This window comes from Spirilliplanes yamanashiensis (assembly GCF_016863475.1).
GTDB lineage: Bacteria > Actinomycetota > Actinomycetes > Mycobacteriales > Micromonosporaceae > Spirilliplanes > Spirilliplanes yamanashiensis.
This window is the reverse complement of the sequence record NZ_BOOY01000029.1, coordinates 111,095-167,026: the sequence shown is the minus strand read 5'-3', so window position 1 is coordinate 167,026 and position 55,932 is coordinate 111,095. Positions and strand designations below refer to the sequence as shown.

Below are 55,932 nucleotides of genomic sequence, written 5' to 3'. Positions count from 1 at the left end.
CAGGTGCAGGTGTCCCGGCTGGGCAACCCGCTGGTCAACGAGGTCATCATCCCGATGGCCCAGAAGGACCTGTTCAACAGCCTGCCGCCGGCGGAGGACAAGCGGTTCGCCGAGTTCGTCGAGCGGCCCGAGCTGGCCACGCTGCTGCCCGCGCTCTACCCGGGCGCCTTCGACAACCTGGCGGCGCTCAACGCCGACGAGACCCCGCGCGCGGACCTGGTCGCCATCCTGCTGACCGGCATCCCGGAGGGGCTGATCGACGGCTTCCAGAACAGCACCGGCGAGGTGCAGGCCGACATGCTGCGGCTGAACACCGCGATCGAGCCCACCGACGACGAGAACCGGTTCGGCATCCTCGGCGGCGACCTGGCCGGCTTCCCCAACGGGCGCCGGGTGCGCGACGACGTCGTGTCGGTCGCGCTGCGCGCCGTCGCCGGGGCCACCGCGCCGCTGGTGGTGGAGGACTTCGAGCCGGACCGGGCGGCCGCCGAGGTGGCGCAGGGGCTCAGCGCCAAGGACGTGTCGGCCCGGTTCCTCGACCACTTCCCGTACCTCGGGCTGCCCTACGACGGCTTCCGGAACCCGCGGTGAGCGCCCCGGCGCACGACCACGTGCACCACCACACCCTGGCCCCGTCCGGGCAGGGGACCGTGATGCTCGACATCGGCTCCGGCCGCGGCGCGCTGGTCATCCACACCGCGCCGCGCAGCCACGGCCTGGAGATCGAGGTCAGCCCGGTCGGGCCGGGGCGCGAGCGGCGCACCCACGCCGCCGTGCGGGCCCGGCACGTGAGCACCGGCATCACCTACTGCGCGGTCATCGACGGGCTCGCCGCCGGGCAGTACACGGTGTGGCGCGACGACGGCACGGCCGCGGGCTGGGTCACGGTGCCCGACGGCGGCGTCGCCGAGTTCATCTGGCCCGACTGAAAGCGGCGCTCCGGCCGCGGGCGGACTACTGTGGGTGCGTATGGAACAACCCGGCGCAGTCACCGACGAGAAGCAGGACGAGCCACGGCACGTCCGGCTGCGCACGGGTGACGTCGACGAGGCCCGCGCCTTCTGTGACAAGCTGTACGACTACCCGCTGCGCAGCCGGCCCGTCGGGCGCGTGGAGGACTTCTCGTTCGCCGGGGCCGCCGTCAAGATGGGCCCGCTGACCGTGGCCGACGTCCGCTACGGCGCCGACATGCGGCTCGACACGGCCGACCTGGAGACGGCGTACCACGTGCTGGTGCCCGTCGAGGGCGGCATGCGCAGCCGCCAGGGCGACAGCGTCGTCACGGCGACCAGCCGGCGCGCCGCCGTGTTCGGCCCGGTCGGCCCGATCGAGCTGGCGTGGCCGGCCGCGTGCCGGTTGCTCAGCGTCAAGGTCGAACGCAGCACGCTGGAGACCGAACTGGCCGCCGTGCACGGTGGCAACCCCACGGTGCCGCCCGGCAGCATCGACCTGGCGTCCGGGCCGGGCCGGGGCTGGGCCGCGCTGCTCGGGCTGCTGCGCGAGGAGCTGGCGGAACCCGGCGGGCTGGTCCGCCAGCCGCTCATGGCGCACCGCTGGCGGCACCTCGTGGTGGGCGGCCTGGCCGTGGCCCTGGACCGCCGCGACCTCGGCGAGCCCCACCCGCCCATGCCGACGCTGCGGCCCCGCACCGTGAAGCGGGCGCTGGACGCCATGCACGCCGAGCCGGCGTACCCGTTCACCGCGGCGGACCTCGCCGTGGCCGCCGGGGTGGGCGTGCGGGTGCTGCAGGAGTCGTTCCGCCGCTACGTCGGCATGCCGCCCCTGGTCTACCTGCGGCAGCTGCGGCTGGAGAAGGCCCACGAGGAGCTGCGGCTGGCCGACCCGCGCGAGACCGGCGTGGGTGAGGTGGCGCACCGCTGGGGCTTCGCCCACCTGGGCCGCTTCGCGGGCGCCTACCGGCAGCGGTACGGGGTCAGCCCGTCGCGCACCCTGCACTCCCCGCCGTAGGTTGTTGCCCGGTCAACGATCGCGCTATCCATGACCCCATGGTCCTCCAGATCGGGGCGCTGCTGACCGCCGGCGCCGCCGCCGGGCTCGCCGCGCACGCCGAGACACTCGGGTACGACCTCGTCGCGGTCACCGGCGCCGCCGACGGCCCCGACGCCTGGACTGCGCTGAGCTGGGTCGCCGCGCGCACTCGCCGCGCCGGCCTGGTCGCGGTGCTGCCCCGCCCGCCGCGCCTGCCCGCCGTGCTGGGCCACGCCGCCGCCACCCTGGACGCCCTGTCCGGCGGCCGGCTCACCGTGGCGGTGGGCGGCCCGGCCGGCGAGCTGGCCGCGACCCTCGACGCGGTGCGCGGCGTGCCGCTGTGGGTGACCGGCGACGACCCCGGTTCGGCCGACCTGGCAGGCCGCCGCGCCGACGGCCTGCTCACGCCCCTCCCGGCCGCCGTGCCGGCCGCCCTCCCGGCCGCTGCCTCGGCCGGTGCTTCGGCCGCCGGCTCGGCCCCCGCCGCTTCCGCCGCGCACGCGGCCGCCGCTTCCGCCGCGCACGTGGCTGCCGCCGAGGCCGCCGTCGCGGCCGGGCGGGGGGCCGTCGCCGTCCGGCGGGTCGTCGTCGTGCCGGCCGGTGCCGCGGCCGCCGACGTGCTGCCGCTCGCCGCGGACGTCGTGCTGGTGGCCGCCGGCGACGCCGCCGGCCTGGACCGCTTCGCCGCCGAGGTCGCCCCGGCGCTGCGGGCGGCCCCCGCCGCCGCCGGCGCCCCCGCGCGCCGCCGACCCGGCATCGACCGTGACGCCGTGCCCGCCTCGCTGACCGCGGTGGCGCCCGGCGACCCGGACTACCCCCGGGTTCGGAACACCTACTTGCGCGGCGGCCGCCCCGGCATCGTGCTGCGGGCGTCGTCCGCCGCCGCGGTCGCCGACGCCCTGGCGTTCGCCGCCGCGCACCCGGACCTGCCGTTCGGGGTGCGCAGCGGCGGCCACGGCATCAGCGGCCGGTCCACCAACCACGGCGGGATCGTGCTCGACGTGGGCGCCCTGAACGCCGTCGAGGTGCTCGACGAGCGGCGGCGGCTGATCCGGGTCGGGCCGGGCGCCCGCTGGGGCGAGGTGGCCCGGGCGCTGCACCCGTACGGCTGGGCGCTCAGCTCCGGCGACTACGGCGGCGTCGGGGTGGGCGGGCTGGCCACCGCGGGCGGCATCGGGTGGCTGGCCCGCAGGCACGGGCTCACGATCGACCACCTGCGCGCCGCCGAGGTGGTGCTCGCCGACGGGCGCACCGTGCGCGCCGACGCCGACACCCACCCCGACCTGTTCTGGGCCGTGCGGGGCGCCGGCGGCAACGTCGGCGTCGTCACCGCCTTCGAGTTCACCGCCGACCCGGTCGGCGACGTCGGCTGGGCCCGGTTCGTGGTCGGCGCCGACGACCCGGCGGCCCTGCTGGTGGCGTGGGGCGCCGCCGTCGAGGCCGCGCCGCGCGACGTCAGCGGCCAGCTCATCATGGGCCCCACGCGCCCCGGCCGCCCCGCGTACGCGCAGCTCATGGCCATGGTCGACAACGCCGACCCGGACGCCGTCGTGGCGGCGCTGACGCCGCTGGCCGCCGCCGGGCCGCTGTACGACCAGCAGGTCGTCATGACCTCGTACGCCGCCGTCATGGACAACGCCGCGCCCGGCCACCACCGGGGCTCCGGCGAGCCCGTCACCCGGTCCGCCCTGGTCACCCACCTGACGCCGGAGTTCGCGGCGGCGGCCGCCGCGCTGCTGGCCGGCGGCGCCGCGCACTGGTTCCAGATCCGCACCGTCGGCGGGGCCGTCGCCGACGTGCCGCCCGACCACACCGCCTACGCGCACCGGTCGGCGAACTTCTCCGTCATCGCGATGGGCGCCGACGCCGGCCGCCTCGACGCCGCCTGGGCCGGCCTGGCGCCGCACGTCGACGGGCTGTACCTCAGCTTCGACACCCGCCTCGACCGGGTCGCCGACGCCTTCCCGCCGGCCACCCTGGCCCGCCTGCGCGACGTCAAACGCCGCTACGACCCGGGCGCCCTGTTCCGCGACAACTTCAGCGTGGGGGACCGATGACCGACTACGGGCACGACCTGCTGTTCGGCGCGTTCGTGACGCCGGCGGCCGAACCGGCGCAGCGCGCCGTCGAGCTGACCGTCGCCGCCGAGGACGCCGGGCTGGACCTGGTCACCTTCCAGGACCACCCGTACCAGCCGCGGCTGCACGACGCCTGGACGCTGCTGTCGTACGCGGCGGCCCGCACCCGCCGGATCCGGCTCGCCGGCAACGTGCTCAACCTGCCGCTGCGCCCGCCCGCCGTGCTGGCCCGCAGCGTCGCCACCCTCGACCGGCTCAGCGGCGGGCGCATCGAGCTGGGCATCGGCGCGGGCGGGTTCCGCGACGCCATCGCCGCGATGGGCGGGGCCCGGCTGACGCCGGGGGAGTCCGTCGCCGCGCTGGCCGAGGGCATCGAGATCATCCGGCAGGTGTGGGACGCCGACCGGCCCGGCCCGGTCAGCGTGGCCGGCACGCACCACCGGGTCGTCGGCGCCAAGCGCGGGCCCGCCCCGGCCCACGACGTGCGGATCTGGGTCGGCGCCTACAAGCCGCGCATGCTGCGCCTGATCGGGCGCGCCGCCGACGGGGCCCTGCCGTCGCTGGCGTACCTGCCGGGCGGCATCACCGACCTGGCGGAGCTGAACCGGCACATCGACACCGGCGCGGAGGCCGCCGGGCGCGACCCGGGGGCCGTGCGGCGGCTGCTCAACGTCTCCGGGCGGTTCGCGCCGACCGGCCGGGCGTTCCTCGACGGGCCCGCCGAGCAGTGGGCCGAGGACCTGGCCGGGCTCACCCTGGAGTACGGGATGAGCGCGTTCGTGCTGTCGTCCGACAACCCGGACGTCCTGCGCCGGTTCGCCGCCGAGGTGGCGCCGGCCACCCGCGAGCTGGTGGCCGGCGAACGCCCTGAACGGCTGTGACCGGCGGCTACTCGTCCGGGTCGATGCGGTGGTTCTTGCCGATGACCACGATGCCGGCGTCGGAGACCGTGAAGCGCTTGCGGTCGCGCTCCAGGTCGACGCCGATCTCCATGCCCGGCGGGATCACCACGTTCTTGTCGATGATCGCGTTGCGGATGATCGCGTTGCGGCCCACGTCGACGCCGTCCATCAGCACCGAGCCCTCGACGTGCGCCCACGAGTTGATGCGGGTGCGCGGCGACACCACGGAGCGCTCCACCAGGGCGCCGGACACCACGACCCCGGGCGAGATCATCGAGTCGACGGCGCGGCCCTGGCGGCCCTCGTAGCCGTGCACGAACTTGGCCGGCGGCCACGAGCCGTAGTTGGTGTAGATCGGCCACTCGTGGTTGTAGAGGTTGAACACCGGCAGCGTCGAGATGAGATCCATGTGGGCCTCGTAGAACGAGTCGAGCGTCCCCACGTCGCGCCAGTAGCCGCGGTCGCGCTCGGTGCTGCCCGGCACCTCGTTGTCGCGGAAGTCGTAGACGTTCGCCTCGCCCTTCTCCACGAGCATCGGGATGATGTTGCCGCCCATGTCGTGCTTGCTGTCCGGGTCGGCCGCGTCGCGGCTGACCGCCTCGCACAGCGCGCGGGTGCTGAACACGTAGTTGCCCATCGAGGCGAAGATCTCGTCCGGGGCGTCGGGCAGCCCCTCGGTCTCCTTCGGCTTCTCGCGGAACGCCGAGATGCGCCGGCCGTCGGCGCCGACCTCGATGACGCCGAACTGGTCGGCCATGCTCTTGGGCTGGCGGATGCCCGCCACCGTCACCGACGCGCCGGAGGCGATGTGGTCCTGCACCATCTGCTGCGGGTTCATGCGGTAGATGTGGTCCGCGCCGAAGACGATGACGTAGTCGGGCGCCTCGTCGTTGATGAGGTTGAGGCTCTGGTAGATCGCGTCGGCCGAGCCGGCGAACCAGCGCGGGCCCAGCCGCTGCTGCGCCGGCACCGGGGTCACGTAGTTGCCCAGCAGCGTCGACATGCGCCACGTCTTGCTGATGTGCCGGTCGAGCGAGTGCGACTTGTACTGCGTCAGCACCACGATCTTCAGGTACCCGCCGTTGGCGAGATTCGACAGTACGAAGTCGATGAGCCGGTAGATGCCGCCGAACGGTACGCCCGGCTTGGCCCGGTCAGCCGTCAGGGGCAACAGGCGCTTGCCTTCCCCACCCGCCAGAACGATCGCTAGCACCTTGACAGCCATGCACAGACGCTAACTTTCCGCGTCGCCGCGCACCAGTCGAACAAGGCACATCAACGATATTCTGCGTGACGTGACCGACTCGAACGCGAAACCCGCGCTGCGCGTGGACCTGCTGACCCGCGAGTACCCGCCGGAGGTCTACGGGGGCGCCGGCGTCCACGTCGAATACCTCGCGCGCGACCTGCGCCGCCTCGCCGACGTGCGGGTGCACTGCTTCGGCGCCCAGCGTAGCGAGCCGGGGGTGACCGCGTACGCCGAACCGGCCGGGCTGGCCGGCGCCAACGCCGCGCTGCGCACGCTCGGCGTCGACCTGGAGATGGCGGCCGGCTGCGAGGGCAGCGCCATCGTGCACAGTCACACCTGGTACGCCAACCTGGCCGGGCACACCGCCAAGCTGCTGCACGGCGTCCCGCACGTCGTCACCACGCACAGCCTGGAGCCGCTGCGGCCGTGGAAGGCCGAGCAGCTCGGCGGCGGGTACGCGCTGTCGTCGTGGGCCGAGCGCACCGCCATCGAGGCCGCCGACGCGGTCGTGGCGGTGTCCGCCGGCATGAAGCGCGACGTGCTCGCCGCGTACCCGTCGGTCGACCCCGGCAAGGTCCGGGTGGTGCACAACGGCATCGACACCGAGCAGTACGCCCCGGACCACGGCACCGACGTGATCGAGCGGCTGGGCATCGACCTGAACCGGCCCAGCGTCGTGTTCGTCGGCCGGATCACCCGGCAGAAGGGCCTGCCGTACCTGCTGCGCGCCTGCCGCGACCTGCCGCCGCAGGCCCAGGTCGTGCTGCTGGCCGGCGCCCCCGACACCCCGGAGATCGCCGCCGAGGTCGAGGGCCTGGCCACCCAGCTGCGCGGGCTGCGCGACGGCGTGATCTGGGTGCAGGAGATGCTGCCCAAGCACGAGGTCGTGCAGGTGCTCACGCACGCCACCGTGTTCGTCTGCCCGTCGGTCTACGAGCCGATGGGCATCGTCAACCTGGAGGCGATGGCCTGCGAGACGGCCGTCGTGGCGACCGCCACCGGCGGCATCCCGGAGGTCGTGGCCGACGGCGAGACGGGCCTGCTGGTGCCCATCGAGCAGGTCACCGACGGCAGCGGCACCCCGGTCGACCCGGACCGCTTCGTCGCCGACCTGGCCGCGCGGCTCACCGAGCTGCTGGAGGACCCGAAGCGCGCCGCGGAGATGGGCCTGGCGGGCCGCCGCCGCGCCATCGAGCACTTCTCGTGGGCGTCCATCGCCGAGCGGACGATGGAGGTCTACCGCTCGCTGCTGCCGCTGTAGAGCGGCCTCACCCGGCGGCGAGCCGGCGCGCCAGCTCGCCGCCGAGGGTGTGCCCGGACAGCCACGCCGTCTGCACGCGGGGCCGGCCGAAGGCGTCGCCGGCCAGCCCGACGAGGGTGTCGTCGAGCAGGTGGCCGCCGTCGCCCGGGTCGGGCTGGGCGTACGTCCAGCGGTGCACGTGCACGAGCTGCGCCGGGGCGCCGAGGCCGAGCAGGTCGCGCACCGCGTCCTCGATGAGCGGGCCCGCGGCGGCCGGGTCGGTCAGGTGGGCGGCGGCGACCGCGCCGGTCGTGTGGGCCACCAGCACCGGGGCGCCGTCGCCGCGGCGGTCGCCGTCGTCGCAGACGGTGGCCAGCACGGGGTGGTCGTTGACGAACGCGCCGGCGAACGGCGCCCAGTCGCGCGCCGGGTAGCGCAGCACGGCCGACAGCACCGGGTGCCAGGTCTGCGCGGCGGCGGCGCCGGCGACCGGGCCGCCCGGCTCCAGCAGGCGGGCGGCCTGGGGGCCGGGCATGGCCAGCACGACGGCGTCGGCCGGTTCGCCGTCCACGACCGGGCCGGGGCCGACGCGGGCCACGGTGTGCCCGAGGCGCACGTCGAGGCCCTGCGCCAGGTCCTCCGCCAGCGAGCGCAGCCCGCCCGGCGCCGCCCAGCGCACCGGGCCGGTGCGGGGCTCGGCGGGCGGGCCGCCCGGGAACGCCAGCATCGTGTCGGTCCACTCGCGGGCCAGCCCGGCGGCGTGCCAGCGCCGCACCACGGCGGCGAACCGCTCGTCGTCGACGGTGAGGTAGGCGGCGCCGATGTCGGCGGGCCGGCCGTCGAACCGCTTGCTGGCCAGCCGCCCGCCGGGCACCCGGCCGCGCTCCAGCACCCGCACCGGCACACCCGCGCCGGCCAGCGCCCGCGCGCACGCCAGCCCGGCCACGCCCGCCCCCACCACGACCACCGTCATGCCCGCCATGATGCCCGGGTGGCCGGTGCTCCACCCGGACGGAGCACACTGGTCCGATGCGTGCGTCGATCGGTCCGGTCCGGCTGGTGCCGCTGATCGTGCTGGCGCTGGTCGCGGCGGCCACCATCGGCGGCGGCGCCTGGCGCTGGTCCGGGCGCGCCCCGGCCCCCAGCCCGGCCGCCGCGCCGGGCGGCGGCTGCGCCGCCCCGGCCACGCCCCGCCAGCTGCGCGGCATGTGGCTCACCACCGTCAACAACATCGACTTCCCCAGCCGGCCGGGGCTGAGCGCCGCCGCGGTGCAGGCCGAGTACCGCCGGTGGCTGGACCTGGCGCAGGCGCAGCGGCACAACGCGATCTTCGTGCACGTGCGGCCCAGCGGCGACGCGCTGTGGCCGTCGACGTTCGCCCCGTGGTCGGAGTGGCTGACCGGGCGGCGCGACAACCGCGACCCCGGCTGGGACCCGCTCCGGTTCATGATCGACGAGGCGCACGCCCGGAACCTGCAGTTCCACGCCTGGTTCAACCCGTACCGGGGCAGCCAGCCCGCCCCCGCCGGGGCCGGGGCGTCGATCGCCGCGCTGGCGCCCGGCCACCCCCTCAAGGCGCACCCGGAGTGGGCCGTCGTGCACCCGAAGGGCAAGACCGGGCGCCTGTACTTCGACCCGGGGCAGCCCGCGGCGCGCCGGTTCGTCGAGGACTCGATCCTCGACGCGGTCACCCGCTACGACCTCGACGGGGTGCACTTCGACGACTTCTTCTACCCGTACCCGAAGGCGGGGGAGGACTTCGGTGACGACGCCTCGTTCGCCGCGCACGGCGGCGGCCTGAGCCGGGCCGACTGGCGGCGCGCCAACGTGAACACGTTCGTCCGGGAGACCGGCGAGCGGATCCGCGCCGTCAAGCCGTGGGTGCAGTACGGCATCAGCCCGTTCGGCATCTGGCGCAACACGTCCACCGACCCGGAGGGCTCCGCCACCCGCGGCCTGCAGAGCCACGACGCCATCTACGCCGACACCCGCGCCTGGGTGCGCGAGCGCTGGCTCGACTACGTGGTGCCACAGCTGTACTGGCACATCGGCTTCGACGTGGCCGACTATGCCACCCTGCTGCGCTGGTGGACGTCGACCGTCGAGGGCACCGGCGTGAAGCTCTACATCGGCCAGGCGGACTACCGGGTCGGCGAGAAGGGCCCGTGGAGCGAGCCGGACCAGCTCACCCGCCAGCTCGCCCTCAACCGCGAGCTGGGCGCCGAGGGCAGCGTGCACTTCAGCGCCAAGCAGATCCGCGCGGACCGGCTCGGCGCGGTCACCCGCTACCGCGACGCCCACTACGCGGCGCCGGCCCTGCCGCCGGTGCCCGCCCGGCTGGTGGCGCCGCCGGCCGCCCCGCCGCGTCTGACCGGCGCCACGCTGGCCGCCCCGGCGCCGTGGGCCGCCTACGACGCCCGCGGGACGCTGGTGGCCACCGGCCGCGGCACGGCCGTCGACGCCCCCGGCGCGGCCTGCGTCCGGGTGCTCGACCGCGGCGGCAACGAGAGCGCGGCGGCCCCGCTCACCCCGTGACGGCCCCGTCGGCCACCATCAGGTGCCGGGTGGTGTGCACCGCGTCGAGCATCCGCCGGTCGTGGGTGACCAGCAGCAGCGTGCCCGGGTAGTCGGCCAGCGCGCCCTCCAGCTGCTCGATGGCCGCCAGGTCGAGGTGGTTGGTGGGCTCGTCGAGCACCAGCAGGTTGACCCCGCGCGCCTGCAGCAGCGCCAGCGCGGCGCGGGTGCGCTCGCCCGGCGACAGCGACGCCGCCGGGCGCAGCACGTGCGCCGCGCGCAGGCCGAACTTCGCCAGCAGGGTGCGCACCTCGGCGTCCGGCCACTGCGGCACGGCGTCGCCGAACGCCCGGGCCAGGGTCTCCGGGCCGCCGAACAGCCCGCGCGCCTGGTCGACCTCGCCGACGACCACGCCCGGCCCCAGCGCCGCCGAGCCCGACTCCAGCGGCACCCGGCCGAGCAGGGCCCCGAGCAGGGTGGACTTGCCCGCGCCGTTGGCGCCGGTGATGGCGACCCGGTCGCCCCAGTCGATCTGCAGGTGCACCGGCCCCAGCGTGAACGCGCCGCGGCGCACCACCGCGTCGCGCAGCGTCGCCACGACCGCCCCGGCGCGCGGGGCGGCGGCGATCTCCATCCGCAGCTCCCACTCCTTGCGGGGCTCCTCGACGACCTCCAGCCGCTCGATCATCCGGTCGGTCTGGCGCGCCTTCGCCGCCTGCTTCTCGCTGGTCTGCCCGCGGAACGCCTTGACGTGCTTGTCGTTGTCGGTGGCCTTGCGGCGGGCGTTGCGCACGCCCTTCTCCATCCAGGCGCGCTGGGTGCGGCCCCGCTCGAGCAGCGACTCCTTGCGGTCGGCGTACTCCTCGAACTCCTCGCGGGCGTGCCGGCGGGCCCGTTCCCGCTCCTCCAGGTAGGCGTCGTAGCCGCCGCCGTACAGGTTGACCTGCTGCTGGGCCAGGTCGAGCTCCAGCACCCGGGTGACCGTGCGGGCCAGGAACTCGCGGTCGTGGCTGACCACCACGGCGCCCGCGCGCAGCCCGCCGACGAAGCCCTCCAGCAGCTCCAGCCCGGCCAGGTCGAGGTCGTTGGTGGGCTCGTCGAGCAGCACCACGTCGTAGCGGCTCAGCAGCAGCGACGCCAGCCCGGCCCGGGCGGCCTGGCCGCCGGACAGCGCGGTCATCGCCCGGTCCAGCGGCAGCCGCAGCTCGGCCGCGACCGGCTCCGCGCGCTCGTCCAGGTCGGCGCCGCCCAGGTGCAGCCAGCGCTCCAGGGCCGCGCCGTAGGCGTCGTCGGCGCCGGGCACCCCGCGGGCCAGCTCGTCGGCGGCGGCGTCCATCGCGGCCTGGGCCTCGCCGACGCCGGTGCGCCGGGCCAGGAAGTCGCGCACCGACTCGCCGGCGCGCCGCTCGCGCTCCTGCGGCAGGTAGCCGACGGCCGCGGTGGGCGGGCTCAGCGCCACCGTGCCCGCCTCGACCGGGACCAGCCCGGCCAGGGTGCGCAGCAGCGTGGTCTTGCCCGCGCCGTTGACGCCGACGAGGCCGACCACGTCGCCGGGCGCGACGACGAGGTCGAGGTTGCTGAACAGGATGCGGTCCCCGTGCCCGGCGGCCAGGTCCTTGGCGATCATCGTGGCGCTCATGGCGCCCCCGATGCTATGCGGCCGGGGTCAGCCGATCGGCACCGCGTCGCCCCCGACGCGCACCCCGGGCTCGCCGGGGACCAGCCGGACGGTCAGCAGCCCCGGCCGGCCCAGGTCCGCGCCCTGGTGCACGGTCACCGTGGCGTCGTCGCCGACCAGGCCCAGCTCGCGCAGGTAGCCGCCCAGCGCCGCCGCCGCGGCCCCCGTCGCCGGGTCCTCGTAGACGCCGCCGACCGGGAACGGGTCGCGGGCGTGGAACACCGTCGCCGACTCGCGGTGCACCAGCTGGATCGTCGTCCAGCCGCGCGCGGTCATCAGCGCGGTCAGCGCCGGCACGTCGTAGTCCAGGTCCGCGAGCCGCTCGCGGGTCCGCACGGCCAGCACCGGGTGGTACGCCCCCGCGTACGCCACCCGCGGCGGCAGCGCCGGGTCCAGGTCGGCGGCGTCCCAGCGCAGCGCCGCCAGCAGCGCGTCCAGGTCGTCCAGCGGCGCCACCGACGGCGGCACGCTGACCAGGGTGGCGCGCAGCGCCGCGTCGACGTCCACGGCCACCGCGCCCGCGTTGGTGGCGAACGTGAACCGGCCCGGGCCGTGCCGCTCGCCCAGCGCGACCGCGGTGGCGATGGTGGCGTGCCCGCAGAACGGCACCTCGGCCACCGGCGCGAAGTACCGGGCCCGGTAGGCGCGGTCCGCCCCGCCCGGGGTCAGGAACGCCGTCTCGGAGTAGCCGACCCGCGCGGCGATCGCCAGCATCGCGGCGTCGTCCAGCCCGGCGGCGTCGAGCACCACCCCGGCCGGGTTGCCGCCCGCCGGGTCGGTCGTGAACGCGGCATAGCGCAGCACCTCAGTCATGCCGGCCAGCCTGCCGCCCCCGGCGGCGCCCGGCCAGAGCCGATCCGGCGTTCGTGGCCGTGCCCGGCGTCACCCCGTCCCTTAGCGTGGTGCCATGACCGACGGTCGTCGATCTCTGCACGCCGCGTGACGGCCCGCCGCCGGCCGCTCCTCGGGCTGCTCGCCGGGCACGGCGTGTCGCTCACCGGCAGCATGGTCACCTTCGTCGCGCTGCCCCTGCACGTCCTCGACACCACCGACTCCGCGGCGCGCACCGGCCTGGTCGCGGCGGTCGCCACCGCCCCGGTGGTGCTCGCCGGGGCGTTCGGCGGCCCGCTGGTCGACCGGGCCGGGCACCGCGCCGCCAGTGTCGCCGCCGACGTCGCCGGCGCCGCCACCATCGCCACCGTGCCGCTGCTGCACGCCGCCGGCCGGCTGCCGCTGGCCGCCCTGCTGGGCCTCGTCTTCCTGGCCGGGCTCCTCGACACCCTCGGGCGCACCGCCCGGTCGGCACTGCTGCCCGAGATGGCGCAGCGCTCCGGCGCCGGCCTGGCCCGCGCCGCCGGGCTGTTCGAGGCCACCGAGCGCGGCGCCCGGCTCGTCGGCGCCCCGCTGGCCGGGCTCGTCGTCGCCGCCGCACACGAGGCCCTGCCGGTGCTGTGGGTGCACGCCGCCGGCTGCCTCGCCGCGGCGATCGTCGTCACGGCGCACGTGCCCCCGCCCGGCCGGGCCCCGCCGGTGGACCCCGCCGGCTACTGGACCGGCCTGCGCGCCGGGATCCGCTACCTGCGCCGCGAGCCGCTGCTGCGGGCGCTGGTCACCCTCGTGCTCGGCGCCAACTTCCTGGACGCCGCGTACGCCCTGGTGCTGCTGCCCGTCGTCGCGGTCGACCGGCTGCCCGGCGGGGCGCTCGCGCTGGGCCTGCTCACCGGCGCGATGGGCGGCGGCGCGCTGGCCGGCTCGCTCGTCTACGGCGCGATCGGCCACCGGCTGCCCCGGCGCGCCACGTTCGTCGCCGCGTACGCCCTGGCCGGCGGCCCGCCCCTGTACGCGCTCGCCGCCGGGCTGCCGATGCCGCTGCTGGTGGGCGTCACCGCCGTCGCCGCCCTCGCCGCCGGGTTCATCATGCCGATCATCGCCACCCTGCGGCTGGAGCGGGTGCCGCCCGACCTGCGGGCCCGCGTCTACGGGGTCAGCAACGCGGCGTTCTGGGCGGCGATCCCGCTCGGCGCGGTCGTGGCCGGGCTCGCCGTCGGCGGCGTCGGCGACACCGCCGCCCTGGTCGCCGTCGGCACCGCGTACTTCCTCGTCGCCCTGGTGCCGCTGGCCGGTGGCCCCTTCCGGGGCATGGACCCGGCCGACGGCCGCGGACCCGAGGTAGCGTCGATCAGGTGACAGAAGCCCCGTTCGCCCCGGCTGTCCCCGACGACCTGCCCCGCACCCTCGGCGCCCTGCGCGCCACCGGGCACTCCTACCGCACCGTCAAGCAGGAGCTGCGCGACAACCTGCTCGACCGGCTGCGCACCGGCGCCCCCCGGTTCCCCGGCATCGTCGGCTACGACGACACCGTGCTGCCCGAGGTCGAGCGGGCCATCCTGGCCGGCCACGACCTCGTCCTGCTCGGCGAGCGCGGCCAGGGCAAGACCCGGCTGCTGCGCGGCCTGGTCGACCTGCTCGACGAGTGGACGCCCGTCATCGCCGGCTCCGAGCTGCACGAGCACCCGTACCACCCGCTCACCCCCGCCCAGCGCCGCCGCGCGGCCGAGCTCGGCGACGACCTGCCGGTCGGCTGGCTGCACCGCTCCGAGCGCTACGGCGAGAAGCTCGCCACCCCCGACACCAGCGTCGGCGACCTCATCGGCGACGTCGACCCGATCAAGGTGGCCGAGGGCCGCGCCCTGGGCGACCCCGAGACCATCCACTTCGGGCTGGTGCCGCGCACCAACCGCGGCGTGTTCGCCGTCAACGAGCTGCCCGACCTCGCCGAGCGCATCCAGGTCGCCCTGCTGAACGTGCTGGAGGAGCGCGACATCCAGGTCCGTGGCTACCAGCTGCGCCTGCCGCTCGACCTGTTCCTCGTCGCGTCGGCCAACCCCGAGGACTACACCAACCGCGGCCGCATCATCACGCCGCTGAAGGACCGCTTCGGCGCCGAGGTGCGCACCCACTACCCGCTCGACATCGCGCTCGAGGCCGACCTGGTCACCCAGGAGGCCGACCTGGTCGCCGAGGTCCCCGGCCACCTCGTCGAGCTGCTCGCCCGCTGGACCCGCGCCGTGCGCGACTCGCCCGCCGTCGACGCCCGCTCCGGCGTCAGCGCCCGGTTCGCCATCGCCGCCGCCGAGACCGTCGCCGCGTCCGCGCTGCGCCGGGCCGGGCTGCGCGGCGAGCGCGACGCCGTCGCCCGCGTCTGCGACACCGTCAGCGTCACCTCCACCCTGCGCGGCAAGGTCGAGTTCGACGCCGGCGAGGAGGGCCGCGAGGTCGAGGTTCTCGCCCACCTGCTGCGCGTCGCCACCGCGGAGACGTTCCGGGCCCGGCTCGGCGGCGTCGACCTGTCCGGCTTCACCGACCTCGTCGCCGAGGGCACCATTATCGAGACCGGCGACCTGGTCTCCGCCGAGGAGCTGCTCGCCCAGCTCGGCACCGTGCCCGGCCTGGCGAAGGTCCTCGACCGGCTCGGCCTCGGCGACGCCCCCAGCCCCGGCCAGGCCGCCGCCGGCGTCGAGTTCGCCCTGGAGGGCCTGCACCTGTCCCGGCGGCTGGCCAAGGAGCTCACCGACGACGGCCGCACCATCTACGGGAGCTGACCGGCGTGCCGGGCAACCGATTCCGCTACGGGGCCTGGAACGACGGCCCCGACCCGCTCGCCCCGCCGTACGACGTGCGCGCCGCCGTCGACGAGGTCGGCGAGCGGGTGCTGGCCGGCGACAGCCTCCGCGACGCCCTGCGCGACCTGCTGCGGCAGGGCCCGCGCGCCGGGCGCGGCCTGGAGGACCTGCTCGCCAAGGCGCGCCGGATGCGCCGGGAGGCGGCCCGCCGCGGCAACCTCGACGGCGCCGTCACCCGCGCGCAGGCGCTGCTCGACCAGGCGCTCGCCGCCGAGCGCGACGAGCTGCGCGGCCGCGACACCGACGCCGCCCGGTTCGCCGAGGCGCAGCTCGACAACCTGCCCCGGTCCACCTCCCGGGCCGTGCAGGAGCTGCAGGACTACGACTGGGCCAGCGACGAGGCGCGGCAGGCGTACCAGCAGATCCTCGACGGGCTGCGCAACGACGTCGTCGAGCAGCGGTTCGCGGGCCTCAAGCAGGCCCTGCAGGGCCGCGACCCGGCCACCGACGCCGCGCTGGCCGCCATGCTCGACGACCTCAACGACCTGCTCGCCCGGCACGCCCGCGGCGAGGACACCGGCGACGCGTTCCGCGAGTTCATGCAGCGGCACGGGCAGTTCTTCCCGGAGAATCCGCAGACCGTCGAGGAACTCGTCGACGAGCTGGCCCGCCGCGCCGCCGCCGCCGAGCGGCTGATGCGCTCGCTCAGCCCCCAGCAGCAGGAGGAGCTGGCGAACCTCATGCGCCAGGCCCTCGGCCCCGAGATGGCGGCCCGGCTCGGCGAGCTGACCGACAACCTGCGCGCGCTGCGCCCCGACCTCAACTGGCAGCGCGGCGAACGGGTCCGCGGCCAGGGCGACCTCGGCTACGGCGAGGCCGCCGGCGCCCTCGGCGAGCTGGCCGACCTCGACGAGCTGATCGAGCAGCTCGGCCAGGAACACCCCGGCGCCACCCTCGACGACGTCGACGTGGAGGCCGTCGAGCGCCAGCTCGGCCGGGGCGCCGCCGACGACCTGCGCCGGCTGCGCGAGCTGGAGCGCGAGCTGCGCCGCCAGGGCTGGCTCCAGCGCGGCTCCGACGGCCTGCGGCTGAGCCCGAAGGCGCTGCGCCGGCTCGGCGGCACCGCCCTGCGGCAGATCTTCGCCTCCCTCGACGGGCGCCGCCAGGGCCAGCACGAGCTGCGCGACGCCGGCGCCGCCGGGGAGCTGACCGGCGCGTCCCGGCGCTGGGCCTTCGGCGACGCCCAGCCGCTGGACGTGGTGCGCACCGTCGGCAACGCGGTGCGCCGCGGCTCGTCCGGGGTGCCCGTGCGGCTGGCGGTCGAGGACTTCGAGGTCGCCGAGACCGAGCGGCGCACCACCGCCGCGGTGGCGCTGTGCGTCGACCTGTCGTACTCGATGTTCGCCGACGGCCGGTGGGGCCCGATGAAGCAGACCACCCTGGCCCTGGCGCACCTCATGCGCACCCGGTTCCCGCAGGACGCGCTGCAGATCATCGGCTTCGGCCGGTACGCGCTGCCGCTCACCGAGGGGGAGCTGGCCGCCGTCGAGGCCGACATGATCCAGGGCACCAACCTGCAGCACGCCCTGAAGCTGGCCGGCCGGCACGTGCGCCGCCACCCGGCCGCCGAGCCGGTGGTGCTGGTCGTCACCGACGGCGAGCCCACCGCCCACCTGGAGGACGACGGCGAGGCCACGTTCCACTGGCCGACCACCCCGCACACCCTGCGGGTCACCCTCGCCGAGGTCGACCAGCTCGCCCGGTACGGCGCCACGCTGAACCTGTTCATGCTCGGCGAGGACGACGGGCTGCGCCGGTTCGTCGACGCCGTCGCCCGGCGCAGCGGCGGCCGCGTCTTCAGCCCGGACGCCGCCGACCTCGGCCGCTACGTCGTCGACGACTACGTCCGCGCCCGCCGGGGCCGCCGCTGACGGCCCCGCCCCCGCCCGACCGGCGTTGTCCTAGGACGGTCCACGGGGTGTGACGCCGGTGGCGGTCCGGCCACCGGAACGAGGGACCTCGTTATAGTGGCTGCGCGAGAGATCCGGCCGGGCCGATCGCCGGGGACCCGAGATTCCCGCGCGGCTTCCGGGCGCCGGGCCGCGTTCGGCCCGCGGGGGAGGGGAGTGGCGATGACGCACCCGTCCGCGCCCGTACCCGCCGACCGCCCCGCCCCGGCCGCCCCTCCGTCGGCGCCCCCGGCTGTGCCCCCGGCCGCGCCCCTGCCGGCCGTGCCGGCCGACGGCGAGGCGCCGCCCGCGGCCGTCATCCCGTCCGGCGCCGAGCGCCGGATCTGGACCGTGCCCAACCTCATCAGCTTCGCCCGGCTGCTCGGCGTGCCGCTGTTCCTGTGGCTGCTGCTGGGCGTCGAGGCCGACGTCGCCGCCCTCGTCGTGCTCGCTGTCGGCGGCACCTCCGACTGGATCGACGGATACGTGGCCCGCCGGCTCGGCCAGGTCAGCCGCCTCGGCGAGCTGCTCGACCCCGCCGCCGACCGGCTGTACATCCTCGCCACGCTCGTCGCGTTCACCGTGCGCGAGGTCGTCCCCTGGCAGTTCACCGCCGCCCTGCTCGCCCGCGAGGCCGTCATGGCGATCTGCCTGCTCGTGCTGCGCCGCCGCGGCCACGGCCCGCCGCCGGTGCACTACGTCGGCAAGACCGCCACCTTCCTGCTGCTCGCCGCGTTCCCGGTGCTGCTGCTCGCGCACGCCGTGCCGGGCGCCCGCGACGTCGCCGGCGCCATCGGGTGGGGCCTCGGCTGGTGGGGGCTGGTGCTGTACTGGGTGGCCGCCGCGCTCTACCTCGCCCAGGCCGCCGCGCTGCTGCGCCACCCGGCCCGCACGCCGGCGGAGGCCACGGCGCGATGACCGAGCAGGGCCCCGGCCGGCGCTTCGCCCCGGACTTCCTCACCGAGCTGTTCCGCAACCCCCTCGACCCCGGGTACGCCGACGCCGCCGCCCGCCGCGCCGAGGGCTACCGGCGGCCGCCGCGCACCCGGGCCGCCCTGCGCGGCACCACCCTCGCCGTGCTCACCCTGCTCGGGTTCCTGTTCGTCGTCGCGTACAAGCAGACCCTCGCCGACCAGCCGCAGCGCTCCGCCACCCGCGCCGCCCTCGTCGAACAGGTCCAGGGCCAGCGCACCAACACCGACGCCCTGCAGGCCCGCGCCGACCAGCTCCGCGGCGAGGTCGCCGACCTGCGCGAACGCGAACTCGACAGCGCCGAGGCCGCCCGCCTGCGCACCCTCGAGGGCGCCGCCGGGCTGTCCCGCGTCCGCGGCGACGGCGTCACCGTCACCGTCGGCGACGGGCGGCCCACCATCAGCCCGCAGACCGGCCAGCAGACCGACGACGGGCGCGTGCGCGACTTCGAACTGCAGCAGATCGTCAACGCCCTGTGGGCCGAGGGCGCCGAGGCCGTCGCCGTGAACGGCCAGCGGCTCACCGCCACGTCCACCATCCGCGAGGCCGGCGAGGCCATCCTCGTCGACCGCCGGCCCGTCGCCAGCCCGTACGAGCTCGTCGCCATCGGCCCCGGCGACCTCGCCGAGTCGTTCGAGGCCGGCCGCACCGCCCAGGCGTTCCGGCAGCTCGCCCGCCAGATCGGCATGACCTTCGAGGTCAAGCAGGCCGACGGCGTCACCCTGGCGCCCGCCGCCGAGCCCGAACTGCGCTTCGCCACCCCGTCGCCGGCGCCGTCGCCGGCGGGCGGCAGATCCGCACCGTCCAGCACCCCCTCGGAAGGCGGCCGATGATCGCCGTTATCGCCCTGCTCCTCGGCGTCGCGCTCGGCGTGCTCCTCGACCCGACCGTGCCCGCCGCGATGCAGCCGTACCTGCCGATCGCCGTCATCGCGGCCCTCGACGCCGTGTTCGGCGGTGTGCGCGCCAAGCTCGACGGCATCTTCGACGACAAGCAGTTCGTGATCTCGTTCATCTCGAACGTGCTCGTCGCCGCCGTCATCGTCTACCTGGGCGACCAGCTCGGCGTCGGCAGCCAGCTGTCCACGGGCGTCGTGGTCGTCCTCGGCGTGCGCATCTTCGGCAACGTCGCCGCCATCCGCCGCCACCTCTTCCGGGCCTGACCCATGACCGACGACCGCCGCCCCGACCCCACCCCGGCCGCCGCCGACCCGGACGAGGCCACCACCGTCCTGCGCCCGGCCCCGGCCGGCCCCGACGACGAGGTGACGACGGCGCTGCCGATCGGCGAGCGCACCGTGCGACTCACGGCGGCCCCCGCCCCGGACGCCCCTGACGCCCCGGACGCCCCGACCGTGCCGATGAAGGCCCGCCGCCCGGACCCGGCGCCGGCTCCCGACCCGGACCCGCCCGCTCCCGAGGCCACGGCGGCGACCGAGGCGGTCGCGCCCACCCCGGCGCAGGCGGCGGCCCCGGACGGCGACCCGGCCGAGGACCCGGCCGAGGACCCGGCCCCTCCGGCGCCGGATCCCGGCCCCGCCCCGACCCCGGACCTCGACCCGGCCGCGACCCCGGCTTCCGGCGCGACCGCGACCGCACCCGCCGGCGCGGCCCCAAACCTCGCCGCGACCCCGGCCTCCGGCTCGGCCGCGGGCCCGGACCCCGCCGCGACACCGGCCCCGGACCCCGGCCCGGCCACGAGTCTGGAGCCGCCGGACCAGCCCGCGCCCCCGGCCGCCGACCCGGCCGCCGACCCCGCGACCGGCCCGGCCACCGGCTGGCCCGCGGCCACGGCGCCGGACCCGGCCGCCCCCGCGACGCCCGACCCCGCACCCCAGCTCGAACCGCCCACCGGTGACCCCGCCGGGGACCCCGTCGGCACGGGCGCCGGGGTGGTGCACGGGCCCGGCCCGTATCCCGCCTCGGTCACCGAGTCCGCCGCCGTGGCTTCCGGGGCGGCCGAGCCCGTACCCCCGGCGGTGGGCGAACGCACCGTGCAGCTCGATCCCGGGGTGGTGGCCGCGGCGACCGCGGACGCCCCCGCCCAGGAGCCGCCGGCGGCGGCGGGCAAGGGGTTCTGGTCGTCGGGCACGGTGCTGATCGGGCTGCTGCTGGCGCTGTTCGGGTTCATGTTCGTGGTGCAGCTGCGCAGCAGCAGCACCGACGAGGGCCTCGGCGCGGCCCGCCAGGAGGACCTGGTCCGGATCCTGTCCGACCTGAACGCCCGGGAGCAGCGGCTCAGCGAGGACATCCGGGCGCTGGAGGAGACGCGGTCGCGGCTGGCGTCCGGCGTCGAGGGCCGGCAGGAGGCGCTGGCGCAGGCGGAGAAGCGGGCGCAGGAACTGGGCCTGCTCGCGGGCACGGTGCCGGCGCGCGGGCCGGGGCTGCTGGTGACGATCAGCAGCGGGAGCGACAAGCCGGCGGCGAAGCTGCTCAACGCGGTGCAGGAGCTGCGCGGCGCCGGCGGCGAGGTCATGCAGCTCACCGGGGCGAACGGGGTGGTGGTGCGGGTCGTGGCGTCCACCGCGTTCGTCGACACCGCCGACGGCATCCTGGCCGGCGGGCAGAAGGTGACCGGGCCGTACGAGCTGCGCGTGATCGGTGATCCGGAGGTGATGGACACCGCCCTGAACATCCCTGGCGGGGTGGTGGCCGACGTGAGCAGGGACGGCGGTACGGTGAACACGGTCAAACGCGACGTCGTCGACGTGACGGCGACGCGCGAGCCGACGGCCCTGCGGTACGCGCGCCCGGTGAACTGACGGGGCGTGCCCGACTCTTGGCGCGACGACGGAGGAACGCCCGGTGATCCCTGAGGATCTGCGGTACACGGCCGAGCACGAGTGGGTGTCCGGCGACGGCTCGGGCCCGGTGCGGGTGGGCATCACCCACTTCGCGCAGGAGGCGCTCGGCGACATCGTGTTCGTCCAGCTGCCCGAGGAGGGCACGGCCGTGCAGGCCGGTGAGTCGCTGGGCGAGGTCGAGTCGACCAAGAGCGTGTCGGAGATCTACGCGCCGCTGGCGGGCACGGTGGTGGCCCGCAACGCGACGCTCACCGACGAGCCGGAACTGATCAACGCGGAGCCGTACGCGGCGGGCTGGCTCGTGGAGATCGTCCCGGACGACGCCGGGGCGGTGTCGGCGCTGCTGGACGCCGCGGCGTACCGGGAGCTGACCGAGCAGTCGTGAGTGTGGCGCGCGTCGCCGTCGCGCCTGCCCGCGCGCCTGGTTGCCCCGTATTTCGGGCATGACTAGGCTCCCCAGGAACACAATTCCGCAACTTCTCGTAACCGACAGTCGTGCGTCCGGGAGCCACCCGGCAGCGGCGACGGGGTGCCGCACGCCGGGCCTGCGCCCGGCGGCAGCCCGCTCCGCCCGGCGCCGACCGCTGACCCAGATATATGAGGTGGTCTGACGATGACGCGCCCCGACGACGAGTTCCCCCCACTCGACGTCACGTCCACGCTCAACCTCGGTGCGCTCGACGAGGTGCTCGACGGCCCCGACGCCGATGTGGTGCCGGCCCGCATGTCGGGCTCGCTGCCGCCGGGGATGGCTCTGCTCGTGGTGCGCCGCGGGCCGAACGCGGGCGCCCGGTTCCTGCTGGACCACGACGTGACCACCAGCGGCCGCCACCCGGACAGTGACATCTTCCTCGACGACGTGACGGTGTCGCGCCGCCACGCCGAGTTCCACCGCGACAGTGGCACCTTCACGGTTCGCGACGTCGGCAGCCTCAACGGCACCTACGTCAACCGCGAGCGCGTCGAGGCGGCCACGCTGAGCAGCGGTGACGAGGTCCAGATCGGCAAGTTCCGGCTGGTCTTCATCGCCGGTCCGAAGCCGGAGGACGGCGGGGCGTGAACCCGTCCGGGGCGGCGGCGCAGGGTCCCGGCGCGCGCTCGCATCCGCTGATGACCATCGGCGAGGTGCTCGGGCACCTGCGCGCCGACTTCCCCGACACGACGATCTCGAAGCTGCGGTTCCTGGAGGCCGAGGGCCTGGTGGAGCCGCAGCGCACCGCGTCCGGGTACCGCAAGTACTCGTGGGACGACGTCGACCGGCTGCGCTTCGTGCTGACCGCGCAGCGCGACCAGTACCTGCCGCTCAAGGTGATCCGCGAGCAGCTGGAAACGCGCGACGCCGGCCCGCGGCAGCGGCCCGCGCTGGTGGCGGTGGGGTCGCCGGCCGAGGCGGCCCCCGACTCGCGGGTGGCGCGCGCCGACCTGGTGGAGCGCACCGGCGTCGGCGAGCCGATGCTGGCCGAGCTGGAGAAGCTGGGCCTGGTGAGTTCGCGCCCGCCGGGCTGGTACGACGCCGACGCGGTGATCATCGTGGAGGCGGTGGCGGGGCTGTGCCGGCACGGCCTGGAGCTGCGCCACCTGCGCGCGTTCCGGGCGGCCGCCGACCGCGAGGTGGGGCTGTTCGCGCAGCTGCTGGCGCCGGTGGTGCGGCAGAAGGACCCGGCGGCGCGGGCCCGCGCGGCGGAGACGGCGCGCGAGCTGACGGCGCTGTCGCAGCGGCTGCACGCGGCCCTCGTGCGGGCCGGGCTCGACGACGCGCTGGGCCGCTGACGGTGGGGGCGTCCGTGCCGCGCTGCGCTCCCGCGCGGCGTGTACGGTGCAAGGAGGGCGGACAGCGACCCGGCACGATCGCGGCGATTGCCGGGGCCGTACGGGGGAAAGCCGACGCCGACGAGGGCGGCACGAAAACGACACGGAGGCGGCGGTGCGTGAGCTGAGCGTGGTCGGGGTTCGGGTCGAGCTGCCCAGCAACCAGCCGATCGTCCTGCTCCGGGAGGTCGAGGGCGACCGATACCTGCCGATCTGGATCGGCGCGGTGGAGGCGACCGCGATCGCCTACGAGCAGCAGGGCGTGAAGCCGGCCCGGCCGTTGACCCACGACCTGCTGCGGGACATCCTGACGGCCCTGCAGCAGCCCCTGAAAGCGGTGGAGATCACCGAGCTGAAGGAAAACGTCTTCTACGCCGACCTGCTCATCGGCGAGAACGTGCGAGTGTCGGCGCGGCCGAGCGACTCGATCGCCCTGGCGCTGCGGGTCGGCGCGCCGATCCGGTGCGCCGAGCAGGTCCTCACCGAGGCGGGTATCGTCATCCCCGACGAGCAGGAGGACGAGGTCGAGAAGTTCCGCGAGTTCCTCGACCAGGTGCGGCCCGAGGATTTCGCCGGCTGATCGGTTGTCGCCCGAAGGACTGACATCGGAGGTTCCTGCCCGGTCGTCCGAATGCGGCGTGTCGTGGTGTTGCCTCCCCGGTCTGCGATGCTCTGCGCTATACGCTCGAGCCGTATCCGGAGCCGGCGCACGGTCGTGACGCGCGCGGCACCGCACAGCGGGGAGGTTGTCGCATGAACGACGAGCCACGCGATCCTGAGCCTGGGACCCCGGCCGGCGGCGTCGACGCCGTGGTCGGCGAGGACGGTGCCGTCGGCTACCGCGGCGTGACCGCCTGCCACGCGGTCGGCATCAGCTACCGCCAGCTCGACTACTGGGCCCGCACCACGCTCGTCGTGCCGAGCATCCGCGACGCGTCCGGGTCCGGCACCCAGCGGCTCTACTCGTTCCGCGACCTGGTCGTGCTGAAGGTCGTCAAGCGCCTCCTCGACGCGGGCGTCTCCCTGCAGAACATCCGCAAGGCCATCGAGACGCTGCGTTCGCGCGGCGTCGACGACCTCGCCGGCATCACCCTCATCTCCGACGGCACCACCGTGTACGAGTGCCGCTCGCCCGAGGAGGTCGTCGACCTGCTCCAGGGCGGCCAGGGCGTGTTCGGCATCGCCATCGGCGGCGCGTTCAAGGAGATCCAGGGCTCGCTGTCGCACCTGCCCGCCGAGCCGGCCGCCACCCCGACCCCGGTCGGCGCCGAGACCCCGGACAAGCCCGCCGCCGGCGACGAGCTCGCCGCCCGCCGGGCCCGGCGCCGCGCCGGCTGACCCACCCCCGCACGTGCCCGAGCTGGCCCAGGTGAACGTGGCCCGGCTGCGCCCCGGCGCCGACCTGGAGACGTTCCGGGCCGGCCTGGAACCGGTGTTCCGGCGGGCCCGCGAGGCGCCCGGCTTCGTCTGGCACCTCGGCGAGGACTCCGACGTGCCGGTCCGCGACGGCATGCTGGTGAACGTGTCGATGTGGCGCAGCTACGACGACCTGTACGCCTTCACGTACCGCCAGGCCGACCACACGGCCTTCCTGCGCCGCCGCGCCGAGTGGTTCCTGCCGCCGGAGCCGCCGGTGACGGCGCTGTGGTGGATGCCCAGCGGCCGCCGGCCCAGCCTGTCCGGGGCGCTGCGCCGGCTGGCGGCCCTGCGCGCCGACGGCCCCACGCCGCGGGTGTTCTCGCCCCGGCACCGGTTCACCCCGGACGGCCAGCCGGTCACCACGGGCTAGCGCCCGCCGCGCACCCCGACCCGCGGCGCCACCAGCACCGCCGCGGCGGCCCCGGCGGCCACCACCGCGGCGACCAGGTAGCCGAACGGGTCCAGGGCGGAGATGTCGTCGGTGAACGAGCCGCCGCCCGGCTCCGGCGCGCCGGTCAGCAGGGTCAGCGGGTACAGCAGCAGGGCGGCGACGAGGCTCGCGGCCATGACCGCGAACGGGGTGCCGGCCGCGGTCGCCACGAGGGTGCGCAGGGTGCGGCCGGTGCCCAGGCCCACCAGCCCGGCGAGCGTGACGGCGACGACCGCCTGCGCCGTCATGAAGCCGGGACTGTTGACGTGCAGCAGCTGCAGCAGCTCGTAGGTGTCGTTGGCGAGCACCGTGTAGCGGGTGGCGACGAGCCGGTGCGCCGCGGCCACCGACCCCGCGCACAGCACGGCGGCGGCCAGCGCCCAGCCGAACGTGGTGAGCACCCAGCGCCGCCGCGACACCGACTGGGTCAGCACGAACGCCTCGGTGTCCTGCTCGCGGGCGGGCGCGAACGTGCCGACGCCGAGGATCAGCCCGAGCAGGGCCGGGGCGAACGCGGCGACCAGCTCCAGGCCCAGGACGGCGTCCAGGGCGGCGCCCTGCGGGTAGCAGACGTTCGGGTCGAGGCAGCCGGGCACCTCGGCGGCGTCCAGCCCGCCCTGGACGACGCCGGCGGCGTAGCCGACGTAGCCGAGGCAGGCGGCGGTGACGGCGGCGGCCACCAGCAGGTACGGGCGCAGCAGGCGCAGGGCGAGCCAGGTCATGCGGCGGACACCTCCGGGGCGGGCTGCGGCCGGTCGGCGCGCAGGTGGGCGAGCAGCAGCTCCTCCAGGGTGGGCCGGTGCCACGCGACGGCGGTCCCGCCCGGCGGCGGGCCGGCGGCCCGGACCAGGGCGGTGAACTCGGCGCCGTCGCGGCGCAGCTCCACCACGTCGTGACCGGCGAGCGCGGCGGCGTCGCGGGCCGGGCCGACGGCGAGCCGGTGGGCGTCCAGCGCCGCCTCGACGGGGGCCGACAGCACCGCCCGGCCGCCGGCGAGGACGACGACGTGGTCGCAGACGCTCTCGACGTCGGCCACGACGTGGGCGGACAGCAGCACGGTGACGCCCCGCTCGGCCACCTCGCCCATCAGCGCGCCGGTGACCTCGGCGCGGGCGACCGGGTCGAGGCCGGCCAGCGGCTCGTCGAGGATCAGCAGGTCCGGCCGTTTGCCGAGGGCCAGGGCGAGCGCCAGCCGGGTCCGCTGGCCGGTGGACAGCGCGCCGACCCTGGCGCGGTCCGGCAGCGCCGCCGCGTCGGCGAGCCGGCGGGCGTGGGCGGCGTCCCAGCGCGGGTTGAGCCGGGCGCCCAGCCGCAGCGTCTCGGCGACGGTCAGGGTCCGGAACAGCGGGGCGTGCTGGGCGACGAACCCGATGCGGCGCAGTACGTCCGGCCCCGCCGGCCGGCCGAAGACGCGGACGGTGCCCCGGTACGGGCGCAGGACCCCGGCGGCGGCGCGCAGCAGGGTGGACTTGCCGGCGCCGTTGCGGCCGACCAGCGCGGCGACCGCCCCGGCGGGCACGCCGAGGGTGCAGTCCTTCAGGACGGTCGCCGCCCCGAAGTGGTGGCCGACGCCCTCGACGGCGAGCGCGATGTCATCGGGCATCGTTAACGGCCCCCTTCCGGTCCTGGGCGTGGTCGGCGGCCTCGGCGGCGGCTTCGGCGAGTAGCGCGTGCATGTCCGGGTCGTCCAGGCCGGCGGCGCGGGCGCGGCCCACCCAGGCGGCCAGGTCCTTCCGCAGGCCGGGCACGTCGGCGGGCGGGCTGGGCAGCGCCGCGCGGACGTACGTGCCGGACCCCTGCCGGGGCTCGACCAGCCCGGCGGCCTCGAGGTCGCGGTAGGCCCGCAGGACGGTGTTCGGGTTGACGCCGTGGCGCTCGGCGACCTCGCGGGCGGTGGGCAGCCGGTCGCCCGCGCCGAGCCGGCCGGTCCGGACGGCCTGCCGGACCTGCAGCACGAGCTGCGCGTACACGGCGGTGCCGGAACGCCGGTCGATCCGGAAGCTGATCATCACGACCAAGTCCACTAGTCCATTAGTGGAATGAGTATCTGGACCCGACCCCGCGGTGTCAACCGCCGTCGATGGCGCACCTCCATCGGAGGGCGAGGGCCCGTGCAGCGGAGCCCACGCGAGGCCGAGGCGTCGGCCGCGCCGGCGGGCGGCCGCGGCCAGGTCGGCGGGCACCCTCCGCGCGAGTGGCGGGCACGCGGCGGCGTCAGGCAGGCGGGGTGGCGCCGCCGCCGCGCCGGGTCACGGCGGGGTGAGGGCGGTCAGTTCGGCGCTGAGCAGGCCTTCGAGCAGGTCGCGGCGGCCCCGGTCCGTGGTAATGCCGCGGCTGGGCATCTCGACCAGCATGAGCAGGTACAGGTGGGTGCGGTAGAGGGCGAGGCGCCGCCGGTCCAGGCGCAGCGGCGCGCCGGCGGAGGCGTAGCCGCGCAGCAGCGGGTGGCCGGGCTCGTCCTCGATGCGGCGGAACAGGGCGGGGGAGACGAGGTCGAGCAGCGGGTCGCCGTACAGGTGGCGTTCGCCGTCGACGAGGCCGGTGAGGCGGCCGTGCTCGGTGAGGACGTTGCCGTCCCACAGGTCGACGTGCAGCAGCGCCGGGCGGTCGACGGCGGCCAGGACGGGGGCGTGGCGGGCGACGGTGGCGCGGATCAGGGCGTCGGGCACCGGCAGCCGCACGCGCCAGGTCTCCGCGTCGGCGAGCAGGTCGTCGATGATCGCGGCGAAGGCCGCCGGCCAGGTGTCGGCGGCGGTCCGGCCGGCGCCGGTGTAGCCGAAGCGGTCGCCGGTGACCGTGTGCAGGCGGGCCAGGGCGGCGCCGAGCTCGAAGCGGGCGGTGGCGGTGTCGGAGGGGTCGGCGAGCTCGCTGAGCGGGCGCCCGGGCAGCCGGCGGGTCAGCAGCCAGTCGTCGCCCGCGGCCAGCACCTCGGGCACCGGCACGCCGGGTACCCGGTCGGCGACGAGCCGGAAGTAGCGGGCCTCGGCGGCGGCGATGCCGGCCTCGTAGCGCAGCAGGTGGACGCCGGGCGGCGGGCCGACCTTGAGGACGACGTCGCGGCCGTCGGTCAGGCGCAGGCCCCAGACGGCGGCGAACCCGCCGCCGCCCAGCTCGGCGGCCGCCTCGATGCCGGCGGCGTCGCCGAGCGCGGCGCGCAGGTAGCCGGTGAGGTCGGTGGGCGTGAGCGCCCGCTGCGTCGGACTCCGCATACCTATCTTCCTAGGATGCCTTACGCGGTGCGATGAGCACCGCTGATCATGCCCGACCGCCACCGGCGCCGACACCCCGGCGGGGGACCGGATTCACGGAAACCGGTACCCCGCAACGGAAAGCGACGCACCCGTCAGCGCGGGCCGACCTCCAGGACCCGGACGACCGCCGCGCCCGCCTCGTCCGACGCCGCCAGGTCGACCTCCGCGGCGATGCCCCAGTCGTGGTCCTCGGCCGGGTCGTCGAAGATCTGCCGGACGCGCCACGCGCCCGGCGCCTGCTCGATCACCAGCAGCGCGGGGCCGCGGGCCGCCGGGCCGGTGCCCAGCTCGCCGTACTCCTCGAAGTAGCCGGCCATCGCGTCGGCCCAGGCGTCGGCGTCCCAGCCGGCGGCGGCGTCCAGCTCGCCCAGCTCGTCCCAGCGGCGCAGCGCCGCCAGCTCGACCCGGCGGAACAGCGCGTTGCGGACCAGCACCTTGAACGCCCGCAGGTTGCGGGTGACCGCGGGCGGCTTGTCGTCCACCTCGGCCTGCACGGTCTCCGGCTCCGGGTTGCGCAGCCGCTCCCACTCGTCGAGCAGGCTGGAGTCGACCTGCCGGACCGTCTCGCCCAGCCACTCGATGAGGTCGCCGAGCGTCTCGTCGCGGGCGTCCTCGGGGACGGTCTGGCGCAGCGCCCGGTACGCGTCGGCCAGGTAGCGCAGCACCAGCCCCTCGGACCGGGACAGGCCGTAGAACTGCACGTACTCGGCGAACGTCATGGCGCGTTCGTACATGTCGCGCACCACCGCCTTGGGCGACAGCTCGTAGTCGGCGACCCACGGGTGGCCGCGCCGGTACGACTCGTACGCCACGTCGAGCAGCTCGGCCAGCGGCTGCGGCCAGGTGACCTGCTCCAGCAGCTCCATGCGCTGGTCGTACTCGATGCCCTCGGCCTTCATGGCGTTCACGGCCTCGCCCTTGGCCTTGAACAGCTGCGCGGACAGCACCTGCCGCGGGTTGTCCAGGGTGGCCTCGATGACGCTGACGACGTCGAGGGCGTACTCGGGCGACTCGCGGTCCAGCACCTCCAGCGCGGCGAGCGCGAACGGCGACAGCGGCTGGTTGAGCGCGAAGTCGAGCTGCAGGTCGACGGTGAGCCGGACCTGGCGGCCGTCGGGTTCCGGCTCGGGCAGCCGCTCGACGACGCCGCCGGCGAGCAGCGCCCGGTAGATCTGGATGGCCCGCTTGATGTGCCGGCGCTGCACGGCCGGCTCGTCGTGGTTGTCGGTGAGCAGGTGGCGCATGGCGGCGAACGGGTCGCCGGGCCGGGCGATGACGTTGAGCAGCATCGCGTGCGACACCTGGAACGAGCTGGTCAGCGGCTCGGGCTCGGCGGCGACGAGCCGGTCGAAGGTGGGCTGCCCCCAGCCGATGGTGCCCTCGGGCGGCTTCTTCTTGACGACCTTGCGCCGCTTCTTCGGGTCGTCGCCGGCCTTGGCCAGGGCGCGCTCGTTGTCGATGACGTGCTCGGGGGCCTGCACCACGACGGAGCCGACGGTGTCGAAGCCGGCGCGCCCGGCCCGGCCGGCGATCTGGTGGAACTCGCGGGCCTTGAGCAGCCGGGTGCGCACGCCGTCGTACTTGGACAGGCCGGTGAACAGCACGGTGCGGATCGGCACGTTGATGCCGACGCCGAGGGTGTCGGTGCCGCAGATGACCTTCAGCAGGCCGGCCTGGGCCAGGGTCTCCACCAGGCGCCGGTACTTGGGCAGCATGCCGGCGTGGTGCACCCCGATGCCGTGGCGCACCAGCCGGGACAGCACCTTGCCGAAGCCGGAGGTGAACCGGAACGTGCCGATCGCGGCGGCGATGGCGTCCTTCTGCTCCCGGGTGGCCAGGTTGACGCTCATCAGCGACGACGCCCGCTCCAGGGCGGCGGCCTGGGTGAAGTGGACGATGTAGACGGGCGCCTGGTGGGTGGTCAGCAGCTCCTCGACGGTCTCGTGCATCGGCGTGGTGACGTACGAGAACAGCAGCGGGACGGGGCGTTCGGCGTTGGCGACGACGGCGGTCTGCCGGCCGGTGCGCCGGGTCAGGTCCTTGGCGAAGAACCCCACCTCGCCGAGGGTGGCCGACATCAGCAGGAACTGCGCCTGCGGCAGCTCGATGATCGGTACCTGCCACGCCCAGCCGCGGTCGGGCTCGGAGTAGAAGTGGAACTCGTCCATGACGACCTGGCCGACGTCGGCGTGGCGGCCCTCCCGCAGGGCCAGGTTCGCCAGGATCTCGGCGGTGCAGCAGATGATCGGTGCGTCGGCGTTGACGCTGGCGTCGCCGGTGAGCATGCCGACGTTCTCGGCGCCGAACACCTGGCACAGCGCGAAGAACTTCTCGCTGACCAGCGCCTTGATGGGCGCGGTGTAGAAGGTGGTGCCGCCGCCGGCCAGGGCCGCGAAGTGCGCGCCGGTGGCCACCAGGCTCTTGCCGGAGCCGGTCGGGGTGTTGAGGATGACGTTCGCGCCGGTGGCCAGCTCGATGAGCGCCTCCTCCTGGTGCGCGTACAGGCTCATGCCCTGCTCACCCACCCACGTCGCGAAGGCGTCGTAGACGGCGTCGGGTTCGGCGGTGCCGGGCAGGCGGCTGGTGAGCGTCATGATGCCCCGATCATGCCTCAAGTCGGGTCCGTCCCGGCCGATGGGCCTCGCTGTCCCCTTCCCCGTACCCGGCGGGGCAGGGCCGCGCGAGGAGGCCGACGTGAGCGTTGTTCCGATGGTGACGGCGGTGCCGGCGCCGCGCGGCGAGGCGGCCGGGTACCGGGTGCCGCCGCTGGCGGTGCCCGCGGAGACGCCGGTCGCGGCGGGCGAGGCGGCGGCCGCGGCTGTGGTGCGCGAGTTCGGCGCGCTGGCGCTGTTCGAGCGGCGCGCCCGCGAGGCCGACCGGGGGTTCGCGGTGACGGCGGAGCTGCTGCCGGCGGTGGTGGCGCTGTGCCGGCGCGTCGGCGGGGTGCCGCTGGCGATCGAGCTGGTGGCGGCGCGCGCGGACCGGCTGGGCCCGGCCGCCCTGCTGACGGCCCTGGGCGCGGACGGCGGCGACGGGTCGCTGCGCGCCGTGGTGGCGTGGAGCGCGGGCCTGCTGTCGCCGCTGGACCGGGCGGTGCTCGGCGCGCTCGCCGGTGTGGCGGACGGCTGGACGATCGGCGGCGCCGCCGAGGTCACCGGCCTGGACCCGGTGGTGGTGGCGGCCCGGCTGGACGCCCTGGCCGGGCGGGCCCTGCTGGTGCGGGCCGGCGGCGCGCAGCCCCGGTACGCGCTGCCGGAGCCGGTGCGGGCGTACCTGACCGGCGGGGACAGCGGCGACTGCCTGGCCGAGGCGGACGCGGCGATCGGCCGGGCGGACAGCCCGGCGGCGCGGGCGCTGCTGGCCGACGCGGTGCGCCGGTGCCGGGCGGCGGGCGACGCGGCGCGGGAGGCGGCGGCGCTGCACCGGCTGGGCCGGGTGGAGCTGTTCGACGGCCGGCCGCGGGAGGCGGCGCCGCTGTTCGGGGCCGCGGCGGCGCGGCACGCCGGGCTGGGCCGGCCGGCGGACGCGGCGGAGTCGCTGGAGTGGGCGGCGCGCGCGGTCGTCGTGGATGGGCCGGAGCTGGCGGCGCGGCTGCTGGGCGCGGCGGACGTGCTGCGCGACCGGCACGGCCTGCCGGTGGCGCCGGCGGCGGCGGAGACCCGGGCGGCGGCGGGCGACGGCGCCCGCGCCGAGCTGGGGGAGCGCGGGTACGCCCGGGCGGTCGAGGCGGGCCGGGCGGCCGGCTGCCCCGCGGTGCTGGCGGACCTCAGCTGAGCCGGACCCGCACCACCAGCTCGTGCAACGCGTCCAGCGCCGCGGGCGCCGGGCGCTCGGGCAGCGCGGAGGAGTCCCGGGCGGCCTCCAGCTCGGCGCGCAGCCGGGTCACCTCGGGTTCCAGGGTGGCCGGGTCCGGGCCGGGCCCGTGCTCGGCGAGGCGCTTGGCGGCGATGAGGTCCGGCACGTACGGCAGGTCGGCGCCGAGGACGCCCAGGTCGCACTCGAGCTCGCCGGTGCGCATCAGGTGCCGGCCGGTGAGCAGCACCCGCAGCGTGTAGAGCGCGGGCTTCAGCTCGCCGGTGCGCCCGTACAGCTTCCACTGGGTGTCGGCGAAGCCGAGGTAGTGGTGGGCGTGGTGCCGGGTGATCAGGCCGGGGGCGAGCGCCACCAGCTCGGCGTGCACCGCGGTGGTGTGCACGACCAGCGGCGACAGCAGCTGCTCCAGCACGTAGCCGTTGCGGCCGGTGAGCAGCCGGGCGAACTTGTGCAGGTCGTGGCTGACCACGTCGAGTTCCACGCCGTCGCGGTCGCCGTTGGCGTCGATCGTCTCGGGGCCGGTGCGCAGGCCGACGACCTCGGCGGCGGGCAGCAGGTGCGCGCCGCGCAGGTCCAGGTCGGAGTCGACCGACGCGAACCCGTACAGGTGGGCGCCGCTGACGGTGGCGAACAGCATCGGGTACGGGTGGGCGGCGACGACCTCGGCGGCCCAGCCGGGAACGGTCAGCATGCGAGGCTCCCCTGACGGATGGCGACGAGCAGGTCGTCGACGGCGGCCCGGTCGGGCTCGGCGGGCAGGACGGTGGCCGCGGCGGCGTCGTCGAGGCCGGTCAGCAGCTCACCGGCCCACGCGGTCACCTCGTCCCACGGCACCCGCCCGGCCTTGACGGCGAGCAGCCGGTCGCGGTGGGCCCGCACGTCGACGAGCACCTCGCCGGTGCGCAGCACGTGCGCGCCGGCCATCAGCAGCCGGATCATGTGCATGGCCTGCTTGTGGTTGGTCTCGCCGGTGCGTTCCCGCCGCGCCCGCACCTTGGCGAGCTGGTCGCGGGCGTACCGGCCGTAGGTGTCGGCGACGCGGGCGGACAGGAACGCGGCCCGGGCCGCGAGCAGCCGCTCGCCGTCGGCGGTGACGGCGTCGGCCAGCGGCGACCACAGCACCTCCAGCACCGTGGGGTTCGCGGCCAGCGCCAGCGTGCAGAACCGTTCGACCTCCCACGAGAACTGCTCGTCGGCGGGCCCGTCGAGGTGGGTGGGCGGCTTGGTGAGGCGCCAGAAGTGGTCGGCGGGCGCCGCGTAGACGCCGCGGCGGTCGTGGTCGGAGCCGGGACCGTCGAGGCCGTAGGCGCGGGAGCCGAGCACGACCGACAGGATCGTGTGCTCACCCACGTAGTCGATCACGACCACCGACCCTACCGGGACGAACGCCTCACGCGGCGCGGACGCGTGCCGATGGGACCACGGTGAGCGTCGCCCAGGGCGGGCTCGTGCCGTCCGTCACGGACCCGGTCACGGGCGCGTACCACCGTGCCCTGCTGGGGCCGCGGATGGAGGCCGAGCTGGCCCGCGCCCGGCGCACCGGCGGGTCGTGCTCGCTGTTCCTGTTCGACGTCGACTGGTTCAAGTCCGTCAACGACTCGTACGGCCACCAGCGCGGCGACGAGATCCTCGCCCAGCTCGCCGCCCGGGTCAGCGCCCGGGTCCGCGGCTACGACGAGCTGTTCCGCTACGGCGGCGACGAGTTCGTGGTGCTGCTGCCGGACACCGGCCGCGAGGACGCCGTGCGCATCGCCCTGGACGTGGTCGACGCGGTGCGCGGCAGCGAGTTCCCCGGCACCCCGCCGCTGCGGGTGTCGGTCAGCCTCGGCGTGGCCACGTTCCCCGACGACGCGGACGACGCGGACGGGTTGCTCGGCCGCGCGGACCGGCGCAACTACCTGGCGAAGGGCCGCGGCCGCGGCTGCGCGGTGGCCGACGACGCCGACACCGGCCCGGCGGCGGCGTCGTCGCGGCTGCTCGACCGGGAGGCGCCGCTCGCGGTCGTCAACGAGCTGCTCACCCGGCTGCCGCTGACCGGCGCCGAGGTGCTGGAGGTCGCCGGGCCGCCCGGCGCGGGGCACACCCGGTTCCTGGCCGAGGTGCGCCGCCTCGCCGCCCTGCGCGGCTGGCCGGTGTGGGACCTCGCGGAGCCGGAGCCGGAGCCGGAGCCGGCGCCCGGCGACGGCCGGCTGATCGTGCTGGCCGACGCGGACGCGGCGCCGCGGGTGGCCGCGGCCGCCGAGCGGTGGCGGCCGCGGGTGGCGTCGCTGGGCGTCGTGTACGCCGGCACCGGCACCGGCGCCGCCGGCTCGCTGCCGCCGACCGCCACCGCCGAGCTGACGCCGTGGTCGCCCGGCTCCACCCGCATCTGGCTGCGTTCGGTGCTGCGCGGCGAGCCCAGCGACACCCTGCTCGGGCTGCTGCACGGGCGCACCGGCGGCCTGCCCGGCGCGCTGGCCCGGGACCTGGCCGCGCTGCGCGACCGCGGGCAGCTCGTCGCGCAGGACGGCGGCGGCTGGACGGTCACGGCGGCGGCGCTGGGTCGCCCCCGCCGGGTGTCGCTGCCGGTGCCGATGACCGACCTGGTCGGCCGGGAGGCGGAGCGGGACCGGGTGGCCGGGCTGCTGGCCGGCGCCCGCCTCGTCACGCTCGCCGGGCCGGGCGGCATCGGCAAGACCCGGCTGTCGCTGTCCGTGGCGGCCGCCGCCGCGGACACCTTCGCCGACGGTGTGGTGTTCGTGCCGCTGGCGGACCTGGACCGCACCGAGCTGGTCGTCGCCGCGATCGCGGGCGCGCTGGGCGTCGAGCCGCCGCCCGGCGAGCCGCTGCTGGACGCGGTCGCCGCCCGGCTCGCCGACGCGTCGCTGCTGCTGGTGCTGGACAACTTCGAGCAGGTGCTGGACGCCGCCGTCGCCGTCGGGACGCTGCTGGCCCGCACCACCGGCCTGCGGGTGCTGGCCACCAGCCGGCAGAAGCTGTCGCTGTACGGCGAGCGGGTGTACCAGGTGCCGCCGCTGCCGCTGCCCGAGGCCGGCGCGGCCGGGGCGGCCGACGCCGCCGCGGCCCGCCGCGCCGTGGCGCAGTTCCCGGCGCTGGCGCTGTTCGAGCAGCGCGCCCAGGCCGTCGACGCCGACTTCGCCGTGACCGCCGGCAACGCCGCCGCCGTCGTCGAGGTGTGCCGCCGCCTGGACGGCCTGCCGCTGGCGATCGAGCTGGCCGCCGCCCGCGTCGACGAGTGGACCCCGCAGGAGCTGCTGGACCGCATCACGGGCCACCTCGGTGCGGTCGGGGAGGGCCCGCGCGACCTGCCGGCGCGGCAGCGCACCCTGCGCGGCGCCGTCGACTGGAGCGTGGCGCTGCTGGCGCCCGCCGACCGGGAGCTGTTCGCCCGGCTCGGCGCGTTCGCGGGCGGGTGCACCGTCGACGCCGCCGCCGCGGTCGCCGCGCCCGGCGTGCCGGTGCCCGAGGTGGCGGCCCGGCTGACGGCCCTGGCGGCCCGGAGCCTGCTGACGGTCGCCGCCGACGACGACGCGGGCGGGCCGGCCCGCTACGGGATGCTGGAGACGATCCGCGCCGACGCCGTCGACCGGCTCGCCGCGGCCGCCGCCGACGCCGCCGCGGTGCGGTTGCGGCACGCCGCCTGGTTCGGTGACCTGGCCACCCGGGCGGGCGAGGGCTTCGCGGGCCCGGAGCAGGCGGCGTGGATCCGCCTCGTCGACGTGGAGTACCCGAACCTGCGCGCCGCGTTCGCCACGGTCACCGCCGAGGGCGACGTGGCCGCGGCGGTGGGGTTCTGCCGGGGCCTGTGGCGGCTGTGGTGGGACGGCCGGCACGTCGACGAGGGCCTCCAGTGGTGCGCCGGCCTGCTCGGCGCGCCCGTGCCGCCCGCCGACGCGGACGACGCCGAACTGAGCTTCATCGCCGCGGTGCTGGCCCACCACCGCGACGACCACCACGCCGCGCAGCAGTACGCCGAGCGCGCCCTGGACGCGTCCACCCGGGCCGGCGACGAGCTCGGTGTCGGGCGCGCGCACAGCGCCCTGGGCATGGCCGCGTTCACCCGCGGCGACTACCCGGCCGCCCTGCACCACCACGGCCTCAGCATGCGGGTGTGGCGGACCGCCGGGTACGCCCGCGGGGTCGCCATCGGCCTGGACAACCTGGCCCGCACGGCGCTGCGCTGCGGCGACGTCGAGGCCGCGGAGCGCTGGGTCGCCGAGCTGGTGGCCCTGGGCGAGGACGAGATGCCCCGCGACGCGCTGCTGACGCTGGAGGACCGGGTGGAGGTGGCCCTGGGCCGCGGCGACGCGGACGCGGCGCGGGCCCTGCTCACCGACAGCCTGCGCCTGAGCCGGGAGCTCGGCGACGAGGCGGGCGAGGCGATGGCGGTGCACCAGCTCGGCATGGCCGCCCACCTCGCCGGTGCGGAGGCCGAGGCGGTGCGGCTGCTCGCCGACGCGCTGGCCCGCCGGCACCGGCTGGAGTCCGACGACGACACCGCCATCTCGCTGGAGTGCGTCTCCCGGGCGGTGGTCGCCCGCGACGCCCGGTTCGCCGCGGAGCTGCTGGGCGCGGCCGCCGCCCTGCGCGAGCGCCGCCGGCTGCCCGCGCCGCCGTACCTGGAGCGGGCCCGCGCCGAGGTCGTCCGGCTCGCCACCGCGGCGCTGGGGGAGCGCGACGTCGCGGCGGTCGTCGCGGCGGGCCGCGGGGCGTCGCTGGAGCTGCTGGTGTCCCGGGTGCGGGACGCCGCCGGCCGCTCCTGACCGGCCCGGGTTCGACCGGGCCCGGACGCGCCGATGGCCGGGCGCGTCGCGCCCGGCCATCGGTCCCGCTGTGTCTGATCAGGCCCGCGATCGCCCGGGGGCGGCGGTCACCTCGTCCGACGACGAGGTGGCGACGTGGTCGCCGCCGAGGGCGCTGAGCACGGTGCCGGCCACGGCCGGCGCGACGCCGAAGATGGCGGCGGCGACGGCAACCGCGGTGACGAGACGCATACGCATGGGGGAGCTCCTTCTCCTGTACCGGCGCGGCGGGGGTGCCGGGCCGGCCGCCCCGTCCGGGGCGTTCCTGATACCCAGGTTGGGCCCGGGCGGGAGCGGTGCCGGTGCGTGCCGGGTGCGAACCGGTTGCGGGGCCTCAGCGCGGCGCCGGGGATGCCGACGCGCTCAGCCCCCGACCAGCACGGTGTCGATGGCGGCCAGCTCGTCGCCGGTCAGCGGGGCGCCGTGCAGGGCGTCGAGGTTGGTGTCGAGCTGCTCGACGCTGCTCGCGCCGATGATCAGGCTGGTCATCCGCTCGTCGCGCAGCGCCCAGGTCAGCGCGAGCTGGGCCAGGCTCTGCTTGCGTCCCGCGGCGATCTCGTCGAGCGCCCGGATGCGGCCCATGGTGGCGTCGTCCAGGTCGGAGGTGTTGAGGAAGACGCTGGTGGCCACGCGCGAGTCGGCGGGCACGCCGTGCAGGTAGCGGTCGGTGAGCAGGCCCTGCTGCAGCGGGCTGTACGCCACGCAGCCGGCCCCGGCCTCGGCCAGGGTGTCCAGCAGCCGGTCGTGCTCGATGCGCCGGTTGAGCATCGAGTAGGACGGCTGGTGCAGCAGCAGCGGGGTGCCGAGGTCGCGCAGGATCCGCGCGGCCTGCGCGGTCTGCTCGGCGGTGTAGTTGCTGATGCCCGCGTACAGGGCCTTGCCGGAGCGGACGATCGCGTCGAGCGCGCCCATCGTCTCCTCGAGCGGGGTGTCCGGGTCGAAGCGGTGGGAGTAGAACACGTCGACGTAGTCCAGCCCGAGCCGGCGCAGCGACTGGTCCAGCGACGCCACCAGGTACTTCTTCGAGCCCCACTCGCCGTACGGGCCGGCCCACATCTCGTAGCCCGCCTTGGTGGACACGAACAGCTCGTCGCGGTACGGCCGCAGGTCGGTGGCGAGCAGCCGGCCGAAGGTCTCCTCGGCGGCGCCGGGCGGCGGCCCGTAGTTGTTGGCCAGGTCGATGTGGGTGACGCCCCGGTCGAACGCCCGGCGCACGATGGCGCGCTGGCGCTCGAACGGCCGGCCGTCGCCGAAGTTGTGCCACAGGCCGAGCGACAGGGCGGGCAGGCGCACCCCGCTGCGCCCGGCACGGCGGTAGGTCATGGTCTCGTAGCGGTCGTCCGCGGCGAAGTAGCTCACACGACCACCCTAGGAAACGGGCGGGTGATGCGCGCGCTGGTAGCGTGAGCAGCGCCGATCCACCCTCGTGGGAGAGACCGCCTCACCGGCGGCGCCGAAGGGGCAAATCCTCCCCGGAACCTCTCAGGCAAAAGGACCGCGAGGGCAGGCGACTCTGAAGTGCCCTCCTGGGTATGACAGAGGGGGAGGTCACGAGCCGACCTCCCAGCCGCAGGAGCCGCCATGACGTCGATCCCGTTCGCCGCCCGCCACATCGGCCCGGACCCGGACGAGCAGCTGCAGATGCTCAAGACCGTCGGGTACGGCTCCCTGGAGGAGCTGATGGCGGCCGCCATCCCGCAGGTCATCCGCTCGGACAGCCCGCTGGGGCTGCCGCCGGCGGCGTCCGAGGAGGAGGCGATCGCCGAGCTGCGCGCGCTGGCCGGGCGCAACACGGTGGCCCGGTCGATGATCGGCCTCGGTTACCACGGCACCCACACCCCGGCGGTGATCCGGCGCAACGTGCTGGAGAACCCGGCCTGGTACACGGCGTACACGCCGTACCAGCCGGAGATCAGCCAGGGCCGGCTGGAGGCGCTGCTGAACTTCCAGACGATGGTGACGGACCTGACCGGCCTGCACGTGGCGAACGCGTCGATGCTCGACGAGGGCACCGCCGCCGCCGAGGCGATGACGCTGGCCCGCCGCGCCTCCAAGGCCAAGAGCCCGGTGTACGTGGTGGACCCGGACACCCTGCCGCAGACCCTGGCCGTGCTGCGCACCCGCGCCGAGCCGCTCGGCATCGAGCTGGTGACGCTGGGCGACGAGCTGCCGGAGGCGTTCTTCGGCCTGCACCTGCAGTACCCGGGCGCGTCGGGCGCCGTGCGCGACCACACCGCCCTGGTGGAGGCGGCGCACGCCGCGGGCGCCCTGGTGACGGTGGCGGCGGACCTGCTGGCGCTGACGCTGCTGCGCCCGCCGGGCGAGATCGGCGCCGACATCGCCGCGGGCACCACCCAGCGCTTCGGGGTGCCGCTGGGCTTCGGCGGCCCGCACGCCGGCTACCTGGCGGTGCGCGACGGCCTGCAGCGCTCGCTGCCGGGCCGGCTGGTCGGGGTGTCGCGCGACGCGGACGGCGCGAGCGCGTACCGGCTGGCGTTGCAGACCCGCGAGCAGCACATCCGCCGCGAGCGGGCGACCAGCAACATCTGCACCGCGCAGGTGCTGCTGGCGGTGATGGCGTCGATGTACGCGGTCTACCACGGCCCGGACGGGCTGCGCGCGATCGCCGAGCGCACCCACGGCCACGCCACCCGGCTGGCGGCCGGGCTGCGCGCCGCCGGCGTCGAGGTGGCGCACGGCGCGTTCTTCGACACGGTGACGGCGGTGGTGCCGGGCCGCGCCGCCGAGGTGGTGGCCGCGGCCGAGCGGGCCGGCGTCAACCTGCGCCTGGCCGGTCCGGACACCGTCGGCGTCGCCTGCGACGAGACCACCACGGCCGCCGACGTCGACGCCGTGCTCGCCGCGTTCGGCGCCGAGCCCTATACCGGGCAGGTGTCGTCCGGTATCGAGGGCGTGCTGGAGCGGCAGAGCGACTTCCTGACCCACCCGGTGTTCCGCACCCACCACTCCGAGACCGGCATGCTGCGCTACCTGCGCCGGCTGTCCGACCTCGACTACGCCCTCGACCGGGGCATGATCCCGCTGGGCTCCTGCACGATGAAGCTCAACGCCACCACCGAGATGGAGCCGGTGAGCTGGCCCGAGTTCGCGAACATCCACCCGTTCGCCCCGCGCACCCAGACCGAGGGCTACGAGACCCTGGTGGCCCAGCTGGAGGCCTGGCTGGCCGAGATCACCGGCTACGACGCCGTCAGCGTGCAGCCCAACGCGGGCTCCCAGGGCGAGCTGGCCGGCCTGCTGGCCATCCGCGGCTACCACCGCTCGCGCGGCGACGACCACCGCGACGTCTGCCTCATCCCGTCCAGCGCGCACGGCACCAACGCCGCGTCGGCCGTGATGGCGGGCATGCGGGTGGTCGTGGTCGCGTGCGACGACGCCGGCAACGTCGACCTGGCCGACCTGGCCGCGAAGATCGAGGCGCACCGCGACACCCTCGCCGCGATCATGGTGACGTACCCGTCGACCCACGGCGTGTACGAGGCCGGCATCGCCGACCTATGCGCGGCCGTGCACGACGCGGGCGGCCAGGTGTACGTCGACGGCGCCAACCTCAACGCGCTGGTCGGCTTCGCCCGGCCGGGCAGGTTCGGCGCCGACGTGTCGCACCTGAACCTGCACAAGACGTTCTGCATCCCGCACGGCGGCGGCGGCCCCGGCGTCGGCCCGGTGGCGGTGCGGGCGCACCTGGCGGACTTCCTGCCGGGCGACCCGCTCGACCCGGCCGCCGAGCACGCGGTGTCCGCGGCGGCGCACGGCTCGGCGGGCATCCTGCCGATCTCGTGGGCGTACCTGCGGATGATGGGCCCGGAGGGCCTGGTCCGGGCGACCGGCGTGGCGGTGCTGGCGGCGAACTACGTGGCGGCGCGGCTGCGTGAGCACTACCCGGTGCTGTACGCGGGCGAGGGCGGCCTGGTGGCCCACGAGTGCATCCTCGACCTGCGGCCGCTGACCCGCGCCACCGGCGTCACGGTCGACGACGTGGCCAAGCGGCTTATCGACTACGGGTTCCACGCCCCGACGATGTCGTTCCCGGTGTCCGGCACCCTCATGGTCGAGCCGACGGAGAGTGAGGACCTGGCCGAGCTGGACCGGTTCGTCGACGCCATGATCGCCATCCGCGCCGAGATCGCGGCGGTGGAGGCCGGGGAGTGGCCGAAGGAGGACAACCCGCTGCGCAACGCCCCGCACACGGCGGCGGCGGTGTCGGCGGACGAGTGGCCGCACCCGTACCCGCGGTCCCTGGCGGCGTACCCCGCCGGGGTGAACCGGGTGGGCAAGTACTGGCCGCCGGTGCGGCGCATCGACGGGGCGTTCGGCGACCGCAACCTGGTCTGCTCGTGCCCGTCCCCGGAGGCGTTCGCGTCCTGATCCCCCGGGGGTCGCCCGAGGCTCCGCAGCGGGCCTCGGGCAGGATGGTGCGATTCGTCAGGCCGCCAGGGCGTGCAGGGCGGGGCCGCGGTGCGGCGCGATGGTGCGTCCGTCGGGCAGCAGCTCACCGGTGTCCTCGAACACGATGACGCCGTTGCAGAGCAGGCTCCAGCCTTGCTCGGGGAAGGTCGCGAGAATGCGGGCGGCCTCGCGGTCGACGGCATCGGCTGTGGGGCAGGGGGTCTGGTGCTGACACATCAGGGGTCTCCGGGCGATGGGGGGTTTCTGTGTCATGGTTCACATGACCAGTGGTGCACGCTACAACTCGAACGACACGTTTTCGAGCCGGTAACGGCGGCCATGATGAGAAATCCTCTGTTCAGATGATCCACGGACATCACCGTGTCGTTCCGTCGTCGCGGTGCGCGACCGACGCGCCGCCGGGGGCCCCGCCGGCGTGTGCCGACCGCCTGCGGGAACACCGTCGCTTCACATGGTCCGTCCGCGACGGCGGCGACTGTGCCGAGCTTGTTACCGAGTTCCTGTCGGACAACGGACTACCCGTGCGAGACCTCCGCCGAACCGCTGACCAGCCTCATCCGTACGGTCAGCTGAGGGTGTGCGGGGCCGCACTCTACGTGTCGGCGGCGGCCGGCGCGCACCTGCTCGGGGCGCCGCCCGGCCCGCCCAGCCCGGTGCCGGCGGTGCCCGACGTCGTCGCCGTCGTCTACACCCACGGCCCCCGGCACGCCGAGCCGCCGGTGCCGCGCCCGCGCCGCGGCGGCCTGCACCTGACCGACCGGCGGCCGAGCTGGACGCCCGCCCGGCACGCCCTGGCGGTGGGCGAGGCCCGGGCGGCGATCGCCCGCGGCGACGTCTACCAGGTCAACCTCGTCGGCCACGAGCGGGCGGCGTACTCCGGCGACCCGCGCCCGGCGCTGCGCCGCGTCGCCACCCTGCGCGGCGCCCGCTACGGCGGCATCCTCACCGGCCCCGGGTGGGCGCTGGCGACCGCCTCGCCGGAGACGCTCGTGGAGGTCCGCGACGGCCGCGTGCTGACCCGGCCCATCAAGGGCACCCGGCCGGCGACGGCGGCGGGCCGCGCCGAGCTGCTGGGCTCGGCCAAGGAGCGCGCCGAACACGTCATGATCGTCGACCTGGAGCGCAACGACCTGGCGATGCTGCCCGGCACCGGCCCGGTGACGGTGGAGGAGCTGTACGCGGTGCGCCGCTGGTGCGACCTGTGGCAGGCCGAGTCGACCGTCTCCGCGCCGCTCGTCGACAAGGTGTCGCTGGCCGACCTGCTGCGCGCCGTCGCGCCCGGCGGCTCGGTCACCGGCGCGCCGAAGCGGTCCGCCGTCGAGCACATCGCCCGGCTGGAGCCGGTCGGCCGCGGGGTCAGCATGGGCGCCCTGGGCTGGGTCGGCACCGGCCACCTCGACCTGGGCCTGAGCATCCGCACCGTCGCGGTGGACGCCACCGCGGTGCACGTGTGGGCCGGCGGCGGCATCACCTGGAGCAGCGACCCGTGGGCCGAGGTGGCCGAGGCCGCCGCGAAGGCCGCCCCGATCTGGGCCGCCCTCGGTTCGTCAACCCGGGGTTGACGCTCCTCACATCGTCAACCTAGGGTTGACGCCATGACCGTTCCGCTGGACCCGCCCGTCCGCCTCGGCGACCTCATCGAGGCCATCACGAAGACCCACACCGGCGCCCTCGACCGGCTCTCCACCGCCGTGATCACCGCCGAGGCCCTCGGCGACGTCGCCGACCACCTCATCGGCCACTTCGTCGACCAGGCCCGCCGCTCCGGCGCCTCGTGGACCGACATCGGCCACAGCATGGGCGTCACCAAGCAGGCCGCCCAGAAGCGGTTCACCGCCTCGCCGCCCGACGCCCGCGAGGGCTTCGCCCGCTACACCGACCCGGCCCGCAGCGTCATCGTCACCGCCCAGAACGAGGCCCGCGCCGCCGGCAGCGCCCAGATCACCCCGGCGCACCTCGTGCTCGGCCTGCTCGCCGAGGCCGCCGACCCGGGCGCGGCCGCCCTGCTCGCCGGCGGCCGCACCGCCGACGCCGTGCGCGCCGCCGCCACCGCCGCCCTGCCCCCGGCCGCCGCCGAACCGCCCGCGCTCGTGCCGTTCGACGGCGCCGCCAAGAAGGCCCTGGAGCTGACGTTCCGGGAGGCGCTGCGGCTCGGCCACGACCGCATCGGCACCGGCCACGTGCTGCTGGCCCTGCTGGAGGCCGAGAACGGCGCCGGGCTGCTGACCGGCCTCGGCGTCACCAAGGCCGACGTCGAGCCGCGGGTGGTCGCCGCGCACAGCTGACCTAGCGCAGGCTCACCGTGGTCCGGCCGCGCAGCTCCGCCTCGGCGCGGAAGTCGCGGGCCGGCCACGGCATGTCCGAGTGGCGGGCCACCTCAGATTCCGCCCCGATCATCCAGGCCAGCGTCTCGATCTCCGAGCCGTCCGGCCGCCAGCCCCGGAACGCCGTCCGGGTGCCGTCGCACAGCGCCAGCCGCCCCGGCCCGTACACGATCTCGGTGCCGGCGTCGGCCTCCACGCCCAGCCACTCCGCCCACAGCGGCTTGGCGCCCGACTCGATCTCGTGGCCCATGCCGGTCGGCTCCCACCCGGTGGTCAGCGCCCGGCCGGTGGCGTTGGCGATCCGCAGCCGCATCCGCGGCGACGCCGGGTAGGCGTTCAGGCCCGCCGGCCACAGCCCCGCCGGCACCGGCGTGCCGTCGCCGCGCCACAGCCGCACGTGCCCGCCGTCCGGGGTGACCAGCGTCAGCCGCCGGTCGCCGCAGACGATGCCGGCCGGGCCGCCGCCGGACCACTCCACGCCCATCGACGCGCCCGCGGGCAGCCCCTGCAGCGTGGCGCCCGGCTCGACCACCACGTCGACGAACACACCGTGGGCGTTGGTCAGCACGAAACGCATGCGCCATTATCGCCCGCGGAGTCCGATCACCGGGCCGCGGGCTCAGACGTGCGCCGGGTCGCGGCGGCGGGCGGCCACCGCCACCGCCGCCGCCCAGGCCAGCCCGGGCAGGGCCCCGAGCACCGGTACGAGCGCACCGGGCAGGTGCACGAGCCCGGCCACCGGCCCGGCCGGCCGCGGCGGGGCCGCCACCACGATCTCGGCGGCGCCCGGGCACTCGACGACCACCGTGCCGGGCCGCTCGACCGTGAAGCTGCCCCGCCACGAGTACGCGGCCGCGTCCCCGTGGTCGCTCAGGTCCACCGCGGGCTCGTCCACGCCGGCGCCGTCGACGGTGCAGTCCGACGGGTCGGCCGCGCCCGTCTCGAACACCGCCCACGTCCCGGCGCCGACCGGCACCGGCCCGCCGGTGCGGCCGACGGTGACGCCGGACCCCGCGCCGAGGCCGGTCGTGACCTGCTCGGCGGCGGCGGTCAGCCACCACGGGAACACCATCGCCCCGGCCACGGCGGCCGCGACCGGCCACACGAAGCGCTCCCACGGCTGGTCGTGCGGCCGGTCCCGCGGCCGGTCGTCCGCCGACGCCGCCGAGGCCGCCGGGGCCGCCGGCGCCGGGCCGCGGGCCGCCCACCAGGCCGCCAGCGCCACCGCCACGCCGATCAGCGCCAGCACCGCCGCCGCCGGGGCGTAGTCGAAGCGGTAGCACACGCCGCCGGCGCAGCCGAGGGAGTCGTCGCGGTGCGCCGCCCCGTACACCCAGTCGGTGACCGAGCTCAGCGGGCGGTGCGGCGCGTCCGCCAGGGCGGCCACCCCCTGCCACGCGCCCAGCACTGCGGGCCCGGCGGCCACCGCGGCCACCCCCGCCCCCAGGCCGCCGCGGCGGGTGCCCGCCACCGCCAGGCCCGCCCCCAGCAGCGCCGCCCAGCCCGCCAGGGCGACGCCGCGGGCGGCCAGCCAGCGGTCCGCGGGGGAGTTCTCCAGCGGCACCAGCACCGTGTACAGCAGCACGTCCGCGCCCAGCAGCAGCGCCGCGCCCAGCGCGGCGGCGACCGGCGCGGTGAGCAGCGTGCGCCGGCGCGGGCGGCGCAGCCCCGCGGCCGCGCCGCCGAGGAACCCGGCCACGGCCGTCACCCAGACGACGGCGCCGATCATGTCGCCGGCGTCGACGTCGGCGCCGTCGTGGCCGGTGGCGCGCTGCCACAGCAGCGGGAGGACAAGGACGGCCGCCGCACCGGCGGCCCAGCCGGGCCGGATCATCGCCTGATCCTGCCCGGCCCGCGCAACCCCGGCGCCTCAGTGGTCGTGGAACAGCCGGCTGACGCTCTCGCCGTTGTGGATGCGCCGGATCGTCTCGGCCAGCGCCGGCGCGATCGACAGCACCGTCAGCTTCGGCACGAACTTGTCCGCGCCGATCGGCACCGTGTTGGTGGTGACGACCTCCAGCACATCCGGCTGCTCCTGCAGCCGCCGGGTGGCGTCGCCGGCGAACAACCCGTGCGTGCACGCCACCCGGATGCTCGCCACGCCGCGCTCGCGCAGCCGGTCGATCAGCTCGAACACGGTGCTGCCCTTGGCGATCTCGTCGTCGAGCACGATGGCGTCGCGCCCGGCGACGTCGCCGATGACCGAGTTGATGACCACCTTGTCGTCGCTGAACCGCTGCTTCGCCCCGGCCGCCACCTCCACCCCGAGCAGCCGGGCCAGCGCCGCCGCCTCCTTGGCGTTGCCCAGGTCCGGCGACACCACGACCGCGTTCGACAGGTCCGCCACCGCCCGGAAGTGGCCCGCGAGCACCTGCAACGCGTTCAGGTGGTCGACCGGCACGCTGAAGAACCCGTGCACCTGCGGCGAGTGCAGCGTCACCGCCAGCACCCGGTCCGCGCCCGACGTGGCGAGCAGGTCCGCCACCAGCCGCGCCCCGATCGAGATGCGCGGCGCGTCCTTCTTGTCCGAGCGGGCGTACGCGAAGTGCGGCATCACCACGGTGGTGCGGGCGGCGGACGCCCCGCGAGCCGCGTCCAGCATGAGCAGCAGCTCGACGAGGTTCTCCTGCACGGGCGGCACCAGCGGCTGCACCAGGTAGACGTCGCGCTCCCGGCAGTTCGCCTGCAGCTGCACCTCCAGGCAGTCGTTGGCGAACCGCTGCACCCGCACCGGGTGCAGCGGGACGGACAGGTGCTCGCAGATGTCGGCGGCCAGCTGCGGGTGGGCGCTGCCGGCGAAGATGGCGATGTCGCGCACGGCGTCCTCTTCCAGGGCGTCGTCGGTGGGTCGTCGCGGCCACCGTAGCGGGTGCCGGGCGCCGGGTGAACCCCCCACTGCCGGCGGCCGTCCGGTAAGGAGCGGCGGGGCGCTCCGGCCGTCACCCGGTGGGGTATTTTCGCTCGCATGACGATGCGAGCGATCCGGCTGTTCGGCGACGCGGTGCTGCGCACCCCGACCGAGCCGGTCACCGTGTTCGACGCGGAGCTGCGGGCGCTGGTCACGGACCTGATGGACACCCTCACCGGCGCGCCCGGCCGGGCCGGGGTGGCCGCCCCGCAGATCGGCGTGTCCGCCCGGGTGTTCGTGTACGACGCCGACGGCGCGCGCGGCCACGTCGTCAACCCGGTGCTGTCCGGCCACGACGGCGAGCAGGACGACGAGGAGGGCTGCCTGTCGCTGCCCGGCCTGGCGTTCCCGACGCCGCGCGCGATGCGGGTCACCGTGACCGGCGCCGACCAGCACGGCGAGCCGCTGCGCATCGACGCGGAGGGGTTCCTGGCCCGGGCGATGCAGCACGAGACGGACCACCTCGACGGCCGGCTGTACGTGGACACGCTGCGCGGCGACGCCCGCAAGCAGGCGCTGCGGGAGATCCGCAAGGTGCGCCCGGCCCGCGGCTGACCGTTGCCGGCCGGCCGTATCGTGCCGGTATGACCGGTACCGTCACCCGGCGCGGCCTGCTGCTCAGCGCCCTGCTCCTCCCGGCCTGCACGCCCGCCGCCCCACCGTCGGCGGCGGCCCCGCCGGCCGCCCCGGGCGCCCCGGCCGCGTCCTCCGCCCCGCCGCCCCCGGCCCCCGTCGCGCTCGACCTGTCGGCGCTGGAAGGCCCCTACGCGGGGCGGATCGGGGCGTGGGCGCTCGACACCGGCACCGGCCGCACCGCCGGGCACCGGGCGGACGAGCGGTTCCCGCTGCTGTCGACGTTCAAGGCGCTGGCCGCCGGCGCGGTCCTGCACCGGGCCCGCACCGCCGAACCGGGCCTGCTCGACCGGCGGCTGCGCTGGACCGAGGCCGACCTGGTCACCCACTCGCCGGTCACCGGCGCGCACGTCGCCGACGGCCTGACCGTGGCCGAGCTGTGCGCGGCCACCGTCGGCGTCAGCGACAACACCGCCGGCAACCTGGTGCTGCGCCTGCTCGGCGGCCCGGCCGGCCTGACCCGCTACCTGCGCACCATCGGCGACCGGACCTCCCGCCTCGACCGCTGGGAGACCGACCTGAACGCGTGGACGACCGCCGAGCGCCGCGACACCACCACCCCGGCCGCCGCGGGCCGCTCCCTGGCCGCCCTGACCACCGGCGACGCCCTGCACCCCGACGACCGCGGCCGGCTGCTCGGCTGGCTGCGCGCCGCCTCGACGGGCGCGGCCCGCATCCGCGCCGGCCTGCCCGCGACGTGGACGGTGGGCGACAAGACCGGCACCGCGCCGGGGTTCGCGGCCGCGAACGACATCGCCGTCGCCCACCCGCCGGCGGGCGCCCCGCTGGTGCTGGCCGTCTACACGCACCGCCGGGCCCCGGACGCCACCCCCGACGAGGCGGTCATCGCCCGCACGGCCACGCTGCTGGCGCAGGCCCTCGGCCGGGCCTGACCGGCCCGCCCCGCGGCCTGATCGCGCCCGGTGGGTGGACGGCCCCGCCTACCGTGCCAGGCATGGACAGCTTCCCGAACGGCGCCCCGTGGCGCGCCTACCTGCGGGTCCTCGGTGACACCGCCGTCGACGCCGCCTCGGCGGGCGCCTGGATCGCCGCGGGCGGGCTGAGCCCGGCGCGCCGCCGGCTGGCCCGGGCGGGCTTGGTCGCGGCGACGGCGGCGACGGCGATCCCGGCGTTCCGCTCCGCGGCGGCCCGCGCCGAGGCGGCCGGCGAGCCACCCACCCCCGCGCCCGGCCCGCTGCTGGACGCCACCGGCGTGGTGGGGGACCGGATCGTGCTGCCCGACGCGGTGACCGTCCCGCAGCGGCCGACGCCGCGCCAGGTCGCGAAGGTGGCGGCCGTCGTGGCGGTGGCCGGTGCCGTGTCGGTGGGGGCGGCGCTCGGCGGCAAGCAGGTCGAGAAGCGGTGGCTGGCCCGGCTGGTGCGCCAGGGCCACCCGCACCCGCACCGCGCCCTGGGGATCCGGATGGCGGCCGTGTGGGCGGCCGCGGTGCTGCCCGCCCGCCTGCTCACGGCCACCAAGGCCCCGCAACATCCTAGGACGCCCTAGCGGGTGTGCGCCGGTCCACAGCGCACGACCGCAACGCACCGGCCGGGGACGGGACCCGGTTCAGACGACGAGGAACTCCGGCTCCGGGTGGCGCAGGAACCGGTGGTGGGAGATGTCGTAGCCGTACGCGCCGGTGCGGGCGAACACCAGCACGTCGCCCGCGCGCAGCCGGTCGACGCGGGCGGCGCGGCACAGCACGTCGCGCGGGGTGCACAGCTCGCCGACGGCGTCCACCTCCACGCCGGTCACCTCGGGGCGCGGGTACGGGTGCGGCCAGTCGTCGACGGGCACCACGGTGAACGGGTGGTCGTACCCCCAGGCGGCGGGCAGCCGGAAGTGGTGGGTGCCGCCGCGCAGCACGGCGAACCAGCGGCCGTGGGTCCGCTTGAGGTCCAGCACCTCGGCGGCGTACCAGCCGGCGTCGGCGGCGAGCAGCCGGCCGGGTTCGAGCACCACGTCGACACCGGGCGGGACGGCGACGCGGGCCAGGCCGGCGCGCAGCTCGCCCAGGTCGATCGTGGCGGTGCTGCGGTGGTCCACGCCGAGGCCGCCGCCGGCGTTGACGTAGCGCAGGCGCACGCCGTGCGCGGCGGCGGTGGCGACCGACCAGGCGACGGCGCCGGCCACGAACGCGGCGTGCGCGGCGCCGGACAGGTTGTTGCTGACCGCGTGCAGGTGGAAGCCGCTGACGTCGACGCCGAGCCCGCGGGCCTCGGCGAGCACGGCGGGCAGCTGGGCCTCGTCGACGCCGAACGGGGTGGGCGTACCGGTCATGGTGTGGCTGCCGGACGGCCCGGCGGCGGCGCGGTTGACCCGGACCCCGGCGGTGACGCCCCGGCCGGCGGCGGCCCAGGCGAGGCGGCGCAGCTCGTGCGCGCTCTCCACGTTGACCAGGGCCCCGGCGTCGACGGCGGCGCGCAGCTCGGCGTCGGTCTTGGCGGGCCCGCCGAAGACGATCCGGCGGGCGCCGGCGGCGCGGGCGAGGGCGAGTTCGCCGCCGGAGGCGACCTCCAGTCCGTCGCACTCCCGGGCGAGGGTGCGCACGACATCGGGGTGGCCGTTGGCCTTGACGGCGTACAGCAGGGTCCACCCGGCGGGCAGCGCGGCCCGGACGGCGGCGGCGCGCTCGCGCAGGGCGGCGCGGGAGTAGACGTAGGCGCAGACGGGCCGGGCGGCGCCGGCGAGGGCCGCGGTGACGGCGGCGGGCAGCTCAGCCATGCAGCGGGTTGGCGACGGGCACGTACCGGTCGCCGACGCCGGTGACGCGCATGGTGACCAGGGCCTTGTGGGCGACGGTGGGGGCGGTGAGCGCGGCGTGGTCGGCGGCGGCGCCGGGCAGGGCGGCGCGGGTGTCGTCGCAGGTCTCGTCGACGACGGCGCGCACGGCCCGCCAGGCGGCGTGCTCGTCGAGGCCGCAGCTCTCGGCCAGGCGCACGACGAGCTCGCCGAGGTGGGCCTGCAGGGCGGTGTAGCCGAGCTTGGCGATGAGCACGTCGTGGCGGTCGGTGCCGACGACGGAGCCGGGCCACAGCCGGATGGGGTGGCCGGCGGCGGCCAGCCGGGGCAGGTGCAGGCGCAGGCCGGCGAAGTCGCGCAGGGCGAGCCGGCGGGGGGCGCCGCCGGTGAAGGTGGGCACGCAGTTCTGCAGGTGCGCCTCGAACGCGACGCCGCGGGCGGCGAGGCGCAGCAGGGGCGGCAGCAGCATCCGGGCGTACGCGTCGAGCCAGGCGAGCGGGCCGCGGCCGTACGCGTCGACGAGCCCGGCGACGAGGGGCCGGCCGGTGGCGGGGTCGGTGGCGGGCAGAGCGCCGCCGGGCACGGCGGTCTCGCCGGCGGGGACGCGGCCGGTGAGCCCGACGCGCAGCAGGGCGGAGACGTCGCGTCCGGTGCCGGCGTCGACGGCGGCGCCGCCGGTCTCGTCGAGCAGCAGGACGCCGGGTTCGGCGGCGAGCAGCTCGTGCAGCAGGGCGGTGACGGCGGGCCCGTTGCGGGTGCTGGCGACGGAGATGCCGCGGCGGGTGGAGGTGACCTGGATGTCGAGGGACACCTTGAGGTAGTGCCGGCCGGCTCCGGTGGCGGGCAGCAGCAGGGTGCGCAGGGCGGCGGTGGGGGCGGCGGTGAGGTGGCCGTCGAGGGGCCGCAGGGTGCCGTCGGCGAACAGGGCGGCGTGCCGGCGGGGCAGCACGTGGTCGCGTTGCCAGGCGTGGACGGGCTGGGCGCGGTAGCCGGGCGGGGCGGCGGGCACCGGGTGGCCGGCGGCGGCGAGCTGGGCGCCGAGGTCGTCGCCGGTGGCGGCGGCGGCGCGCACGGCGACGAACCCGATGCGGGTGTGCCCGGCCTCGACGTCGTGGGCGAGGACGTCGGCGAGGTCCCAGCCGAGCCGGGTGCGCCCGCAGGGGTGCAGGTTGTGGCCGGTGAGGGCGAGGCGTTCGGCGCGCAGGGCGGTGTCGTCGGGGTCGTCGCCGGTGGTGGGGGCGGGTCCGCGGGCGAGGGCGACGGCGAGGTTGACGACGGCGTCGTCGAGTTCGGGGCGCAGGGCGGCGAACGCGGCGGGCAGCAGGGTGGCGGGGTCGCCGGTGCCGGGGTCGGTGACCTCGACGCGGCCGAAGGCGTGCCGGGTGCCGCGGGCCTGGGCGACGCCTTCGCGGGCGAGCGCCCCGGCGAGGCGGGCGCCGACGATGCGGGCGGCCTCGGGCAGGGCGTCGGTGTAGGCGTCGACGAGGTCGGGCCGCAGCCGGGCGAGGCCGGCGCGGGCGTGGGCGGCGGGGCCGTGGGCGGCGGTGACGGTCATGCGGCGGGCGCCCACTGCGGGGTGAGGGGGTCGGCGGCGAGCCGCATGGCGGTGGTGGCCTTGACGACCGGGGGCAGGCCGAGGCGGTCGGTCTCGGCGTGCAGCGGGGCCGGGTCGGTGTGCCGGGCGAGGGCGGCGAGGTGTTCACCGAGGGCGTTGCCGCCGAGGGCGGCGGCGAGGGTGGTGCGCAGCTCGCCGGGGTCGTCGCTGGTGAGGTCGCCGTCCAGCGGGGGCGGGTCCTCGCCGTGGGCGCGCAGCCGGGCGGGGCTGACGCGCACACCGCCGAGGTCCCGGTACAGCAGCCGGACGGGCCGGGCGCCGCGCAGCACGACGAGGACGTTCTGGCCGTGGCCCTCGCAGGCGACGCCGCGGTCGAGCAGGGTGCCGAAGGCGCCGAGCAGGCCGGTGAGGGCCCGTACCCAGGCGCGCGGGTCGGCGCCGGCGACGTCGCGCAGCAGCGGCGGGGCGGCGGCGAACACGGCGAGCGGCACGGCGATCTCGCCGGGGCCGAGGGCGGGGGCGGCGCGGCGGACGAACCCGAACCGCCGGTCGGGCACGCCGGCGCCGCCGGTCTCGGCGAGCACGGTGACGGGCAGGTCGCGGGTGAGGCGCCCGAGCAGGGCGGACAGGCGGGGCCCGTTGGCGACGGCGGCGGGGGAGACGGTCCGGACGGCGGAGGTCATCTGCACGTCGACGGCGGTCTTGAGGTGAGGTCCGCCGTCGAGGGGCGCGAGGGTGCGCAGGCTCATGAGGGCCCGCGCCGGGCCGAGGGTGGTGACGGTCTCCACCCAGGGGTACGCCTGCCGCAGGCGGCCGGCCTGCCACGGGTGGGCCGGGAACTCGGGTGGTCCGGGGCCCCGCCAGTGCGCGCCGGGCACGCGCAGCAGCTCGGGGGTGACGACGGCGCCGTGCTCGGGGGCGTGGGCGAGGACGTCGGCGGTGGTGAGCCCGAGGCGGGTGCGGCAGCAGGGGTGCAGGGGGTGGCCGTCGACGACGGCCTGTTCGGCGCGGGCGAGCGCGGCGACGGGGCCGAGGGCGTGCAGCTCGGCGAGGGTGGGCGGGGCGGCGGCGCCGGCCCGGGCGAGGGCGAGGTTGGCGACGCTGTTGGCGAGTTCGGCGGCGAAGGCGGCGCCGAGCCCGAGCGTGCGGGCCAGCGCGGCCGGGTCGTCCTGCTGCCGCCGGTCCGTCTCGACGGCGGTGACGGGTGCGGCGTGCGGCCGGGCGGCCGCCGCGGGTCCGGCCACGGTGTGCCCGCCGAGCTCGACGGTGAGCCGCCCGTCGCGGGTGCGCCGCCCGGTCAGGCCGGGCACGGGTTCGCGCCCCAGCGCCCCCCACAGCCGGGTCAGGACGGCGGCGCGGGCGCCGGGCAGGGCGGCGTCGTAGCGGCCGAGCAGGTCGGGGCGGTGCCGGGCGAGGTGCGCGCGGGTCGCGGCGGCGTCGGGTGCGGCGGCGGGGTGCGGCGCGGCGGCGCCGGGCGGCGGCTGGGGGGTCAGCGCCGCGGCGCCCGTCGTCGGCACGCGCCCATTGTTCGCGGCGGCCGGGCGGCGCCCGCGCGGGGGGCCGTGCAGTGTCGGGCGCGCCACCCGCTGGTCACTGTACCGTCCAGACGGTACAGTGACGTCATGGCGACCGCACGCGAGCGCATCCTGGATGCCGCCGAGGACCTGATCACCGCAGGCCACGTGCCGCCGGCGCTGGACGCGGTCGCGGCGGCGGCCGGCGTCAGCAAGGGCGGCCTGCTCTACCACTTCGACAAGCAGGCGCTGCTGCGGGCGCTGGTGACCCGCGCCGTGCACCGGTTCGACGAGCGGCTGGCCGCGGCCGCGGAACGCGGCGTCATGGCGGCGGCCTGGCTGCGGCTGTCGGTCCCCGAGCCGGGCGAGCGCACGGTGTACCGGGCGATGCTGTCGATGATGCGGCTGACCGCCACCGGCGAGCTCGACCTGCCGCCGGAGGTGGGCGACGCCGAGCGGCGCTGGGAGCGGATGCTCGCCGCCGAGCTGGGCGACCCGGTCCAGGCCCGCCTGGTCCAGCTGGTCGGCGACGGGCTGTTCCTGGCCGCGCTGACCGGCCGGCCCCCGGCGGCGGCCGAGGTCGACGGGCTGCTGCACCGCCTGGGCGTGCGCACCGCCGCCGGGGACGGCGACGCGTGAGCGCCGCGCTGCTGGCCACGGTCGCCGGCCTGGCCCTGCTCGACGCTCTGAACCCCGCCACGATCGCCGGGGTGGCGCTGCTGCTGCTCGCCCCGATGGCCCACCCGGTGCGGGCGGCGGCCGGGTTCGTCACGGGCGCCTACCTGACGGTGCTCGCCCTCGGCGCCGTGGTCTACGCCGGCGCCGACACCGCTGCCGAGGCCGCCGGCAACGGCCTGGTCTGGGTGCGCCGGATCGCGTTCACGATCGCGGCGGTGGCGCTGGCCGTGGCCGGGCTGCGCCGGCTGCGCGACCGGATCCGCCCGGCGGTCACCGTCCCGCGCTGGGTCACCCCGCTCACCGCCGGCCTGCTCGGGCTGGTCATGACCGGGGCGGACCTGCCCAACGCCTTCCCGTACGTCATCGCCATCGAACGCATCGTCGGCGCCGACATCGGCACCGGCCGCTCCCTGGCCGTGATCGCCGGGTACGCGCTGGTCTACTGCCTGCCGTGCCTGCTGCTGCTCGTCGCCGGCGCCGCCCGCGGTGACCGGGTCCGCCGGCGGCTGGGCCGGCTGTACGAGCGGCTCGGCGCCGAGAAGAAGCAGCCGCGCAGCGTCCCCCTCGCCGCCGGCTACCTCGCCGCGGCCGGCGCCGTCCTCACCGTCGCCGTCCTGGCCTGACCCACGGAAAGCCGGTGATCGCATGGCCGACGGGTGGATCGCGATCGACGCCCCGCTCGAGCTGCTCGCGTGGGGCCGCAACACCTACACCGTCCTGTACCTCGACGACCCGCTCCGGGACGCCGTCGCCGCGGCGGGCACCCGGCGCGTCGAGGGCCGCCTCGACGCCGTGGCGGTCAACCTCGGGGTCAACCGGGCCGACGTCGTGCCGCGCCCGTTCCTGTACGTCGGCGCCGCGCTGCAGCGCCGGCTCGGCGCCCGGGCCGGCGACGTCGTGGCGGCCCGGCTGCGCCCGGCGGACCCCGCCCACGTGCCGGTGCCCGCCGACGTGCGCGCCGCCCTCGACGCCGCCGACCGGTCCGGCGCCTTCGCCCGCCGCCGCCCGGCCGAGCGCCGGCGGCTGCTGCACCCGGTGGAGGACGCCGCCACCGACGCGACGCGGCGGCGCCGCATCGAGGCGCTGGTGCGCGCGCTGGCCCCCGACGGGCCGTAGGGTGCTGCGTCGTGACGGAGCTGTTCGACGAGACCGAGCCGTACGACAGCGGCATGCTGGCCGTGGGTGACGGCCACGCGGTGTACTACGAGCAGGTCGGCAACCCGCGCGGCGTGCCGGCGCTGGTGCTGCACGGCGGCCCCGGCTCGGGGGCGGCGCCGGGGTGGCGGCGCTGGTTCGACCCGGCGGTGTACCGGGCGGTGCTGTTCGACCAGCGCGGCTGCGGCCGGTCCACCCCGTCGGCGGCCGAGCCGGACGCGGACCTGTCGGTCAACACGCTGCCGCACCTGCTGGCCGACATCGAGCGGCTGCGCGCGCACCTGGGCGTCGAGCGGTGGCTGCTGTTCGGCGGCTCGTGGGGCGCCACGCTGGGGCTGGCGTACGCGCAGCAGCACGCGGCGGCGGTGTCGGCGGTGGTGCTGTTCAGCGTGACCACGACGACCGCCGGCGAGGTGCACTGGATCACCCGGGAGATGGGCCGGGTGTTCCCGGAGGCGTGGGAGCAGTTCCGCGACGCGGTGCCGCCCGCCGAGCGCGACGGCAGCCTGGTGGACGCGTACGCCCGCCTGCTGGCCGACGCGGACCCGGCGGTGCGCGACGCGGCGGCGCGGGCGTGGTGCGCGTGGGAGGACACCCACGTGTCGATCCTGGGCCCGGTGGAGCCGGACGAGCGGTACGCGGACCCGGACTTCCGGCTGGCGTTCGCCCGGCTGGTGACGCACTACTGGCGGCACGCGGCGTGGCGGGCCCCGGGGGAGCTGCGCGACGGCGCGGCCCGGCTGGCGGGCGTGCCGGGGGTGCTGGTGACGGGCCGCGCGGACGTCAGCAGCCCGCCGGTGATCGCCTGGGAGGTGGCCCGCGCCTGGGGTCCGGCGGTGCGGCTGCACATCGTGGACGGCGCGGCGCACGGCAGCGGCGGCATGGGCGACATCCTGCGGTCGGCCCTGTCCCGGTTCGGCACCGAACTATCATCCTAGGACGGCTTAGCGGGTGTGCGTGGGCCCACAGGACGCAACCGCAGGTCACCGACGGTGGAAGGGACGGGGTTCGGTTCCGGGTCAGGCGGGGTCGTCGAACCGGACGGTGCCGGGCGGCAGGGACTTGACCGCGAGCACGACCGCGCCGGCCAGCAGCGCCACGAAGGCGGCGACGGTGAGCAGGCTGAACTCGTCGCCGCGCAGGCCCGCCCACCAGACGCCCAGGCCGGTGGCGGCGCAGGCGGCGGCGGACCACCGGTAGACCGGCGGCGAGTACCGCCGCCATACCGGGCGTTCGGTCACGACCCGGACGGCGGGGTTGCGGGCGAGCCATTCCCGGGCGGCGGGCGCGGCGACGGCGGGCAGGTGGACGCCGAGCCGGCCGACGCGTTCGGGTTGCTGGGTGACGGTGAGCCGCTCGCTGCGCCGGCTCATCCACAGCGACACCCCCGCGGCGGCGAGGACGAGCAGGAGGCGCAGCAGGTGGTGTCCGTCGGTGGTGACCATCAGGACGGACGCGGCGAGCGGCGGC

General features: G+C 76.6%; 53 protein-coding genes and 1 riboswitch (2 of these 54 only partly in view). Of the genes, 32 read left to right on the top strand and 21 right to left on the bottom strand.

The annotated features are described in order from the left end of the window. The 5 genes in view from Sya03_RS20745 to Sya03_RS20725 are tightly spaced (at most 40 nt apart) and all read left to right on the top strand, a layout consistent with a single transcriptional unit that may run on beyond the window. Positions 1–591, top strand: partial view of a DUF4331 domain-containing protein gene (locus tag Sya03_RS20745; RefSeq protein ID WP_203940002.1) — the 3' portion only. It extends 801 nt beyond the left edge of the window; only the last 591 of its 1,392 coding nucleotides appear in the window; its start codon lies beyond the left edge, outside the window; the stop codon is at positions 589–591. Next, a complete protein-coding gene (locus Sya03_RS20740; protein WP_306891784.1) occupies positions 588–929 on the top strand; it encodes a phospholipase in 342 nt (113 codons plus the stop codon). The genes Sya03_RS20745 and Sya03_RS20740 overlap by 4 nt, the downstream gene beginning before the upstream one ends. A 40-nt stretch (positions 930–969) precedes the next feature. Continuing rightward, complete coding sequence (locus Sya03_RS20735; protein WP_203940001.1) at positions 970–1,968, top strand: AraC family transcriptional regulator; 999 nt, start codon at positions 970–972, stop codon at positions 1,966–1,968. Between the two features lie 38 nt (positions 1,969–2,006). Further along, the gene (locus Sya03_RS20730; RefSeq protein WP_203940000.1) at positions 2,007–4,046 is read left to right on the top strand and encodes an LLM class flavin-dependent oxidoreductase; all 2,040 of its coding nucleotides are present in this window, start codon (positions 2,007–2,009) and stop codon (positions 4,044–4,046) included. After that, on the top strand, positions 4,043–4,948 hold the full coding sequence (locus tag Sya03_RS20725; RefSeq protein WP_203939999.1) for an LLM class flavin-dependent oxidoreductase: 906 nt from the start codon (positions 4,043–4,045) through the stop codon (positions 4,946–4,948). Before Sya03_RS20730 ends, Sya03_RS20725 begins: the two co-directional genes overlap by 4 nt. 7 nt (positions 4,949–4,955) lie before the next feature. On the opposite strand, the gene glgC is transcribed toward Sya03_RS20725, so the two are convergent. Beyond that, positions 4,956–6,194 (bottom strand): glucose-1-phosphate adenylyltransferase, encoded by a 1,239-nt coding sequence (glgC, locus tag Sya03_RS20720; protein WP_203939998.1) that lies wholly within the window; start codon positions 6,192–6,194, stop codon positions 4,956–4,958. A 70-nt stretch (positions 6,195–6,264) separates the two neighbouring features. Here glgC and glgA point away from each other — a divergent pair, with 70 nt between their 5' ends. Beyond that, on the top strand, positions 6,265–7,479 hold the full coding sequence (gene glgA / locus Sya03_RS20715; protein ID WP_239107716.1) for a glycogen synthase: 1,215 nt from the start codon (positions 6,265–6,267) through the stop codon (positions 7,477–7,479). Positions 7,480–7,486: 7 nt separating this feature from the next. Here the strand turns inward: glgA and Sya03_RS20710 are convergent, their stop codons facing one another. Beyond that, positions 7,487–8,425, bottom strand: coding sequence for an NAD(P)/FAD-dependent oxidoreductase (locus tag Sya03_RS20710; RefSeq protein ID WP_203940052.1), 939 nt, complete (start codon positions 8,423–8,425; stop codon positions 7,487–7,489). A 62-nt stretch (positions 8,426–8,487) separates the two neighbouring features. On the opposite strand from Sya03_RS20710, the gene Sya03_RS20705 reads away from it, so the two are divergent. After that, positions 8,488–9,993, top strand: a complete 1,506-nt coding sequence (locus Sya03_RS20705) for a glycoside hydrolase family 10-like protein (protein WP_203939997.1) — start codon at positions 8,488–8,490, stop codon at positions 9,991–9,993. On the opposite strand, the gene Sya03_RS20700 is transcribed toward Sya03_RS20705, so the two are convergent. Both Sya03_RS20700 and Sya03_RS20695 read right to left on the bottom strand, forming a co-directional pair. Next, positions 9,983–11,611, bottom strand: a complete 1,629-nt coding sequence (locus Sya03_RS20700) for an ABC-F family ATP-binding cassette domain-containing protein (protein ID WP_203939996.1) — start codon at positions 11,609–11,611, stop codon at positions 9,983–9,985. The genes Sya03_RS20705 and Sya03_RS20700 overlap by 11 nt on opposite strands. Before the next feature lie 27 nt (positions 11,612–11,638). After that, a complete protein-coding gene (locus tag Sya03_RS20695; protein WP_203939995.1) occupies positions 11,639–12,463 on the bottom strand; it encodes a PhzF family phenazine biosynthesis protein in 825 nt (274 codons plus the stop codon). Between the two features lie 126 nt (positions 12,464–12,589). On the opposite strand from Sya03_RS20695, the gene Sya03_RS20690 reads away from it, so the two are divergent. The 13 genes from Sya03_RS20690 (at position 12,590) to Sya03_RS20630 (ending at position 24,595) form a co-directional block, all read left to right on the top strand. Beyond that, a complete protein-coding gene (locus tag Sya03_RS20690; protein ID WP_203939994.1) occupies positions 12,590–13,837 on the top strand; it encodes an MFS transporter in 1,248 nt (415 codons plus the stop codon). Further along, positions 13,834–15,252 carry a magnesium chelatase ATPase subunit I gene (locus Sya03_RS20685; RefSeq protein WP_203939993.1) on the top strand — a complete coding sequence of 473 codons (1,419 nt, stop codon included), beginning with the start codon at positions 13,834–13,836 and terminating at the stop codon, positions 15,250–15,252. The genes Sya03_RS20690 and Sya03_RS20685 overlap by 4 nt, the downstream gene beginning before the upstream one ends. 5 nt (positions 15,253–15,257) lie before the next feature. Beyond that, a complete protein-coding gene (locus Sya03_RS20680; RefSeq protein ID WP_203939992.1) occupies positions 15,258–17,204 on the top strand; it encodes a vWA domain-containing protein in 1,947 nt (648 codons plus the stop codon). A gap of 201 nt (positions 17,205–17,405) precedes the next feature. Beyond that, positions 17,406–18,140, top strand: coding sequence for a cardiolipin synthase ClsA (clsA, locus tag Sya03_RS20675; RefSeq protein ID WP_203939991.1), 735 nt, complete (start codon positions 17,406–17,408; stop codon positions 18,138–18,140). Continuing rightward, positions 18,137–19,027 (top strand): DUF881 domain-containing protein, encoded by an 891-nt coding sequence (locus Sya03_RS20670; protein WP_203939990.1) that lies wholly within the window; start codon positions 18,137–18,139, stop codon positions 19,025–19,027. The genes clsA and Sya03_RS20670 overlap by 4 nt, the downstream gene beginning before the upstream one ends. Next, the gene (locus tag Sya03_RS20665) at positions 19,024–19,356 is read left to right on the top strand and encodes a small basic family protein (RefSeq protein WP_203939989.1); all 333 of its coding nucleotides are present in this window, start codon (positions 19,024–19,026) and stop codon (positions 19,354–19,356) included. Before Sya03_RS20670 ends, Sya03_RS20665 begins: the two co-directional genes overlap by 4 nt. 540 nt (positions 19,357–19,896) lie before the next feature. Continuing rightward, a complete protein-coding gene (locus Sya03_RS31160) occupies positions 19,897–20,955 on the top strand; it encodes a DUF881 domain-containing protein (protein WP_370872168.1) in 1,059 nt (352 codons plus the stop codon). 43 nt (positions 20,956–20,998) lie between these two features. Beyond that, complete coding sequence (gene gcvH, locus Sya03_RS20655) at positions 20,999–21,382, top strand: glycine cleavage system protein GcvH (protein WP_203939988.1); 384 nt, start codon at positions 20,999–21,001, stop codon at positions 21,380–21,382. Positions 21,383–21,610: 228 nt separating this feature from the next. Continuing rightward, positions 21,611–22,057, top strand: a complete 447-nt coding sequence (odhI, locus tag Sya03_RS20650; protein WP_203939987.1) for an oxoglutarate dehydrogenase inhibitor Odhl — start codon at positions 21,611–21,613, stop codon at positions 22,055–22,057. A gap of 50 nt (positions 22,058–22,107) precedes the next feature. After that, positions 22,108–22,767, top strand: a complete 660-nt coding sequence (gene ftsR / locus Sya03_RS20645) for a transcriptional regulator FtsR (RefSeq protein ID WP_203939986.1) — start codon at positions 22,108–22,110, stop codon at positions 22,765–22,767. 154 nt (positions 22,768–22,921) lie between these two features. After that, positions 22,922–23,386, top strand: a complete 465-nt coding sequence (locus tag Sya03_RS20640) for a bifunctional nuclease family protein (RefSeq protein ID WP_203939985.1) — start codon at positions 22,922–22,924, stop codon at positions 23,384–23,386. 173 nt (positions 23,387–23,559) lie between these two features. Then, on the top strand, positions 23,560–24,144 hold the full coding sequence (locus Sya03_RS20635; RefSeq protein WP_239107714.1) for a MerR family transcriptional regulator: 585 nt from the start codon (positions 23,560–23,562) through the stop codon (positions 24,142–24,144). 13 nt (positions 24,145–24,157) lie between these two features. Beyond that, positions 24,158–24,595, top strand: a complete 438-nt coding sequence (locus Sya03_RS20630) for a DUF3291 domain-containing protein (protein WP_203939984.1) — start codon at positions 24,158–24,160, stop codon at positions 24,593–24,595. On the opposite strand, the gene Sya03_RS20625 is transcribed toward Sya03_RS20630, so the two are convergent. The 5 genes from Sya03_RS20625 to Sya03_RS20605 all read right to left on the bottom strand — a co-directional run bounded on the left by Sya03_RS20625 (position 24,592) and on the right by Sya03_RS20605 (position 30,500). After that, a complete protein-coding gene (locus tag Sya03_RS20625) occupies positions 24,592–25,377 on the bottom strand; it encodes an ABC-2 membrane transporter-related protein (RefSeq protein WP_203939983.1) in 786 nt (261 codons plus the stop codon). The genes Sya03_RS20630 and Sya03_RS20625 overlap by 4 nt on opposite strands. Next, complete coding sequence (locus Sya03_RS20620; protein ID WP_203939982.1) at positions 25,374–26,258, bottom strand: ABC transporter ATP-binding protein; 885 nt, start codon at positions 26,256–26,258, stop codon at positions 25,374–25,376. Before Sya03_RS20620 ends, Sya03_RS20625 begins: the two co-directional genes overlap by 4 nt. Then, complete coding sequence (locus Sya03_RS20615; protein WP_308442161.1) at positions 26,248–26,679, bottom strand: GntR family transcriptional regulator; 432 nt, start codon at positions 26,677–26,679, stop codon at positions 26,248–26,250. The genes Sya03_RS20620 and Sya03_RS20615 overlap by 11 nt, the downstream gene beginning before the upstream one ends. Before the next feature lie 225 nt (positions 26,680–26,904). Then, a complete protein-coding gene (locus Sya03_RS20610; protein WP_203939981.1) occupies positions 26,905–27,864 on the bottom strand; it encodes a phosphotransferase family protein in 960 nt (319 codons plus the stop codon). Positions 27,865–27,998: 134 nt separating this feature from the next. Beyond that, positions 27,999–30,500: a DEAD/DEAH box helicase gene (locus Sya03_RS20605; RefSeq protein WP_203939980.1), complete on the bottom strand. Its 2,502-nt coding sequence runs from the start codon at positions 30,498–30,500 to the stop codon at positions 27,999–28,001. A 100-nt stretch (positions 30,501–30,600) separates the two neighbouring features. Between Sya03_RS20605 and Sya03_RS20600 the strand changes: the two genes are divergently transcribed. Continuing rightward, positions 30,601–31,680 carry a hypothetical protein gene (locus Sya03_RS20600; protein WP_203939979.1) on the top strand — a complete coding sequence of 360 codons (1,080 nt, stop codon included), beginning with the start codon at positions 30,601–30,603 and terminating at the stop codon, positions 31,678–31,680. Here the strand turns inward: Sya03_RS20600 and Sya03_RS20595 are convergent. Both Sya03_RS20595 and Sya03_RS20590 read right to left on the bottom strand, forming a co-directional pair. Further along, positions 31,673–32,410 carry a nucleotidyltransferase domain-containing protein gene (locus Sya03_RS20595; RefSeq protein WP_203939978.1) on the bottom strand — a complete coding sequence of 246 codons (738 nt, stop codon included), beginning with the start codon at positions 32,408–32,410 and terminating at the stop codon, positions 31,673–31,675. The two genes, Sya03_RS20600 and Sya03_RS20595, sit on opposite strands and share 8 nt — an antisense overlap. Then, a complete protein-coding gene (locus Sya03_RS20590) occupies positions 32,404–33,081 on the bottom strand; it encodes a nucleotidyltransferase domain-containing protein (protein ID WP_203939977.1) in 678 nt (225 codons plus the stop codon). Before Sya03_RS20590 ends, Sya03_RS20595 begins: the two co-directional genes overlap by 7 nt. Positions 33,082–33,143: 62 nt before the next feature. Here Sya03_RS20590 and Sya03_RS20585 point away from each other — a divergent pair, with 62 nt between their 5' ends. Next, a complete protein-coding gene (locus Sya03_RS20585) occupies positions 33,144–36,482 on the top strand; it encodes a diguanylate cyclase (RefSeq protein WP_203939976.1) in 3,339 nt (1,112 codons plus the stop codon). Positions 36,483–36,560: 78 nt separating this feature from the next. Here Sya03_RS20585 and Sya03_RS20580 read toward each other — a convergent pair whose 3' ends face one another. Continuing rightward, the gene (locus Sya03_RS20580) at positions 36,561–36,719 is read right to left on the bottom strand and encodes a hypothetical protein (protein WP_203939975.1); all 159 of its coding nucleotides are present in this window, start codon (positions 36,717–36,719) and stop codon (positions 36,561–36,563) included. Between the two features lie 165 nt (positions 36,720–36,884). Then, positions 36,885–37,844 carry an aldo/keto reductase gene (locus Sya03_RS20575; protein ID WP_203940048.1) on the bottom strand — a complete coding sequence of 320 codons (960 nt, stop codon included), beginning with the start codon at positions 37,842–37,844 and terminating at the stop codon, positions 36,885–36,887. Positions 37,845–37,938: 94 nt separating this feature from the next. Continuing rightward, a riboswitch (glycine riboswitch) is annotated at positions 37,939–38,029 on the top strand. A 73-nt stretch (positions 38,030–38,102) separates the two neighbouring features. On the opposite strand from Sya03_RS20575, the gene gcvP reads away from it, so the two are divergent. Further along, entirely contained in the window at positions 38,103–40,910 is a 2,808-nt protein-coding gene (gene gcvP / locus Sya03_RS20570) for an aminomethyl-transferring glycine dehydrogenase (RefSeq protein ID WP_203939974.1), read from the top strand. Positions 40,911–40,967: 57 nt separating this feature from the next. On the opposite strand, the gene Sya03_RS20565 is transcribed toward gcvP, so the two are convergent. After that, positions 40,968–41,168: a DUF5999 family protein gene (locus Sya03_RS20565; protein ID WP_203939973.1), complete on the bottom strand. Its 201-nt coding sequence runs from the start codon at positions 41,166–41,168 to the stop codon at positions 40,968–40,970. Positions 41,169–41,293: 125 nt separating this feature from the next. On the opposite strand from Sya03_RS20565, the gene Sya03_RS20560 reads away from it, so the two are divergent. Next, a complete protein-coding gene (locus tag Sya03_RS20560) occupies positions 41,294–42,514 on the top strand; it encodes a chorismate-binding protein (protein ID WP_203939972.1) in 1,221 nt (406 codons plus the stop codon). 33 nt (positions 42,515–42,547) lie between these two features. After that, positions 42,548–43,237, top strand: a complete 690-nt coding sequence (locus Sya03_RS20555; RefSeq protein ID WP_203939971.1) for a Clp protease N-terminal domain-containing protein — start codon at positions 42,548–42,550, stop codon at positions 43,235–43,237. A gap of 1 nt (position 43,238) precedes the next feature. Here Sya03_RS20555 and Sya03_RS20550 read toward each other — a convergent pair whose 3' ends face one another. Genes Sya03_RS20550 through Sya03_RS20540 form a run of 3 tightly spaced genes read right to left on the bottom strand, consistent with a single transcriptional unit; the run spans position 43,239 to position 46,094 of the window. Continuing rightward, a complete protein-coding gene (locus Sya03_RS20550; RefSeq protein ID WP_203939970.1) occupies positions 43,239–43,853 on the bottom strand; it encodes a hypothetical protein in 615 nt (204 codons plus the stop codon). Between the two features lie 42 nt (positions 43,854–43,895). Then, positions 43,896–45,110: a hypothetical protein gene (locus Sya03_RS20545; RefSeq protein WP_203939969.1), complete on the bottom strand. Its 1,215-nt coding sequence runs from the start codon at positions 45,108–45,110 to the stop codon at positions 43,896–43,898. Between the two features lie 36 nt (positions 45,111–45,146). Further along, positions 45,147–46,094 (bottom strand): ribose-phosphate diphosphokinase, encoded by a 948-nt coding sequence (locus tag Sya03_RS20540; RefSeq protein WP_203939968.1) that lies wholly within the window; start codon positions 46,092–46,094, stop codon positions 45,147–45,149. 147 nt (positions 46,095–46,241) lie between these two features. On the opposite strand from Sya03_RS20540, the gene def reads away from it, so the two are divergent. The 3 genes from def (at position 46,242) to Sya03_RS20525 (ending at position 48,324) form a co-directional block, all read left to right on the top strand. Next, positions 46,242–46,739 (top strand): peptide deformylase, encoded by a 498-nt coding sequence (gene def / locus Sya03_RS20535; protein ID WP_203939967.1) that lies wholly within the window; start codon positions 46,242–46,244, stop codon positions 46,737–46,739. Between the two features lie 29 nt (positions 46,740–46,768). Beyond that, positions 46,769–47,710, top strand: a complete 942-nt coding sequence (gene bla / locus Sya03_RS20530; protein WP_203939966.1) for a class A beta-lactamase — start codon at positions 46,769–46,771, stop codon at positions 47,708–47,710. Between the two features lie 62 nt (positions 47,711–47,772). After that, positions 47,773–48,324 carry a hypothetical protein gene (locus Sya03_RS20525; protein WP_203939965.1) on the top strand — a complete coding sequence of 184 codons (552 nt, stop codon included), beginning with the start codon at positions 47,773–47,775 and terminating at the stop codon, positions 48,322–48,324. A 60-nt stretch (positions 48,325–48,384) separates the two neighbouring features. Here Sya03_RS20525 and Sya03_RS20520 read toward each other — a convergent pair whose 3' ends face one another. The 3 genes from Sya03_RS20520 to Sya03_RS20510 are packed head-to-tail and all read right to left on the bottom strand — an operon-like array spanning position 48,385 to position 52,632. After that, positions 48,385–49,542, bottom strand: coding sequence for an alanine racemase (locus Sya03_RS20520; RefSeq protein ID WP_203939964.1), 1,158 nt, complete (start codon positions 49,540–49,542; stop codon positions 48,385–48,387). Beyond that, positions 49,535–51,115 (bottom strand): IucA/IucC family protein, encoded by a 1,581-nt coding sequence (locus Sya03_RS20515; RefSeq protein ID WP_203939963.1) that lies wholly within the window; start codon positions 51,113–51,115, stop codon positions 49,535–49,537. The genes Sya03_RS20520 and Sya03_RS20515 overlap by 8 nt, the downstream gene beginning before the upstream one ends. Further along, on the bottom strand, positions 51,112–52,632 hold the full coding sequence (locus tag Sya03_RS20510) for an IucA/IucC family protein (protein ID WP_239107713.1): 1,521 nt from the start codon (positions 52,630–52,632) through the stop codon (positions 51,112–51,114). The genes Sya03_RS20515 and Sya03_RS20510 overlap by 4 nt, the downstream gene beginning before the upstream one ends. Positions 52,633–52,737: 105 nt before the next feature. Here Sya03_RS20510 and Sya03_RS20505 point away from each other — a divergent pair, with 105 nt between their 5' ends. The 4 genes from Sya03_RS20505 to pip are packed head-to-tail and all read left to right on the top strand — an operon-like array spanning position 52,738 to position 55,400. Next, positions 52,738–53,268 carry a TetR family transcriptional regulator gene (locus Sya03_RS20505; protein WP_203939962.1) on the top strand — a complete coding sequence of 177 codons (531 nt, stop codon included), beginning with the start codon at positions 52,738–52,740 and terminating at the stop codon, positions 53,266–53,268. Next, positions 53,265–53,930 (top strand): GAP family protein, encoded by a 666-nt coding sequence (locus Sya03_RS20500; protein ID WP_203939961.1) that lies wholly within the window; start codon positions 53,265–53,267, stop codon positions 53,928–53,930. Before Sya03_RS20505 ends, Sya03_RS20500 begins: the two co-directional genes overlap by 4 nt. 22 nt (positions 53,931–53,952) lie before the next feature. Then, positions 53,953–54,423, top strand: coding sequence for a YdeI/OmpD-associated family protein (locus tag Sya03_RS20495; RefSeq protein WP_203939960.1), 471 nt, complete (start codon positions 53,953–53,955; stop codon positions 54,421–54,423). Positions 54,424–54,434: 11 nt separating this feature from the next. Further along, complete coding sequence (gene pip / locus Sya03_RS20490; protein WP_203939959.1) at positions 54,435–55,400, top strand: prolyl aminopeptidase; 966 nt, start codon at positions 54,435–54,437, stop codon at positions 55,398–55,400. A gap of 81 nt (positions 55,401–55,481) precedes the next feature. Here pip and Sya03_RS20485 read toward each other — a convergent pair whose 3' ends face one another. Continuing rightward, positions 55,482–55,932, bottom strand: partial view of a hypothetical protein gene (locus tag Sya03_RS20485; protein ID WP_203939958.1) — the 3' portion only. 251 nt of this gene lie beyond the right edge of the window; the window shows 451 of its 702 coding nt (coding positions 252–702); its start codon lies off the right edge, out of view — the gene reads right to left on this strand; its stop codon occupies positions 55,482–55,484.

Excerpts from the sequence above, each read along its gene's own strand:
- Sya03_RS20735 (WP_203940001.1), top strand. The coding sequence starts at position 970 with ATGGAACAACCCGGCGCAGTCACCGACGAGAAGCAGGACGAGCCACGG.
- Sya03_RS20730 (WP_203940000.1), top strand. The coding sequence starts at position 2,007 with ATGGTCCTCCAGATCGGGGCGCTGCTGACCGCCGGCGCCGCCGCCGGG.
- Sya03_RS20725 (WP_203939999.1), top strand. The coding sequence starts at position 4,043 with ATGACCGACTACGGGCACGACCTGCTGTTCGGCGCGTTCGTGACGCCG.
- glgC (WP_203939998.1), bottom strand. The coding sequence starts at position 6,194 with ATGGCTGTCAAGGTGCTAGCGATCGTTCTGGCGGGTGGGGAAGGCAAG.
- Sya03_RS20705 (WP_203939997.1), top strand. The coding sequence starts at position 8,488 with ATGCGTGCGTCGATCGGTCCGGTCCGGCTGGTGCCGCTGATCGTGCTG.
- Sya03_RS20700 (WP_203939996.1), bottom strand. The coding sequence starts at position 11,611 with ATGAGCGCCACGATGATCGCCAAGGACCTGGCCGCCGGGCACGGGGAC.
- Sya03_RS20695 (WP_203939995.1), bottom strand. The coding sequence starts at position 12,463 with ATGACTGAGGTGCTGCGCTATGCCGCGTTCACGACCGACCCGGCGGGC.
- clsA (WP_203939991.1), top strand. The coding sequence starts at position 17,406 with ATGACGCACCCGTCCGCGCCCGTACCCGCCGACCGCCCCGCCCCGGCC.
- Sya03_RS20670 (WP_203939990.1), top strand. The coding sequence starts at position 18,137 with ATGACCGAGCAGGGCCCCGGCCGGCGCTTCGCCCCGGACTTCCTCACC.
- Sya03_RS20665 (WP_203939989.1), top strand. The coding sequence starts at position 19,024 with ATGATCGCCGTTATCGCCCTGCTCCTCGGCGTCGCGCTCGGCGTGCTC.
- odhI (WP_203939987.1), top strand. The coding sequence starts at position 21,611 with ATGACGCGCCCCGACGACGAGTTCCCCCCACTCGACGTCACGTCCACG.
- ftsR (WP_203939986.1), top strand. The coding sequence starts at position 22,108 with ATGACCATCGGCGAGGTGCTCGGGCACCTGCGCGCCGACTTCCCCGAC.
- Sya03_RS20635 (WP_239107714.1), top strand. The coding sequence starts at position 23,560 with ATGAACGACGAGCCACGCGATCCTGAGCCTGGGACCCCGGCCGGCGGC.
- Sya03_RS20625 (WP_203939983.1), bottom strand. The coding sequence starts at position 25,377 with ATGACCTGGCTCGCCCTGCGCCTGCTGCGCCCGTACCTGCTGGTGGCC.
- Sya03_RS20620 (WP_203939982.1), bottom strand. The coding sequence starts at position 26,258 with ATGCCCGATGACATCGCGCTCGCCGTCGAGGGCGTCGGCCACCACTTC.
- Sya03_RS20610 (WP_203939981.1), bottom strand. The coding sequence starts at position 27,864 with ATGCGGAGTCCGACGCAGCGGGCGCTCACGCCCACCGACCTCACCGGC.
- Sya03_RS20605 (WP_203939980.1), bottom strand. The coding sequence starts at position 30,500 with ATGACGCTCACCAGCCGCCTGCCCGGCACCGCCGAACCCGACGCCGTC.
- Sya03_RS20595 (WP_203939978.1), bottom strand. The coding sequence starts at position 32,410 with ATGCTGACCGTTCCCGGCTGGGCCGCCGAGGTCGTCGCCGCCCACCCG.
- Sya03_RS20580 (WP_203939975.1), bottom strand. The coding sequence starts at position 36,719 with ATGCGTATGCGTCTCGTCACCGCGGTTGCCGTCGCCGCCGCCATCTTC.
- Sya03_RS20575 (WP_203940048.1), bottom strand. The coding sequence starts at position 37,844 with ATGACCTACCGCCGTGCCGGGCGCAGCGGGGTGCGCCTGCCCGCCCTG.
- gcvP (WP_203939974.1), top strand. The coding sequence starts at position 38,103 with ATGACGTCGATCCCGTTCGCCGCCCGCCACATCGGCCCGGACCCGGAC.
- Sya03_RS20565 (WP_203939973.1), bottom strand. The coding sequence starts at position 41,168 with ATGTGTCAGCACCAGACCCCCTGCCCCACAGCCGATGCCGTCGACCGC.
- Sya03_RS20560 (WP_203939972.1), top strand. The coding sequence starts at position 41,294 with ATGATCCACGGACATCACCGTGTCGTTCCGTCGTCGCGGTGCGCGACC.
- Sya03_RS20555 (WP_203939971.1), top strand. The coding sequence starts at position 42,548 with ATGACCGTTCCGCTGGACCCGCCCGTCCGCCTCGGCGACCTCATCGAG.
- Sya03_RS20550 (WP_203939970.1), bottom strand. The coding sequence starts at position 43,853 with ATGCGTTTCGTGCTGACCAACGCCCACGGTGTGTTCGTCGACGTGGTG.
- Sya03_RS20545 (WP_203939969.1), bottom strand. The coding sequence starts at position 45,110 with ATGATCCGGCCCGGCTGGGCCGCCGGTGCGGCGGCCGTCCTTGTCCTC.
- def (WP_203939967.1), top strand. The coding sequence starts at position 46,242 with ATGACGATGCGAGCGATCCGGCTGTTCGGCGACGCGGTGCTGCGCACC.
- bla (WP_203939966.1), top strand. The coding sequence starts at position 46,769 with ATGACCGGTACCGTCACCCGGCGCGGCCTGCTGCTCAGCGCCCTGCTC.
- Sya03_RS20525 (WP_203939965.1), top strand. The coding sequence starts at position 47,773 with ATGGACAGCTTCCCGAACGGCGCCCCGTGGCGCGCCTACCTGCGGGTC.
- Sya03_RS20520 (WP_203939964.1), bottom strand. The coding sequence starts at position 49,542 with ATGGCTGAGCTGCCCGCCGCCGTCACCGCGGCCCTCGCCGGCGCCGCC.
- Sya03_RS20515 (WP_203939963.1), bottom strand. The coding sequence starts at position 51,115 with ATGACCGTCACCGCCGCCCACGGCCCCGCCGCCCACGCCCGCGCCGGC.
- Sya03_RS20505 (WP_203939962.1), top strand. The coding sequence starts at position 52,738 with ATGGCGACCGCACGCGAGCGCATCCTGGATGCCGCCGAGGACCTGATC.
- Sya03_RS20495 (WP_203939960.1), top strand. The coding sequence starts at position 53,953 with ATGGCCGACGGGTGGATCGCGATCGACGCCCCGCTCGAGCTGCTCGCG.